The organism is Streptomyces sp. NPDC054796, from assembly GCF_053611545.1.
The window spans coordinates 1-56,757 of the sequence record NZ_JBSHAO010000034.1 but is presented as its reverse complement, the minus strand read 5'-3'; the positions used below and the strand labels follow the sequence as shown (position 1 = coordinate 56,757).

Here is a 56,757-nt window from a genome sequence, read left to right as displayed (position 1 = left end):
GCCCCTGCGGGGCGCCGTCCTCGTCGACCCGCCCATGAGCGGCCCCGGACGCGGCCCGTACCCGACCTCGCTGGCGGCCTTCCAGGCGCAGCTCGCCGAGGCCAGGCGGGGCACCGATGCGGACGAGGTGGCCAGGTCGTGGCCGCGGTGGCCGCGCGCGGAACAGGAGCTGCGCGCACGCTGGCTGGCGAGCTGCGGCGACGAGGCCGTCGCGCGCACCCACCAGGGCTTCGAGACGGAGGACTTCTTCGGCTGGTGGCCCTCCATTCCCGTGCCCGCCGTGCTGCTCCACGGGGCCGACAGCCCCGTGGTCACGGCGGAGGACGCGGCCGAGGCCGCGCGTACGCTTCCGTCGGCACGCCTCACCGCGGTCCCCGGCGCCGGACACATGGTGTTCTGGGACAGCCCCGAGGCCGCTCTGGGGGCGCTGCGGGACGCGCTGCGCGGACTGCTCGATTGACGCGTGCACGTCGAGCCATGCGCGGGGCGAGCCGCCCATGTGCCGTGCTTAAGTGGGGCGCATGGCTGACAACACCTCACCACCGGCGGCGGACCCCGCCTCTCCCCCCGCGCCACCGGCGGCCCTGCTGGCCGCGCCCGGCTACCAGGTACGGCGCCTGTACCAGGCGTATCTGGCCGCGTGGGTGCGTACGGTCGACTCGACGCTGACCGGCCCGCAGTTCGCGGTGCTCACCGCCGTGGACGCGGCGCCCGGCAGGGACCAGAGTTCCATGGCGTCCGCCGTGGCCCTGGACACCTCGACCATGGCGGACGTCGCCAGGCGGCTGGAGAAGCGCGGACTGCTCGCGCGGCGCACGGCGGTCGACGACGGCCGCAGAAAGCTGCTCTATCTCACCGAGGAGGGCGAACGGACCCTCCGCGAGGCGAACGGCCGCGCGCGGCAGCTCGACGAACGCCTGCTGGAGCCCTACGAGCAGGCGCGGCGCGCGGAGGTGCTGCGCGAGCTGACGGCGCTGGCAGACCACTGGGAAGCGCTGGTCGAGAGCGCGTAACTCCCCCGGTCCTCGCGGGGGTTCACGGGCCGAGGGGCCACGGAAGGATTCGTGTCCGAGGCTCTTCACCGCCCCATTAGTACGTCTCCGGATTGCCCCTGTGGCAATCCCCGCGACAACCCCGCGACAGACCCCTGGAGGAGCGCACCGTGACGGACCACCACATCGGCATGATCGTGCCCAGTTCCAACCTGACGATGGAGACGGAGCTGCCGCGCATGTTCCGCGCCCGCGAGGAGGCGATGCCCGAGGACCGCTTCCTGTTCCACAGCAGCAGGACGCGGATGCGGCACGTCACGCCCGAGGAACTGCGCGGCATGAACGCGCAGACCGCGCGCGCCTCGCTCGAACTCGCCGACGCGCGGCCCGACGTGGTCGCCTCGGCGTGCCTCGTCGCGATCATGGCCCAGGGCAGGGGCCACCACCGCACGGCGGAACGCGAGATCGCCGAGGGGCTGCGCTCCGGGGGCTGCGAGGCGCCCGTGGTCTCCAGCGCGGGGGCGCTGCTGAGCGCGATCGAGGCGCTGGGCGCCCGTCGGGTGGCGCTCATCGCCCCGTACATGAAGCCGCTCACCGCCACCGTCGTCGACTATCTCCAGGACGCGGGCACCGAGGTCGTGGACGCGCTGAGCCTGGAGGTCGCCGACAATCTGGCGGTGGCCGCGCTCGACCCCGACGACCTGCGCAGGCACTGGCGGCGGCTCGACCTCTCGGGTGCCGACGCGCTCGTGCTCTCGGCCTGCGTGCAGATGCCCTCGCTCCCGTCGGTCCAGCACGTGGAGGACGCCTGCGGCCTGCCCGTGCTCTCCGCCGCGACGGCGACCGCGCACCGCGTCCTCTCCGAACTGGGCCTGGAGACCGTCGTGCCGGGGGCCGGAAGCCTGCTGAGCGGGCGCGTTCCGGCCGCCGGGCGCCGGGTCCCCACGGCCTGAGGACACGCACCGTCGCGACGCGGGCCCCGGGCGGCCCTTCAGCAGGTGGGCAGCCCGGGGAGCGGCTTGTCGTTGTCGCCGCCCTTGAGATAGACGGCGCTGACGAAGACCCCCGCGTTCCCGCTGTCGTCGTCGGTCTTCGCCCACCAGACGTTGGTCCACTTCCCGTAGGTCTCGCGATGGGACAGCTTCGTCTGGCAGTAGAAGTAGTTCACCCCGGCCTTGAGGGTGCCCACGGGCTTGTGGGCGCTGTCGTACGAGGCGGCGTCCTTCCAGACCTCGCAGTTGTACTTGCCGCCGCCCACGTCGTGGCAGACGGGCGCGGGGTCGGTGTCCCCGCCGCCTCCGCCACCGCTCGCGCCGTCGCCTTCGCCACCGCCGGAGCCCTCGTCCCCGCCCTTTCCTGAATCGCCGTCGGCCGCGCCATCGTCGCCCTTGTCCGTGCCGGAACCGGAGTCCGGGGAACCGTTCTCGTCCTTCCCCTTCTTGGCGTCGCCCTCGCCGTCGGCCGCGCCGCCCGCGCCGCCGTCACGCTCCGCCTCGTCCTTCGCCGAGCCGTCGGGCGAGGGCGTCGAGCCGCCGCCTGCCTCGCCCCGCGTGCCGCCTTCGGCGGCGGCCTCTCCCTTGCCGCCCGTCGCCGAGGCGCGGTCGCCGCTCCCGCCGCCGTGGCCGACGACGGCGTATGTGACGCCCGCGCCCGCCAGCACGACGGCGGCCACGGCAGCCGCGACGGCGATCCTGCGCCGACGCCCGCCGCCCGCCGCGCCGTCACGCACCGGGGCCGGGGGCGACGCGCCGGCAGCGTGTGCGGCCGGTCCCTGCGGCGCACCGGCGCCCGACGCGGCAGGCCCTCCGGGCGCGCCCGCACCCGCACCCGCGCCCGAACCGGACGGCGCCGGGTCAGGGGCGCGGCGGCCCAGGCGGAGCGTGTCCGGCGAGGTGGGGAGCGGGCGGCCCGAGGCGACGGCGGACAGCAGCGCCGCGGCCCGCACGGCGTCGGCCCTGCGCGCCGGGTCCTTCTCCATCAGCTCGGCCAGCGCGGGCCCCAGCGGCCCCGCACGGCGCGGCTCGGGCAGCGGATCGACGACGATGGCGTTGAGCGTGGACCACGTGGAGGTGCGCCGGAAGGGCGAGGCGCCCTCGACGGCCGCGTACAGCGTCGCGCCCAGCGCCCACACGTCCGAGGCAGGGCCCGGGTCCTCGCCGCGCGCCCGCTCGGGGGCGAGGTAGTCGAGCGAGCCGACGAGTTCGCCGCTGCCCGTGAGGCGGGTGGCCGAGCCGTCTCCGGGGTCCTCGACGGCCGCGATGCCGAAGTCGGTGAGGACGACGCGGCCCCCGGCGCCGTCCGCCTCCCCTTCGGCTGCGCGTGCCGTACTGCCGCCCTCCAGCAGGATGTTGCCCGGCTTGACGTCCCGGTGCAGCACCCCCACCCGGTGCGCGGCGGCGAGCGCGTCCAGCACACTGGCGCCGATGCGCGCGGCCTCGACGGGGCCCAGGGGCCCGCGTCCACGCAGGACGTCGTCGAGGGACGGGCCCTCGACCAGTTCCATCACGATGACGGGGCGGCCCTCGTGCTGCGCGATGTCGTGCACGGCGATGACGCCGGAGTGCCGCACCCGCGCCGCCGCACGTGCCTCGCGCCGCATCCGCGTGCGCAGATCGTCGAGTTCGGGGCCGCCCGCGTCGGTGTAGGTGCGCAGTTCCTTGAGCGCGACCTCGCGCCCCAGTACCTCGTCCATGGCGCGCCAGACGACTCCCATGCCGCCCCGCCCGAGCTGCCCGGTCACGCGATAGCGCCCCGCCAGCAGCCTGCCGTTCCCGCCTCCGCCGCCGCCCTCGTCCGGGCCCCGCTCCCCCGTTGTCCGCACCGCGCCGTCCCCTTGTCGCGTCGTGTCGCGTCGTGAGGGACGACAGCCTACGGGGCGCGGGTGACGTACGGGGCCTTTGTCCACAGGACACGAGGTGCGGCGCCGCACGTCCCGTCCCCCGCACGGGACGGCGCGCCGCTACCGCATGCGGGCCCGCGCCGCACGCGGGTCCGCTACCGCGCGCCGCCCGGGCGTCCGGCCAGCGCGTCGAGGTCGGCGCGCGTCATGCCGGAGTGGCGGGCGACCTCGGCGCCCGTGAGGGCTCCGCAGTCGAGGCCGCGCAGCAGGTAGTTGCTCAGCGCCTTGGCCGTGGCGGGCTCGTCCATGACGTCGCCGCCCGCCTGCCCCGCGTACGCGGCCAGCCGTGCCGCCGCCCGCTCGAAGCCCTCGCGGTAGAAGGCGTAGACGGCGGCGTAGCGGGTGGGCAGGTGCCCGGGGTGCATGTCCCAGCCCTGGTAGTAGGCGCGGGCCAGCGAGCGGCGCACGAGCCCGTGGTGGAGGCGCCACGCGTCGTGGACCTTCGCCTGGGAGCCGACGGGCAGGACGTTCGTCGAGCCGTCCGACAGGCGCACCCCTGTACCCGCGGCGGCGACCTGCATCACGGCCTTGGCGTGGTCGGCGGCCGGGTGGTCCATGGCCTGGTAGGCGGCGCTGACGCCGCAGGAGGCGCTGTAGTCGAAAGTGCCGTAGTGCAGCGAGGTGGCCCGCCCCTCGGCCGCCTCGATCATGGGGGCGACGGTTGCCCTGCCGTCGGGGCCGAGGATGGACTGGGTGGTCTCGATCTGGATCTCGAAGCCGATGCGCCCGTTGTCGAGCCCGCGCGCCTTCTCGAACTCCTCGCACAGCCGCACCATGGCGGTGACCTGCTCGGGATAGGTGACCTTGGGCAGCGTGAGGACGAGCCCCTCGGGCAGTCCGCCCGCCTCCATGAGCCCGGTGAGGAAGATGTCGAGGGTGCGGATGCCGCGGTCGCGCACGGCGGCTTCCATGCACTTCATGCGGATGCCCATGTACGGGGGCGCGCCCTCGGTGCCGCAGGCCGCCGCCACCAGGAGCGCCGCGTGGGCCGCGGCGGCGTCCTCCTCGGCGTCGGGGCGGGGGCCGTAGCCGTCCTCGAAGTCGATCCGCAGGTCCTCGACGGGCTCGCGCTCCAGCTTGGCGCGCACCCGGTCGTGCACGGGGCCCGCCAGCTCGTCGTCGAGGCCGAGCACGGCGGCCAGGGAGGCGGCGTCGGGCGCGTGCTGGTCGAGGAGCGCGAGGGCCGCTTCGCCCCACTCGCGGACGGTGTCAGCGGTGACGGCGTCGCCCGGAACGTAGACGGTGTGGACCGGCTGACGGGTGCCGGGGTCCCCGGGGAAGCGCCGGGCCAACTCGGCGTCCACAGGGGCCAGGGCTGCTCCGATGCCCTCGCTCACGGTGCTCGCAAGGCTGGTGGCCACCGTCCCGTGCTCGCTCACGCTCAGCTCCCTCTTTTCCGTTCAGCGGAATCAACAATTCGTATAGCGAAGCTATCCATGCCCCGCCCGAAGGTCAACACCTCCCCGGCACCGGGCCCGACGTGCGACGCCCCCGTACACGTCGTGTACGGGGGCGGCACGGGGAACGCTCACGCGGAGCCGGAAGAGACGCGGGAAGGGGTCAGCCCTTGCGGGTCTTGACCTCTTCGGTGAGCTGCGGGACGACCTCGAAGAGGTCGCCGACGATGCCGTAGTCGACCAGGTCGAAGATCGGGGCCTCGGCGTCCTTGTTGACGGCGACGATGGTCTTCGAGGTCTGCATGCCCGCGCGGTGCTGGATCGCGCCGGAGATACCGGCCGCCACGTAGAGCTGCGGCGAGACGGACTTGCCGGTCTGGCCGACCTGGTTGGAGTGCGGGTACCAGCCCGCGTCCACGGCGGCACGCGAGGCGCCGACGGCCGCACCGAGCGAGTCGGCCAGCGACTCGATGATGTGGAAGTTCTCCGCGCCGTTCACGCCACGGCCACCGGAGACCACGATCGCGGCCTCGGTCAGCTCGGGACGGCCGCTCGACTCGCGCGGGGCGCGCGAGACGACCTTCGTGCCCTTCGCGGCGTCGCCGAAGGAGACGGCGAGCTGCTCGACGGCGGCCGGGGCCGGCGCCGCCTCGGGCGCGGCCGAGTTGGGCTTCACGGTGATGACCGGGGTGCCCTTGGTGACGCGGGACTTGGTCGTGAACGCGGCGGCGAAGACCGACTGCGAGGCCACCGGGCCCTCGTCGCCGGCCTCCAGGTCCACGGCGTCGGTGATGATGCCGGAGCCGACGCGCACGGCGAGACGGGCCGCGATCTCCTTGCCCTCGGCAGAGGAGGGGACCAGCACGGCGGCCGGGGAGACGGCGTCGTAGGCGGCCTGGAGCGCGTCCACCTTCGGCACGACGAGGTAGTCGGCGAACTCGGGCGCGTCGGCGGCCAGCACCTTCACGGCGCCGTACTCGCCGAGGGTCTTCGCGGCCTCGTCGGCGTTCGGGCCCAGGTGCACGGCGACCGGGTCGCCGATGCGGCGGGCCAGGGTCAGCAGTTCGAGGGTCGGCTTGCGGACGGCGCCGTCCACGTGGTCGACGTAGACAAGGACTTCAGCCATGGGATTGCTCTCCTGCCAGAAAAATAAGGGCTGTGGGTCGGACGGGCGTACGCGGGATCAGATGAACTTCTGGCCCGCGAGGTACTCGGCGAGCTGCTTGCCGCCCTCGCCCTCGTCCTTGACGACGGTGCCCGCGGTGCGCGCGGGGCGCTCGGTGGCGTCGTCGACCTTGGTCCAGGCGCCCTCCAGGCCGAAGTCGTCGCCGTCCAGGTCCAGGTCGTCCAGGTCCAGGGACTCCACCGGCTTCTTCTTGGCCGCCATGATGCCCTTGAAGGACGGGTAACGGGCCTCGCCCGACTGGTCGGTGACCGAGATGACGGCCGGGAGCGCGGCCTCCAGGTGCTCGGTCGCGGTGTCGCCGTCGCGGCGGCCGTTGACCTTGCCGTCGGTGACCGAGACCTCGGACAGGAGGGTCACCTGCGGCACGCCGAGACGCTCGGAGAGGACCGCGGGCAGGACGCCCATGGTGCCGTCCGTCGAGGCCATGCCGCACACGACCAGGTCATAACCGGTCTTCTCGATCGCCTTGGCCAGCACCAGCGAGGTGCCCAGCGCGTCGGTGCCATGGAGGTCGTCGTCCTCGACGTGGACGGCCTTGTCGGCACCCATGGACAGCGCCTTGCGCAGCGCGTCCTTGGCGTCGTCGGGGCCGACCGTGAGCACGGTGATCTCCGCGTCGTCGGCCTCGTCGGCGATCTGGAGAGCCTGCTCGACGGCGTACTCGTCCAGCTCCGAGAGCAGGCCGTCAACCGACTCGCGATCGGTGGTCAGGTCCTCGGCGAAGTGCCGGTCGCCGGTGGCGTCGGGCACGTACTTCACACAGACAACGATCCTCAGGCTCACGCCGGCTCTCCTACTGCATCGTCTTACGGCGGTCCGGTCCGTGTGGACCGCTGCTGCCGTCCACAATATTACTCGTCAGTACACTGGGCTCGTTCCCCGTTATCAAGGACCGCGAACTGTGACCTTGCCAACGGTGGAAACGTGCCCGGCGCACCGGGGTCAACTCAATCACGCAGCGCGTTGAAGCGCCCTTGGTGGTACAGCAACGGGCGCCCTCCGCCCGAAGAATCCCCGTCCACGACCTCGGCCAGCACGAGCCGGTGGTCACCGGCCGGCACCCGCGCCACGATCCGGCACACCAGCCACGCCACGACGCCCTCCAGCACGGGCACCCCGCAGGGCCCGGCGCGCCAGGCCGTCGGCGGCGCGAAGCGGTCGGCGCCGCTGCGCGCGAAGGTCGCGGCCAGCTCCCGCTGATGCTCGCCCAGGACGTGCACGCCCACGTGCCCGGCCCCGGCGACGACGGGCCAGCTGGAGGAGCCGGTGCCGATGCCGAAGGAGAGGAGCGGCGGCTGCGCCGCGACGGAGGCCAGCGAGGTCGCGGTGAAGCCCACGGGCCGCCCCCGTGCGGCGGCCGTGACGACGGCGACGCCCGCGGCATGCTGCCTGAAGGCGCCGCGCAGGAGGTCGGCGCCCGTGGCGTTCCCGGTGTTCGTCACGCTCACCGCGCGTTCCCTGACCACATAACGTCACCTTGACGATACGCGGTGCGCACCGTCAAGCCAGGGCCAGGGTTTGGGAGCCGGATCACGCCAGGGCCTGTCACGCCACGGCCTCCCCGAGCGCGGCGATGACGTCCGCCTTGCGTGGCTGCCCCGTCGCCCTGCGCACGATCTGTCCGCCGGGGCCGAGGACGAGGACCGTGGGGGTACGGGTGATGCCCAGCGCGCGGACGAGGCCGAGGTGGGCCTCCGCGTCGATCTCGACGTGGGTGACGCCGGGGACCATGGCGCCGACCTCGTCGAGGGTGCGGCGGGTGGCGCGGCAGGGCTGGCAGAACGCGCTGGAGAACTGGACCAGCGTGGCCCGCTCCCCCAGCCGCGGCACCCCGAGGGTCTCCGCGCTCAGCACCGGCGCCCCGGCGGCTTCGCCGTCGCCGCCGCCCCGTTCGACCCCGCCGTCGCCGCGAACCCCGCTCTCGTCCCGCGTGCGCACCTGGCCCTCCCGTTCCGGGGCGCGGCCGTCCGCCGTCCGCACGCCCGTGTCGTCGCTCCTGGTCCTCTGCCCGTCCCCCGCCGTGTGCAGCGCACGCGCGGGCGCCCGGATTCCCGGGTGCCCCGAAGGCACCGCGTGATGAGGATCTCCTGATCAGGCGAGATACGGGGTAGCCATCGTTCCGTCTTTCGGGAACCATCTTCGGCAACCCGAAGTTACGCATGCGTAGGTTCAGGGCACCTGGCGGGAGAACCTTTCCCCAGGCACCGACACGAAGGGTCCCCCCGACATGGCAGATCTCGTCTACCCGCCGGTGATCGGCTTCGCGCGTACCTGGTTCAAGGCACTCGACCTCCGCTTCGACATCCAGGGCACCGAGCACATACCGCGCAAGGGCGGTGCTGTGCTGGTGAGCAACCACATCAGCTATCTCGACTTCGTCTTCACCGGCCTCGCCGCGCGTCCCGCCAAGCGGCTGGTGCGCTTCATGGCGAAGGACTCCGTCTTCCGGCACAAGGTGTCGGGGCCGCTGATGCGCGCCATGAAGCACATCCCGGTGGACCGCTCGCAGGGCGAGCACGCCTACCGGCACGCGCTCAAGGCCCTGCGCTCCGGCGAGATCATCGGCGTCTTCCCCGAGGCCACGATCTCGCGCTCCTTCACGCTCAAGGACTTCAAATCCGGCGCGGCCCGCCTCGCCCAGGAGGCCAAGGTGCCGATGGTGCCGATGGCGCTGTGGGGCACGCAGCGGCTGTGGACCAAGGGCCACAAGCGGGACTTCGGGCGCAACCACTTCCCGGTCACCATCCGCGTCGGCGAACCGGTGCACCCCGAGCCCGACGAGCCGACGCTCAAGGTCACCGAGCGGCTGCGCGAGCGGGTGCACGATCTGCTGGAGGCGGCGCAGCGCGCGTACCCGGGAGTACCCAAGGGCCCTGAGGACTCCTGGTGGGTGCCCGCGCACATGGGCGGCACGGCACCCACGCCCGCTCAGGCCAAGACGCTCTGAGCCGACGTTACGGGCCGGTGTTCCGAACTGGTCCGGGCTGACGTTCCAGGCCGACGCGCCCGCTCAGGCGCCGGGGCCGGACACCGGGGGGCGTCCGGCCGCGCCGCCGTCGGCCGCTTCGCTGTCAGCCGCGTCGCCGTCGGCGGTGTCCGCGTCCGGCACCTCGACGTCGGACACCTCGGCCTCGGCCAGCCCGCGCAGCACCCGCCCGATGGCGAGGACGCTCTCCACGTCCTCGGGCGGCAGCGAGCCGAGGCGCTTCATGAGCGCCTCGGCCTCGCCGTGAGCCACGTCCGCGAGCGCGCGGGTGCCCGCTTCGGTGACGGCGACGCGGGTGGCGCGGCCGTCGGTGGGGTCGGGCTCCCTGTGGACCAGCCCGGCGGACTGCATGTCCACGATGGCGGCCGTCGCCGTCGGCTGGGAGCACGGCACCCGGTCGGCCAGTACGCCGATGCGCGAGGGCCCGAACTCCTTCAGCAGGGCGAGGAGGATGAGCTGGGTCGGCTGGAGCCGCCCAGCGGGCGCGGCCCTGCGCAGGGTCCGCAGTATGCGGTGCAGGGACACCACGAGTTCCAGTGCCGCGTCCTCGCGCCCGCCCATCGTCCACCCGTCGACTCGCCTTGATCAGGTCAAGAGAGTGTAATGGCGGGTGCGTACATGTCCATCCAGAGCGCCAGGTCCAGGGCCCGTTCCAGACCTCGCCTGGACGCCTGGGTGATCTGCGGGGTGTCCACCTTGGCCGCCTGCTCCAGCCGGTCCCTGCTGACGAGGTCGAAGACGGGGTGCGACGGCTTGGCCAGGATGTCCTTGACGTTGTTCTGGAGGGCCACGGCGTACTGCGGGTCCTGCGTCGAGGGGTACGGGCTCTTGACGCGGTCGTAGACCGAGCGGGGCAGGACGTCCGCCGTCGCCTCGCGCAGCAGGCTCTTCTCCCTGCCGTCGAACGACTTCAGCGACCAGGGCGCGTTGTAGACGTACTCGACGAGCCGGTGGTCGCAGAACGGCACCCGGACCTCCAGGCCGACCGCCATGCTCGCGCGGTCCTTGCGGTCGAGGAGGATGCGCACGAAGCGGGTCAGGTGGAGGTGGCAGATCTTGCGCATCCGGAACTCGAAGTCGCTCTCGCCTTCGAGCCGCTGGACGCCCGAGACGGCCTCGGCGTAGCTGTCCTGGATGTAGCCGGGCAGGTCGAGGGCCTTGGTGGTGGTCTCGGTGAGGATGCTGTCGTCGCTGCCGAAGTGTTCGGCGACCTTCACCAGCCAGGGGAAGGTGTCCGCCTGCTGGGCCGCCGGGTCGAAGAACTGCTTGTAGCCGCCGAAGACCTCGTCCGCCGACTCGCCCGAGAGCGCGACCGTCGAGTGCTGCCTGATGGCCTTGAAGAGCAGGTAGAGGGAGGCGTCCATGTCGCCGAAGCCCGCGGGCATGTCCCGGGCGCGGATCATCTTGGCGCGCACCTCGGGGTCGGCCAGTTCGCCGGAGTTCAGGACGATGTCCTGGTGCTCGGTGCCCGAGCTGCGGGCCACGTCGTGCACGAAGGGGGTGTCGGGGGTGGCGCGCAGCTCGTCGGCGACGAAATTCTCCGTCTGGCCCACGAAGTCCACGGCGAAGCTGCGCACGGTCTCGCCCACCGCGCCGAGCTGCTGGGCCGCCAGCGCGGTCATGGCCGAGGAGTCCAGGCCGCCCGAGAGGAGGGTGCAGCGGGGGACGTCGGCGACGAGCTGGCGGCGCACGATGTCGTCGAGGAGGGTGCGCACGTGCGCGACCGACTCCTCCTGGCCGTCGGGGTGCGGCGCGGTCTCCAGCTTCCAGTACACGTGCGTACGGATGCCGCCCTTGCCGACGGTCACGACGGTGCCGGGCTCGACCTCGCGCATGCCCTCCCACACGGCGTTGCCGGGCGTCTTGACGAACGCGAACAGCTCGCGCAGCCCGCTGAGGCCGACCTCGCGGCGGGCGAGGGGGTTGGCGAGGATGGCCTTGGGCTCGGAGCCGAAGAGGACGCCGTCGTCGGTCGGGTAGTAGTAGAAGGGCTTGATGCCCATCCGGTCCCTGATCATCACGAGCTTGTGCTCACGGCTGTCCCAGATGGCGAACGCGTACATGCCGTTGAGCCGCTCGGCTATCGCCTCGCCCCACTCCAGGTACCCGTGCAGCACCACCTCCGTGTCGGAGTCCGTGGTGAAGCGGTGGCCCCTGGTCGCCAGCTCCTTGCGCAGCTCGGTGAAGTTGTACGCCTCCCCCGAGTACACCATCGCGACGGGCCCGTCGGGCGTCTCGTAGCTCATGGGCTGACGTCCACCGGGCAGGTCGATAATGGCCAGCCTGCGGTGGCCGAGGGCGGCGGGGCCCTCGATCCAGGTACCGCGGTCGTCGGGGCCGCGGCAGGCCATCGTCTCGGTCATGGCGTCGACGGCTTCCTGCTCGGACGCCAGGTTCCGGTTGAACGAGACCCATCCGGCGATTCCGCACATGTTCCTCTCCTCCGATTCCGACCCCGGATGCTTGCGGCACGTGACGGGCAGCGCCCCTGTCGACGCGTCGTGACACGTATTGCACCTGGAGTCATTTGTATCGGGCACCTATGTAATTGCAATGTTTCACGGAGATGTCCGCCACGAAACCCCCCAGTTGCCTCGGGCATCTGATTCGAGCCACGCACACACAGCAGGGGCTGGCCGCCCACGCGGTCCCCGGCACGGTGTTGCTGCCCGGTACGGCGTTCGTCGACCCCCCCACCCACTCGCGGGGCCCACCGGGGGGGGGGGGCCCCGCCCCTGTGCCCTGCGATCTTGTGCGGAGCTTTCCCCGCGCCTTACGGGGAATTTGCTTTGGCGATTGGCGCCGTTTTTACCCGCCCATCTCCTCGCGCAGCGCCGCGAGGAAGCCGTCGACGTCCTCCTCGGCCGTGTCGAAGGAGCACATCCAGCGCACGTCCCCGGCCGCCTCGTCCCAGAAGTAGAAGCGGTAGCGCTTCATCAGCCGCTCGCTCACGTCGTGCGGGAGCCGCGCGAAGACCGCGTTGGCCTCGACGGGGTACAGGATCTCCACCCCGTCGACGGCCTTCACGCCCTCGGCGAGGCGCTGCGCCATGGCGTTGGAGTGGCGCGCGTTGCGCAGCCACAGGTCACCGGCGAGCAGCGCCTCCAACTGCACCGATATGAAGCGCATCTTGGAGGCGAGCTGCATGGACAGCTTGCGCAGGTGCCGCATCGCCGGGCCCGCCGCTTCCGGGTCCAGGACGACGACGGCCTCGCCGAAGAGCATGCCGTTCTTGGTGCCGCCGAAGGAGAGGATGTCCACGCCCGCCGCGTAGGTGAAGGCGCGCATGGGCACGTCCAGCGCGGCGGCGGCGTTGGCGATGCGCGCGCCGTCCATGTGGACCTTCATGCCGCGCTCGTGCGCGTGGGCGCAGATGGCGCGGATCTCCTCCACCGTGTAGAGGGTGCCCAGCTCGGTGTTCTGGGCCAGGGAGACGACCTGCGGCATCGCGCGGTGCTCGTCGTCCCAGCCGTACGCCTCGCGGTCGATCAACCCGGGGGTGAGCTTGCCGTCCTCCGTCGGCACCGTCAGCAGCTTCAGGCCGCCGACGCGCTCGGGCGCACCGCACTCGTCCACGTTGATGTGCGCGGACTCGGCGCAGATCACGGCGCCCCAGCGGTCGGTGAGCGCCTGGAGCGCGACGACGTTGGCGCCGGTGCCGTTGAAGACGGGGAACGCCTCGGCGTACGGGCCGAAGTGGCTGCGCACGACCTGCTGGAGGTGCGCGGTGTACGCGTCGCCCCCGTAGGCGGTCTGGTGGCCGCCGTTGGCGAGGGCGAGCGCGGCCATGATCTCGGGGTGGCCGCCCGCGTAGTTGTCGCTCGCGAAGCCCCGGACGGCGGGGTCGTGGCGGCGGCGTGCTTCGGTGCCGGACGGCGGGTTCAGGGCTTCGGCGTCAGCCACAGGCGGTTTCCGTTCACTTCCTCGGCGGACTTGCTCCAGGTCCCGGCGATGGCCTCGGCCAGCTCCTTGACGTCCGTGAAGCCCGCGAACTTGGCGTTCGGGCGGTCGGCCCGCATCTGGTCGTTCACCAGTGCCTTGACCACCAGGATGGCAGCCGCGGCGGGCGGTCCGGCCTCGCCCCCAGCCTTGCGGAAGGCGTCACCGAGCGCCAGCGTCCATGCCTCGGCCGCCGCCTTGGCGGCGGCGTAGGCCGCGTTGCCCGACGTCGGCCTGCCCGCGCCCGCGGCGCTGGTCAGCAGATAGCGGCCGTTGCCGCTGCGCTCCAGTGCGCCCTGGAAGGCGAGGGACGTGTGCTGGACGGTGCGCACGAGGAGGTCGTGCAGCGTGTCCCAGTGGGACAGGTCCGTCTCGGCGAAGGTGGACGAGCCGCGCCAGCCGCCCACGAGGTGGACGAGCCCGTCGATACGGCCGAACTCCTTCTCGGTGCGGTCCGCCCACTCGCGGGTCGCCGCCAGGTCGAGCAGGTCCACGGTGTCGCCGACGACGGTGGCGCCGCCGTGCGCGAACCGGGCCGCGTCCACTGCCTGCGCGAGGCGCTTGGCGTCCGCGTCGGCCGCGACGACCTTGGCGCCCTCCTCCGCCAGCCGCAGCAGCGTCGCCTGCCCCGCGGGGCCCGCCGCTCCCGCGACGGCGACGACCGTTCCTTCGAGCCGTCCGTTCCCGTTGCCCTGGTAGCCCTGCTCCGTGGTGTCCGTCGTGCCGGTCATGCCCGTCGCCTCCTCGTGCTGCGCCCGCCCCTGTGCTCCGCTCGCGTGTGTGCTCCGCTCACGCGGCGGCCAGGGTGGGGCTCTCGGCCGTGATGCCCTTGGTCGATGCGATCACGCCGCGGAGCTTCTTCGCGAGTGCCTCGTAGAACATGCTCAGCGGAAACTCGTCCGGCAGCACCTCGTCCACCAGCTTGCGGGGCGGGAGGGAGAGGTCGAGCGCGTCGGGACCCTTGGCCCAGGTGGACCCGGGGTGCGGGGAGAGGTACGTGGAGACCAGTTCGTACGCCTTGAACCAGTGCACCAGCTTGGGGCGGTCGATGCCCGCGCGGTAGAGCGTCTCGATCTCCTCGCGCAGCGAGACGGTCACCTCGCGTGCGCGGTCCCAGTCGATGGTGAGCTTGTTGTCCGTCCAGCGCAGGGCCTCGTGCTGGTGGAGGTAGGCGAAGAGGAGCTGGCCGCCCAGGCCGTCGTAGTTGCGGGTGCGCGCGCCCGTCACGGGGAAGCGGAAGAGCCGGTCCAGGAGCACGGCGTACTGCACGTCGCGGCCCTGGGGGTAGCCGTCGGCGGCCAGCTTCCCCGACTCGTGGAAGGCGGTCAGATCGCAGCGCAGCTCTTCGAGCCCGTACATCCAGAACGGCTGCCGCTGCTTGATCATGAAGGGGTCGAAGGGCAGGTCGCCGTGGCTGTGGGTGCGGTCGTGGATCAGGTCCCACAGCACGAAGGTCTCCTGGCAGCGCTCCTGGTCGGCCAGCAGTCCGCGGGCCTCCTCGGGCAGCTCCAGGCTGGTCACCTCGCGGGCCGCCTCCACGACACGGCGGAAGCGCGCGGCCTCGCGGTCGCAGAAGATGCCGCCCCAGGAGAAGCGCTCGGGCGCCTCGCGCACGGCGATCGTCTCCGGGAAGAGGACGGCGGAGTTGGTGTCGTAGCCGGAGGTGAAGTCCTCGAAGGTGATGCCGCAGAACATCGGGTTGTCGTAGCGGGTGCGCTCCACCTCGGCGAGCCAGTCCGGCCACACCATGCGCAGCACGACGGCTTCCAGGTTGCGGTCCGGGTTGCCGTTCTGCGTGTACATCGGGAAGACGACCAGGTGCGTGAGGCCGTCCTCGCGCCGCTGCGCGGGCTGGAAGGCGAGCAGCGAGTCGAGGAAGTCGGGGACGCCGAAGCCCTCGTCGGCCCAGCGGCGCAGATCGGCCAGCAGCGCCTCGTGGTACGCGGCGTCGTGCGGCAGCAGCGGGGCCAGCTCGGCGACGGCGGTGCGGACCCGCTCCAGCTCGGCCTCTATCGCGGCGCGCGACGGCGCGTCCTCGGCCTCGAAGTCGATGGAGCCGTCCTTGGACTGGGCCGGGCGGATCGCCTCCACGGCCGTCTTCAGGGCGGTCCAGGCGGGGTGCCCGGCCACCACGGGCTCGGCGGGGCTGTGGCCACCAGAGCCGCTGACGGACGAAAGTCCGCCCTTCGCACCCTCGGGCGAAAGAATTTCCGTCATGACTACCCCTCCACAGGAGAACCTCGCGTGGAAGAACCGTAACCACGCGAGGCTTCTCACTCAAGGGGAGACCACAGGAGAATGTTCACGTCACCCCGGGGTTTCACCGTCAATCTTCCGGCCGGAGACCGTTCCGGCGACGGCTTCTCCCAGTCCCCGCTGGGCCTCACGGGCTTCGGCGAGCAGTTCCCCGAAGCCGAAGAAACCGTGGAACATCCCCGGGAAGTACGCCTCGCTCGCCTCGGTGCCCGCCTCCCGCAGCTTCGCCGCGTAGGCGCCGCCCTCGTCGCACAGCGGATCGCAGCCCGCCGTGATCACGTACGCGGGCGGCAGGCCCGTCAGATCGGCGCGCAGGGGTGCGGCATAGGGGTGGTCGCGGTCGCCGTCGGGCCCGAAATACTGCTCCCCGAACCAGCGCACCGCCTCGCTCGTGAGGTAGTGACCCTTCGCGTTCGCGCGGTGCGACTCCGTGTCCACGGCCGTGTCGGTCGCCGGGTAGATCAGCGCCTGGAGCGCGAGGGCCGGGCCGCCCCTGTCGCGGGCGACGAGGGCGGCGGCCGCCGCGAGGTTGCCGCCCGCACTGTCGCCCGCGACGACCAGCGCTCCGGGGGCGCCGCCCAGCTCGCCGACGTGCCCGGCGGCCCAGCACACGGCGGCGTAGGCGTCCTCCACGGGCGCGGGGAAGCGGACCTCCGGGGCGAGCCGGTAGTCGACGGAGACGACCACGGCGCCGCCCTCCCGGCAGATGGAGCGCGCGGTGCCGTCGTGGGTGTCCAGGTCGCACAGCACCCAGCCGCCGCCGTGGAAGAAGACCACGGTGGGACGGGGGCCCTCCGCGAACGGGCGGTAGATCCGTACGGGCAGCGCGGGCGCGCCCTCGGGGCCTGGGACCGTGCGGTCGGTGACCTCGCGCACGGGCGGGGGCTCGAAGGGCGGGCGTGGCGCCTGCGCGAGCACGCGGCGGGCCTCGACGGCGTCGGTGACCGCGCCGCCGACGTCGGGGAAGACGGCCGTCAGCGCCTCCACGAGAGGGCGCGCCTCGGGCGCGAGCCGGGCGGGGGCGCGCGGGGCGGGGACGGGCAGGGGGGCGGCCGGTGCGGGGGCCGGGGAGGACGGGGTGGACGGGGAGGCCGGGAAGGCCGGAGGGTGCACGGGGTCGTCGGTCACGGGTGCGCTCCTTCGTGGGTGGTGTCCGGCGTGCCGCGAGCGGGCGCGGAAGTGCGGGGGCCGTCGTCGCGGAAGCGCGGGATGACCTTCTCGCCCCATTGCCGGATGGTCTCCATGCACACCTCTTGCGGCACCGTGCCCATCTGGATCAGGCACATGATCTCGTCCGCGCCCGCTTCGCGCAGCCGTTCCACGTACGCGACCGCGTCCTCGGCGCTTCCGTACGCGTGGTCGGCCTGGAAGGTGGCGGTGGAGCTGGGGCGTACGGGGATGTCCTGCTCGTGCAGCCTCGCCACCATCAGCTCCTCGGCCGCGCGCATCCCGGCCGCCTCGTCGGCGCCCTCCACCACGGCCTCGTCGGGCACTCCCCCGCCGCCGTACCAGTGGCCGATGGACTGCGCGAAGAACCGCTGCCCACGCACCCCGACGCTGCGCGCCCGCTCCGGGTCGTCGAGCACGATGGTCGGGCACAGCACCGAGAAGTGGTCGTTGACCTCGGTCGAGACGAAGTGCGCGCTGCCGCGCTCCGCCCTCGCCACGTCGTAGGTACGGCGCATGCGCGCGACGGACGCGGGCCCCGCGAAGCCCATCACCAGCGCGCCGACGCCGAGCTCGGCAGCGCGTACGAGCGTCTCCTCGCGGCTGCACGCGAGGAAGAGCGGCGGGTGCGGGGCCTGCGCGGGGCGGGGCAGCACGGGGTGCGGGTCGATGTCGAGGAGTTCGCCGTGGTGCTCCAGCTCGTCCCGCTGCCAGGCGGCCCCGATGATCCGCAGCGCCTCCTCCACCTCCTGGGCGGTGCGCTCCCTGTCGACGCCGCACAGGGAGGTCTCCTGGAGCGTGCCGCCGCGCCCCGCGCCGAGGTCGAGACGTCCGCCGGAGAGCAGATCGAGAGTGGCGGCGCGCTCGGCGACGCGGGCCGGGTGGTTGAAGCGGAACGGCATGCAGACGACCCCGTGCCCGATGCGCAGGGTGCTGGTCCGCGCGGCCACCCACGTCAGGAAGATCTCCGGGGCCGACATGTGCGCGTACCACTTGAGGGAGTGGTGCTCGACGGCCCAGATCCCGTCGAACCCCATCCGCTCGGCGAGGACGGCCTGCTCGACGCTGTCCCTGAAGAGCTGGTGCTCACACTCGACGGTCGGGTCGGCGAGCTGTGCCTCGAAGATCATGGAGAACTTCACCCATGCCACCTCCTGCTCCTGCCGGAATCCGGAACGCCGCGTGCCCGGCCGGCGGGGCGGTCGGGCGACGGCCGGCGGAACGGCCGGATCCCTTGAAGACTCCGGCTGTTTCGGTTAGCCATATGACTAACCGTCAGGTCTACAGAAGGCAAGGCATGCGACGACAGCGCCGACGCTCCGAGGCCGAGCTCCCGCCGACCGCCTGGGCCGTGCTCGGTCTGCTCTCCTTCCCCGGCGAACGCACCGGCTACGACCTGAAGAAGTGGGCCGACGCCTCGCTGCGCTTCTTCTACTGGTCGCCCGCGATCAGCCAGATCTACGCCGAACTGCGCCGCCTGGAGGGCCTCGGCTACGCCTCCTCGCGCCGCTCAGAGCCCGACGAGCCCCGCGCCAAACGCCGTTACGCGATCACGGCGGCGGGCCGCGCCGCGCTGGCGCGCTGGGCGGACACGAGCGAACCGGGGCCGCCCGTCCTCAAGCACCCGCTGGTGCTGCGGATCTGGCTGGGCCACCTCGCGGAGCCCGAACGCCTGGCCACGCGCGTACGCGAACACATGGAGCGCACACGGGCCGAGCTGAAGGAGATACGGGACGCGCTGGCCCGCGCGGACGCGCACGACGCAACGGGCGGGGAGCCGGGCGACGGCACCGGTGCGACGGGCGGAGGCGCCGGTGCGACGGGCGAGGGCTGGCGGCATCCGCGGATCGCGCTGCGCTGGAGCGAGCGGCACCAACTGGCCGAGCTGGAGCTGGCCGAGGCGATGCTCGCGGACCTGGCGGAGCCGCACCCTACGGGCGCGCGGGAGCCGACGGAGGGCGACCGTGCGGATACCGGCGCGGGCACCCCCGCGGACACCGCGCCCACGGACGGGTGACGTAGCGGGACCTCGGGTGCGCGGACCGCTAGGACGGAGCCGGAACGGCGAGCCGGGACAGCCCGCGCTCCCGGCCTACCCCGTAAGGGAGTTCACGTGAGCATTCGCGCCGTCGTCCTCGCCGCGCTCATCACCGGTTTCGCGCTGGGGGCCGCGGACACCCGGCCCGACGCCGCGCCGTCCGTCCGGGCGCCAGGGCCCGGGCAGACGGCCGTCGCGGGCCGCTAGGGGGTGTCTTCAAGGTCCCGTCCGGGCCGCGACGCCTGGTCTGACGGCCGGACGACGCTACCTTGAAGACACCCCCTAGTCTGGCGGCGCGTACCGGGACGTACCGCCTACCGTCCGTGCCGTTCCGTGCGCGCTACGCCGTCACCGTACGAAAGCGAGAGCGCGTCGTGTCACTGCTCACCGTCGGCCACCGAGGTGTCATGGGCGTCGAGCCCGAGAACACCCTCCGGTCCTTCGTCCGCGCCGAGCGCGAAGGGCTCGACGTCATCGAGCTGGACCTCCACCTCAGCAAGGACGGAGCGCTGGTGGTGATGCACGACGCCGACGTCTCCCGCACCACCGACGGCTCCGGGCCCATCGGCGACTTCACGCTCGCCGAACTGCGCGAGCTGGACGCGGGCGAGGGCGAGCGGATCCCTGTCTTCGAGGAGGTCGTGGACGCGGTGGGCGCGCCGCTCCAGGCCGAGATCAAGGACCGGGCCGCGGCGCGGGTGCTGGCCGAGGTGATCAAGGAGCGGGGGCTGCACGAGCGGATCACCGTGATCTCCTTCCACGACGCCGCCCTGCGCGAGACCCGCGAGCAGCTCCCCGACATCCCCCTCGTGCTGGTCACCGGCAAGTCCACGCCCACGGCCCCCGAGCGCGCCGAGGCGCTGGGCGCCGGCATGGTCTCCTGCGAGCTGCGCAGGCTGGAGGCGGAGACCGTCGAACGCTGCCACGCGGCCGGGATCAAGGTCATCAGTTGGACCGTGAACACCGAGGAGGAACTGGCCCGCGCCCGCGAGCTGCGCCTCGACGGGGTGGTCACGGACATGCCCGCGATCCACCGCGCGGCCGGAAGCGGGAACGGCGCGGCGGGGGCCTGAGTCCAGGCCCGACACCGCAGTCGCCGCGGTCAGCCGAGCCGCTTGACGAGCAGTTCGAAGGCGAGGTCGTCGCGCTGCGGGATGCCGAAGCGCTCGTCGCCGTAGGGGAAGGGCGTCAGCTCTCCCGTACGGGTGTAGCCGCGGCGCACGTACCAGGCAATCAGGTCCTCGCGCTGGAGGATCACCGTCATCTGCATCTCCGTGGCGCCCCACTCGGCCCGCGCGGCGCGCTCCGCCTCGGCCAGCACGATCTTGCCGAGCCCGGCGCCCTGGAGGGTGGGGCGCACGGCGAACATGCCGAAGTACGCGTGCGTGCCACGGTGTTCGAGCTGGCAGCAGGCGGCGATCCCGTCCTCGCCCGCGCGCTCGAAGACCAGCAGCCTGCTGTCCGGGTCCTTGACCACGGCCGCGACGCCCTCGGGGTCGGTGCGCTGGCCCCCCAGGATGTCCGCCTCCGTGGTCCAGCCCACGCGGCTGGAATCGCCCCGGTAGGCGGACTCCACCAGCTCGACCAGCGCGGGGATGTCGGACTCGACGGCCGCCCTGGAGGTCACCCCGGCCGCGTCGGCCGTCCCGGGGCCGCCACCAGGCGTCCCGGTGCGCTCAGGGGTCTCGGGGCTCTCCTTGACGTTCTCCATGGCTCACGAGCCTAACCCCGTCCCACGGGTCACTGGTCACCGGCGGACTGCCCGGCCTCGGGCGCCGGTCCGAAGGCGCGCAGGAAGGTGTCGACCGCCGCGCGGGCCCCCGCGCGCAGCTCCGCGTCGGCCACGGGCCGCGTGCCCAGCCGCGAGCGCGTCTCCATGGGCCCGGTGAGCAGCGCGAGGAACTGGCCGGCCGCCACGTCCGGGTCGGCCGCACGCAGCCCGCCCCCGAGGGAGAGCCGGGCCAGCCGGTTGGCCAGCGCCTCGCCGAGACGGTTCGCGCCGCGCCCGTGCACCGTGTCGAAGAGTTCGGGGAACCTGTGGATCTCCGCGTACAGCAGGCGCCGCAGCGCCCACGCCCGCTCCCCGCCCTGGCAGCGGAGCAGCCGGTGCCCCACGTCCTCCAGTGTGGCGCGCACATCGCCCTCGCCGGTCAGCGCCTCGATCGCGGACAGGCTCTCGGCCAGCGCCCTGTCCGCCGCCGCTGCCATGGCCTCGCGGAAGAGGCCCTCCTTGTCGCCGAGGTGGTTGTAGACGGTGGGCTTGGCCACGCCCGCCTCGGCCGCGATCTCCTTGACGCACGCCTGGTGGTACCCCTCGCGCGCGAACACCGTGAACGCGGCGTCCAGGATCGCCCGCCGTTTGTCGATGCGCCCGCGTGACACGTCCCTGCCGTCACGGCCCTCCCGACCCTCCCGGCCGTCCCTGCCGTCCCTGCCGTCACGTGCCCGTACCGCCGTCGTCCTCGCTCCGCTCACCCGGGCAGACTACTGGGCAGGGCGCCCTGCTGTACCGGCGAATCCAATCCTGTGGACGCCTGCGGTCACCCCTCTCCTGTCCCACGCGTGGTCCCCGCGTCGTGCCACGGCGTGGCCCCGCCGGGGGTTCGACGCGTGCACGGGCCCGGCGGTTAGGGTCCGGGCATGGTGCACGTACTGAGCAGCCGCGTACTGCTGCGGCCCACGGACCCCGAGCGGTCCAGGGCCTTCTACGGACAGGCCCTGGGACTCTCCGTCTACCGGGAGTTCGGCACGGGCCCCGAACGCGGAACCGTCTACTTCCTGGGCGGCGGCTTCCTGGAGGTCGCGGGCCGCTCCGAGGAACCCCCTTCCCCCGGGCTTCAGCTGTGGCTCCAGGTCCCGGACGCCGAGGCCGCGCACGAGGAGCTGAGGGCGGCCGGGGTCGAGATCGTCAGAGAGCCGGTGCAGGAGCCCTGGGGGCTCGTCGAGATGTGGATCGCGGACCCGGACGGGGTGCGGATCTGCGTGGTCGAGGTCCCGAGGGAGCACCCGATCCGGTACCGGCCCGGGATCTGAGCCCGGCGCGGACCAGCCGTTCACCACCTTCACGCCGTCCGCCGCCCATTGGGGGTTCCCTCGGCCGCCCGGACCGGGGCGTACTGGTGGGATGTGCCCTCGCTCCGTCTCGGAGGAGACGCCCGTACCCGCCGCCGGGAACACCCGCGTGGAGCTGCCGGTCCCGCCCGTGCTGTGCCCGTTCCCCCTCTCGTACGACGAGGAGGCCGCGCGCCGGGCGGACGAGGGGATCCTCGCGTGGGCCGGCTCGCTGGGCCTGCCCCCGGAGCGGCGGACGGAGCTGGCCGGCCTCTGCCCGCACTGCCGGGACGGCGGCTCCGCCCGCTGATCCGGCGGCGGTCTCCCGGGGCGGCCTCGCGGGGCGGTGCTCCCCCGTTGCGCCCGTGCGCTCCCGTATGACGGAGGTTGCCGGGCACCCTCCCGCCAAGGCGAGGCGGACGAGGCGGGGAGGTTCGCGATGCACGGGCCTGTGACGGTCGGCTGGCTGCTGGTGGCGCTCTGCGCGGCGACGGGCGTCTCCTGCCTGCTGCGGACGAGAGGCGCGCCCCCGGCCCGGCGCGGCGCCGCGGGGAGCGAGGCCCTGATGGGGTTCGGGATGGCGGCGATGGCGCTGCCCGGCGCCGCCGCCGTGCCGCTGCCCCCTGTGGTCTTCGTGGTCCTCTTCGGCGCGGCGACGGCGTGGGAGCTGGTGCTCGCCCTGGACGCGCGGGGCGCCCGGCACGGCGCGGCGCACCATCTCCACCACACCGTCGGCTGCCTGGCCATGGTCTACATGGCGCTCGCGATGACGATGACACAGGCCCCGCACGGCTCCACCGGGCACCACGGCGGCATGGCGGCGAGCGCGGGCCTGCCGTTGCTGACGGGGGCGCTGCTCGCGTACTTCGGTGTGTACGTCCTGCGGGCGGGTGCGCGGCTGATGTCCCCGGGGGTGACGGCCGACGGCCTCGCGCTCGGCACCTCTGCGACGGGGCACACCGCGCGGGACCGCTCTGTACGGGAGACGGCCGTACGGGATCTGCCGGGGCTCGCGCTGGCGTGCAGGCTGGCCATGGGCACCGGAATGTTCGCCATGCTGCTGACCCTCTGACCTCTGACGTGCCACATGTGAGGCGTACGTCACTTCTGCGCGGCGAGACGTACCGCCGCGTAGCCAGGGGCTCATAGTGTGTCGCCCATGATGGTCCCCCTGGCGCTGCTCGTCCTGGCCGGGCTGGCCGCAGCCGTCGCACCCCGCGTGCTCGCCCGCTCCTCCTGGCCGGACCGTGAACCGGTGCTGGCGCTGTGGGCCTGGCAGTGCGTCGTCGCGGGCGTACTCCTGTGCTGCGTACTCGCCATGTCCCTGTCCGCCGCCGCCGCGTGGCAGGCCGTCCGGGGTCATGTGTTCGCGCCCGCGCCGCGCGGTGTGGTCGAGGCGTACGGGCTGGGCGCCTACGGGCCGTGGGCCGGATCGCTTGCCGTGCTGCTCGCCTGCGGCGGCGCGTGGACGGGCGCGATGCTGCTGCGCGAGGTGCGGGACGCGCGCGTACGGCGCCGTCAGCGCCGCGCCGAGCTGCGCGAGCGCTCACCCAGGCTGCCCGGCGAGGAGCCCTCGTCCGGCGATCCGCTGGTGGTGCTGGAGGGCGAGAAGCCGGACGCGTGGTGGCTGCCAGGCACGGCGCCCCAACTGGTCATCACGACGGCGGCCCTGCGACGGCTCAAGGGGCGCCAGTTGGACGCGATCCTGGAGCACGAGCAGGGGCACGCGAGGGCCCGTCACGACTGGCTGCTGCACTGCTCTTCGGCCCTCGCCGTCGGCTTCCCCCGGGTGCCGGTCTTCGCCGGTTTCCGCGATCAGGTGCACCGGCTCGTGGAGTTGGCGGCCGACGACGCGGCCTCGCGCCGCTACGGGCGGCTGACGATCGCCCTCGCGCTGGTGGAACTCAACGAGGACCGAGGGGTGTTCGGGCCCTGCCCCACTCCCCTGGCCCAGGTTCCCGACCGGGTGCACCGGCTGCTGACGCCCGCGCCCCGGCTGCCCGTCGCGAGCCGTCTGCGGATGACGGCGGTGGCCTCGCTCGTCCCCGTCGTCCCGCTGCTCGTCGCATTCGTGCCCGGCCTCTCCGCGCTGGGGTAGCCCCCAGGACGGTTCGTCTCCGCGCCGGGATGGCCCCCGGACCCGCGCATGCGTGAAGATCGGGCCATGCACGGTCACGGTCTCCCCCACGGTCTCTCCACGCGCCCGACGCCTTCCGGACGGCCGCCCGTCGCCCGGTACCTGTGGGCCACGCTGCCCTTCGGCGCGCTCTCGGCGCTGCTCATCGCCCTCGTGACGACGGGCTGGGCCCCCCTGCTGGAGGCCGACAGACGGGTCGCGGGCGAGCTGCACGAGTCGGCGCTCGCGCACCCCGGCTGGACGCGCGCCAACCGGATCCTCACGGACTGGGTGTGGGACCCGTGGACCATGCGGCTGCTGCTGGCGGTCGCCGTGCTCCGGCTGTGGTGGCGCTCGCACCGGACGCTGGCCGTGTGGGTCGCGGGGACGGCCGCCGTCGCCGCCGGTATCCAGCAGCTGCTCAAGGCGCTCATCGGCCGGGAGCGTCCCGAGTGGCAGCAACCCGTCGACACGGCGCACTACGCGGCCATGCCCTCGGGCCACGCGCTCTCCGCGGCGCTCGTGTGCGTGCTGCTCCTGTGGCTTCTGCACCGCGCCGCCGTGCGTCCGGGGCTGTGGCGCCTCGCGCTCCTGCTGGCCTGCGTCTCGATGGCGGGAGTCTCCTTCACCCGGGTCATGCTGGGCGTGCACTGGCTCACCGACGTCCTCGTCGGCTCCCTTCTGGGCATCGGCCTGGCGCTGGCCTCGGTCGCGGGCTGGCACGCGCTCGGGGCCCGCGCGCCCGGGCTCGCCGACGCGCACGCGCACCGACCGGACCGGGACGGGGGCGCTGCCGCATGACGGACGGAACCCTCGCGAGCGGAGTGCTGTTCGACTTCTCCGGGACGCTGCTGCGCGTCGAGCCCGTCGAACGGTGGCTGCGCGCCGTCCTGGACGCGCACGGTGTCCGTACGACACCCGAGGAGTTCGCCGCGCACGCGCAGGCGCTGACGGCGGCGGGCGCGCTGCCCGGCGGCCCCGCACCGCGCGCCGTGCCGCCCGAGCTGCGGCCCCTGTGGGACGAGCGCGACCGCACCGGGGAACTCCACCGCGCCGCCTACACCGGGCTCGCGCGCCAGGTACCGCTGCCCGGCCCACGGCTCCACGACGCGCTCTACGAGCGGCACATGTCCCCCGAGGCGTGGCAGCCCTACCCCGACACGGCCGAGGTGCTGCGCACGCTGGCGGAGCGCGGGGTGCCGGTGGCCGTCGTCAGCAACATCGGCTGGGACCTGCGGCCCGTGTTCCGGCACCACGGGCTCGACCGGTACGTCAGCGCCTACGTGCTGTCGTACGAGCACGGCGTCCAGAAGCCCGACGCGCGGCTCTTCCGCGCCGGGTGCGAGGAGCTGGGGCTCGACCCGGCGCGGGTGCTGATGGTCGGGGACGACGCGCGTGCCGACGGGGGCGCGGCGCGCATCGGCTGCGCGGTGCATCTGGTGCGTCATCTTCCGGTGGCGGAGCGGCCCGACGGACTGCGCCCCGTACTCGGCATGACGGCGGCCCTGGACCTGGACCTGGACGCGGACCTGACGTGACCCGCGCCGGGCGCCGGGTCCGGGACGCCCCCGGGCCCGGACCCGGAGCCTGGCCCGGCCTCGCTCAGGGCGTGGCCACGTCCGTGTGGATGGCCAGTTTGAACTGGGCGTGGGTGATCGGCGTCTTGATCTTCGCGTCACCGCTGCCGCGTGCCGAGATCTTCAGGCCGAGCGGGACGTCGGGGTGCACGAACATCTGCCACATGTACGCCTTGTACTGGCCGCCGCCCGTCTCGGCCGTGTCCGTCGTGGCCGTCGAGTCGTAGCTGCCGAGCGGGTCGCGCACGAAGCGCGCCCGGTACTCGTGCGGCGTGGAGTCCTTCGCCCACTGGACCATGGCCGAGAGCGTGCCCCAGCCTTCGTGGCTGGGGTGGATCAGCCCGGAGCGCGGGTCGGGGAAGACGGCGGGGTCACCGCCGCCCTTGGCCGGGTCGTGCATCTTCCACGGGTCGTAGGACTCGTCGTCGTAGGGGAACCTGACGAGGTAGTAGCCGTCCTCGTCGTACGAGATCTTCTGCGCCCCGGGACCCGACATGCTCTCGTCCCATATCAGCGAGACCACCGCCAGCGACATCGCGTTCTCCCCCTCGTGCTCGTGTCACGTCCGCGCCGCCGCCCGACGGCGACCGCGAGGGAGGGAACGTACCGCAGAGCGGGGTGCGCGAACAGCCGTCGCGGCCCTCCCGTACCGTTCCGGTTGCGTACGCGTCGACGCGGAACCCGTCAGACGATGTCCTCGCCCACCAGGTCCAGTTCGCGGTCCCCGCTCCCCCGCGTCGGCGTCGAGTACGCACTGCGGCCCGCCACCTTCCACCAGACCGTGGCCAGGAGCAGCACCACCGCGAGGGCGACGGGCGCGTAGTTGAAGGAGTTCGCGTTCACCGGGTTGGTCTGCGGGAGGCAGAACAGCACCGTCACGAACAGCACCCACGCCACCGCGATCCAGCCGACGGGCACGCCCCAGCGGCCGAGGTTCCACTTCCCCGGGCGGAAGCGGTCGCGGTTCCTGAGCCTGAGGTAGATGGGGATGGCGTAGGCGGGGGTGATCCCGATGACGTTGATGGCCGTGACGGCGCCGTACGCGGTGTCGCTGTAGAGCGACGGCAGGGTGAGCACCGCGGCGACCCCGACCGACAGCCACACCGCGCGCCCCGGCGTGCCCGTGACGGGGCTGACGCGGCGCCACTGCGCGGAGAAGGGAAGGGCGCCGTCGCGCGAGAAGGCGAAGACCATGCGGCTGGCGGCGGCGACCTCCGCGTTGCCGCAGAAGAGCTGCGCCACGATCACGATGAGGAGCAGCAGCTTGGCGCCCGTCAGACCGAGGCTGTCCAGGAAGATCTGGGCCGGTGGCACGCCCGTCGCGCTGTTCTGCGTGCCCGCGTAGTCCTGGATGGCGAAGGTGAGGCCCGCCAGCAGGAAGAAGCCCGCGACCCAGGACCAGCCGATGGCACGGACGATGCCGCGCGCGGCGCTCACCTCGGCGCCCGTCGTCTCCTCCGAAAGGTGCGCGCTGGCGTCGTAGCCGCAGAAGGTGTACTGCGCGAGCAGCAGGCCGATCATGACGACGTAGAGCGAGCTGGACCAGCCCGTGTCGTTGACGAACTCGCCGAAGACGAAGGACGGCGACTGGTGTTGGGAGGGCACCAGCGCCAGCACGCCCACGATCACGGAGACTCCGGCGATGTGCCACCACACGCTGATGGAGTTGAGGACGCTGACCAGCCGGACGCCGAAGAGGTTCAGCGCGGCGTGGAGCAGCAGGATGCAGAGGTAGATCGTCATGACGGTGCCCGGCGTGGGATCGATGCCCCACTGGAGGTTGAGCAGCGCGCTGGTGAACAGCGCGGCACCGTAGTCGATCCCCGCGATGGCACCGAGCAGGCCGAGGAGGTTGAGCCACCCCGTGTACCAGCCCCAGCGGCGGCCACCGAGCTGGTCGGCCATGTAGTAGAGGGCGCCGGAGGTGGGGTAGGCGCTGGTCACCTCGGCCAGTCCCGCGCCGACGAACATGACCATCAGGCCGACGACGACCCAGCCCCACATCATCACCGCCGGGCCGCCCGTGATGAGACCGAAGCCGTAGAGGGTCATGCAGCCGGAGAGCACCGAGATGACGGAGAAGCTGATGGCGAAGTTGCCGAACGGGCCCATGCGCCGGATGAGGACGGGCTGGTAGCCGAGGTCTCTCAGCTTGGCGTCGTCATCGATGGGCGCTGCCCGACGGGACTTGTGGCTCGGGGGCACCACAGACCTCCTGCGATGTTGCGTGAACGGTGACTCGGATGAGGGGTGCGGGGAGAGAGGGGGACGGGCCCGGGGGGCCGAGGGGAGCGGGGGCCCGGGGTCAGGCCGGGGCCGAGAGCGACTGGGCGCGGGCTCTGAGGAACTCCGCCCTCGCCGCCTCCGGGTCGTCCGGGTCGTCGCTCACGTAGCCCCAGGGCTGCTGGGTGAAGTACGGGCCCAGCGCGGTGAAGACGCGCCCGGCGTCGCGGTGCCAGTGGGCCGCCCAGGCCGCGTGCGCGAGGTAGTTGAGGTCCATGACGGACTGCTGGGCCGGGTCCGTGCGGGCGAACCAGCCGTGCAGCGCGTTGCGGGTGTCCAGGATGATGGGCTCGTGGGCCCAGCGCTGGCGCAGCCAGCGGTCCGCGCTCTGCGTCTCCACCTGACGGCGGAACTGCTCGGCGTACGCGTACAGCGGCAGCACCAGCAGCGGCGATCCGGCGGGCGCCCAGGAGGAGACCCAGCGCATGAAGTCGATGGCCGCCGCGTGCGATCCGTCGGCGCCGGCGGCGCACGCGTGGAGGAAGCGCAGCATGCGGTGGTGTGCCTCGCGGTTGTAGCGGTCGCGCTCGTAGACGCGGTAGAGCAGCCCCCACGGGCCTGGCGGCAGCATGGGCTCGGCCGCGTACTGGCGGTGTTCGGGGCGCACTTGGCGCTCGTCGGCCTGGGCCAGCGCGAGCAGGCAGACCCATGGCACAGGGTCGGTGGGCAGCAGCTCGGCGGCGCCGAGGCAGATCTCGCGCGCCTCAGCCTCCAACTGGGGCGCGCTCGGGTGGCGCTCGCGGTGTGCGCGCAGCGCCCGCTCGACGGCGACCCTGCCCCGCATCACCTGGCAGTTGGGATCGCGGGGCTCCTCCTCCAGCCACGCCTGCACCACCTGGGACCTGGCGGCGAAGACACCGAGCACCTGGGTGCGGGAGGTGCGCAGGGCCCAGTCGCTCCCCGTGCTCTCCAGCAGCGCCTTCATGCCCATCCAGCGGCCCACCCTGACCTCTTCCACCACCTGGCGGAGGGCCGCGTCGAAGCCGGACGGGCTGTAGACGGGGCGGAAGTTGTCGTGCCCGTTCCGTATCCCCCTGGGTGCCATCAGCGCCGCCGTACGTACCGCGGGCACGTGCGGACGGAGGTACGCGGCGGGGGCGGTGGTACGGCGTACGTTCTCACAACAGGTCCTCAACGGAAGGCGGGGCACGAGAGCCGGCCGCTCCAGCCCGGTGGTCAGTCCGGTGGTCAGTCCGGGCGGGCGGAAGCGCAAGCTCCAGGTGTCTGACGAAAACCTAACGCGCTGAGATCACCTGGTTCCAGAGGGACAGTTGATGTTATTGGATCGTCCCGGCTCTCCTCGGGGTGCTATGACGCCGCTTTTCGCTTCTGCGACGTTTCCGCCGTCGCGTGCCGCCGCTCCGACCGCCTCGAATCCCCCTCAGATCCGTCTCCGGTCAGCCCTTCAGCCGTCTCCGGCCGCCCTCCGGTCAGCCCTCCAGTCCGACGTGTACGGGTCCGCCGTCCGGGTCGTGGCCCGCGAGGAGCCGCCACGGCACCCGGAAGACCCGCCCCGGCGCGGCGGGCCACGGCGATCGGTGCCGGGCGAGTACGCGCCCGTCCTGGCGGGCCACCACACGGGGGAAACGCGCCGACTCCCCCGTCCACAGCAGCAGATGCCCGCGCGGCGGTGCCGGGTCGCCGGGCCGCAGAAGCCCCGGCGCCACCCAGCGGAAGGGCGCGTCCGCGAGCACGGGGACGCCCGTGTTGCCCGATGAAGCGTCACCGTCCCCGTCCCAGGGGCCGCCCTCGGCACCGGCGAGCCACTCCGTCACGCGGTCGGCGGCGTGCCTGCCGTCCAGGGCCGCGACATCGGCCGTGTCGACGGGGTGCAGCACATTCCCCGCCGCGAACACGCCGGGCCTGGAGGTGCGCAGCGCGGTGTCGACGAGCGGTCCCTTCGTCCCCGGGTCGAGGTCGAGCCCGGCCTCGCGGGCGAGTTCGTGGTCGGGGATCCAGTCGCCGGTGAGGACGAGGGTGTCGCAGTCGACGGTGCGGCGCGCGCCGCTCCCGGTGTGCTCGATCTCCACGGCGCTCAGCCGCCCGCGCCCGATGACGCGGGTGACGCGCGTGCGGGTGGCCACCGGCACCCGGAGCAGGGCGCGCCCGGCGAAGGTGAAGGCCCCGTAGGACTCGGGCGTCGGCTGGTGCGTGGTCATCAGGGCCGTGCGGCAGCCCGCCGCACGGAGGGTGAGCACGGCCGACCAGCCGACGGCCTCGGCGCCGACGACCACGGCGCGGTGTCCGGGGCGCCGCCCGTGGAGATGGACGAGATTCTGCAACTGGCCCGTGGTGTAGACGCCTTGGGGCCGGTCGCCCGGGATGAGCCGCGCGGCCCTGGGGCGTTCGCGTGCCCCGGTGGCGAGGATCACCGCGCGCCCCTCGGCCCGCAGCCGCCCCTCGGGGGTGGTGACCTCGAGGGTGCGCACGTCGCTCCAGCCGGTGACGGTGGCCTCCGTACGGATGCGGGCGCCCGCGCGCAGGGCGCGCTCGGCGAGCCCGCGCGCGTACGCCGGACCCGTCTGGAAGCGGCCGAGGTCGCGCATGCCGTAGCCGGGGTGGTCGCTGTGCCGGGGGATGCCGCCGGGCGAGGGCTCCCTGTCCAGCACGAGGACACGCCCCGGGCCCAGCCGCTCGGCGAGCCGCGCTGCGGCGGTGAGCCCTGCGGGGCCCGCGCCGACGATGACGACGTCGTGGCCGAGCGTCTCCGTTCCGTCAGCGGTGCGGGGGGCTTGGGGAGCGACGGAGTCGTGGGAGCCGCCGGGGTGGCGGTGCGGAGTGGTCATGCGGGTGCCTCCCCGGGTGCGGTGGCCGCCGGTTGGGGCGCGGGCGCGGCGCCATGGCCCCGTTCCCGTGACGGCGCGCCCTGTCCTTCGCGCCGCGCCGCGAGTCCGTCGTCGAGCAGCGCCTCCACTCTCGCGCCGCAGTAGAAGCCCTGGCAGCGCCCGTTCATGGCGCGGGTGCGGCGGCGCAGCCCGTCGGTCCCGGCGGGCGGCAGCGGCGAGGCGCAGGCGTCCCGGATCTCGCCCTCGGTCACCCGCTCGCAGAAGCAGACGACGCGCCCGTAGGCGCTGTCCCGCGCGATACGGGCCTGGTCCTGGTACGGGCGCACGCCCGCCTCCCCGATGTTCGGCATCCGGGGCGGTGCGGGCAGCCCGGTCCTGGGCTCGGTCCGGAGCCCGGCCGTGGTGAGCAGTTCGCGCACGTGCTCGGCGATGGCCATGGAGGCGCTGAGTCCGGTGGAGCGGATGCCGCCCGCGACGAGGTAGCGGCGCGCGGGGTCGGCCTCGATGAGGTAGTCGCCGTGGTCGATGGCGGCACGCAGACCCGCGTAGCTCGCCGTGACCTCCTCCTCCAGCAGTCGGGGCATGAGCCGCGCGCCCTTGGCGAGCAGGAAGTCGAACCCGGCCTCCGAGGTGCCGGTGGCCTCCGGGTCGTCCAGGTCCTGCGCGGTGGGCCCGAGCATCACGTTGCCGTAGATCGTGGGGCTGATCAGCACGCCCTTGCCCCGCGAGGAGGGCACGGGCAGCACGATGCTGTCGGCGAGGGGGCGCGCGAACTTGTCGTAGACGAGGAGTTCGCCTCTGCGCGGGGTCACCCGGAAGCGGCTGTGCCCGAAGAGGCGGTCCAGCTCGGCCGAGGCGAGCCCCGCCGCGTTGACGACCCAGCGTGCGGCGACCTCGCCGTGCGGGGTCCGCAGCACGGTGACCCCGGCCCCGCTGTCCGTCGCGCCGTCGTCCCCGTCCACGCCCGTCACCCGGTGCCCCAGCAGCACCCGGGCACCGCGCGACCGGGCCTCGGTCGCGAACGCGAGGGTCGTCGTCCAGGGGCAGATGATCGACTCGTCGGGGACGGTGAGCCCGCCGAGCACGCCCTCGCCGAGGGCGGGGAGACGGCGGTACACCTCCTCGGCGGTGACCTCCCGGCAGTGCGGGTAACCGTTCCTCTCCGCCTTCTCGCGGAGCGCGGGCAGCACGTCCAGCTCCTCCCGCGTCCAGGCCACGAGCAGTGCCCCGGTGCGTTCGACGGGGATGCCCGTCGCGCGCGCGTAGTCGGACAGCAGCGCGTAGCCGCGCCGCACCAGGCGGGATTCAAGGGTGCCGGGGGTGGCGTCGAAGCCGGTGTGGAGGATGGCGGTGTTGGCCTTGCTGGTGCCGTTGCCGACGTCGTCGTGCGCGTCGAGGAGCGCCACGCTCAGGTCGTGACCGCTCAGTTCGCGCGCGATGGCGCAGCCGACGACGCCCGCGCCGATGACGGCGACATCGTGGACGGCGGGGCCGGGCGGGTCCGGGGAGTCCTGCGCTCCCCCGGACCGTGACGTGCTGTGGGGGTTCATGGTGCTGCGGGTTCCTCCGGGGCGAGTGCGGCGGATGTGACGGCGTGCCGCCAGCGGGCGAGGTGTTCCACGGCGCGCTCAGCGGACCAGCGCGGTTCCACAGTGCTGCCAGGGGACCACGCGGGCACGGCCTCCTCCAGCGTCAGCCCCGGGTCCGTCGCGAGCCGCGCGAAGGCGACGGCGCCCAGCGCGGTGGCGTGCGCCGAGGGGTAGACGTCGACGGGGACCTGCGCGAGGTCCGCCTGCGCCTGCACCAGCGTGCGGCTGCGCGTCAGGCCGCCGTCCACGCGCAGCCGCCGCAGCGGCTCGCCCAGATCGCGTTCGACGAGCGTGGCCAGCTCGGCCACCTGCGCGGCGATCCCCTGGAGCACCGCGAGCACCAGGTGGCCGCGCCGCGTGGACAGGCTCATCCCGGTGAACGCGGCGGTGGCGTCGGGGCGCCACCAGGGCGCCGCGAGACCGGCGAGCGCCGGAACGCACAGCACCCCGGCGGCCTCGTCAGCGGCCACCTCGTCCAGCTCCGAGGGCGCCCCGACGAGGCCCAGGTCCTGGAGCCAGCGGACGGCAGAGGCGGCCGTGTAGACCTGCCCGTCGACGCAGTACGCGGTCTCCCCGCGCACCCGCCAGGCGACCGACGAGGTCAGTCCGGAGGCGGAACGCAGCGCCCGGGAGCCCGTGTTGGCCAGCAGGAAGGCGCCGGTGCCGTAGGTGCACTTGGCGGTGCCCGGGGTGAGGCAGCCCTCGGCGAGCAGCGCGGCCTGCTGGTCGACGGCGAGCCCGGCGACGGGCACGGGCGGGCCGAAGGCCGTCGTGGTGCCGACCGTCTCGTCGCAGTCGGCGAGCCGGGGCAGTTCGGCGGGGTCGAGGGCGAACAGGCCGGCCAGCCCGGGGTCCCAGTCGGCCGTGTCGAGACCGAGCAGCAGGGAGCGGCTGGCGGTGGACACGTCGGTGACGTAGGCGCCGGTGAGCCGGTGCAGCAGCCAGGTGTCGGTGGTGGTGACCACGCCTTCGCGGGTGACGTTCTCGCGCAGCCAGGTCATCTTGGGCGCGGAGAAGTACGGGTCGAGGACGAGCCCCGTACGCCGTGCGACCCACTCGCGGTCCGCCTCTCTGGCCCGGCAGACGTCCTCGGCGCGCCGGTCCTGCCAGACGACGGCGGGCGAGAGCGGCCGTCCGGTGCGCCGGTCCCAGGCCAGGACGGTCTCGCCCTGGTTGGCCAGCGCCACGGCGCCCAGGGTGGGGCGGCCCGCGCGCTCCAGGGCCGCGCGGCCCGCGTCGAGCACGGACTCCCACAGCGCCTCCGGGTCCTGCTCGACTCCCCCGCCTGGCAGGTACTCCGGGGTGACCGGCGCCTCGGCGACGGCGAGGATCTCGTCGTCGGGGCCCACCACCAGCGCCTTGGTCGCGGAGGTGCCCTGGTCGATGGCGAGGACGACGGTCACAGCGCGTCCGCCTCCACGCCGGGTTCGCTGGTCAGTTGCTCGCGGCGGGTGAACCAGACGACGGCGAAGACGACGGCGCCCAGGACGAGCGTGGCGAAGGCGTAGAGCTGCGCCTCGCGGAAGTCGCCGGGGATGGTGAAGACGCACAGTTCGACGACGAGCCACAGCACGGCCCCTGCGACGACGGGCTTCTCCCACTTTCCGAGCCGGAAGTCGTCCTCGCGCGGGGTGTACTTGCGGCGGGTGGCGATGAAGAGGGCGACGGTCCCGGCGTAGAGGATGGCGGGCATCAGCGTGCCCGCGCTGAGGAGTTGGGGCAGCGCGTCGGGGTTGGTGCCGAAGGCGGCGACGATGGCGACCGACGAGGCGGCGACGGTGGCGGTGGCCCAGGTGGGCCCTCCGGTGGGGCGGGGCACCCTGCTGAGCACGCCGGAGAAGGGCAGCCGTCCGTCGCGAGCCATGGCGTGCACCAGGCGGCTGTTGCTGACCATGATGACCAGCCCGCAGGCGAAGATCGCGACGCAGACGACGACCAGCATCGCGGAGGCCGCGACGTGTCCGAGCGTGCTCTCGATGATGTCGGCGACGGGGGCCGAGCTGTCGGTGAGCGCGGCGACCCGGTCACCGGCGCCGACGGTGATCACGATGAGGAAGAGCATGCCGATGGCGCCGCTGAGCAGGATGGCCCGCACCATGGCGCGGGGCACGACCTGCTTGGGGTTGTGGGTCTCCTCGGCGAGGTTGGCGGCGGACTCCCAGCCCACGAGGGTGAAGGCGCCCAGCAGCGCGGAGAGCATGAACGGGCCGAGGAAGGAGAAGTAGCCGGAGGCGGGCGCGGCCCCGTAGGAGCCGAGGTTGCCCCAGTCGCCCTCCCCCGTGAAGACGACGGCGCCCGCGATCAGCAGCGTCAGCCCGATCATGGCGATGACCTCGGCGCCGACGGCCATGTTGTTGACGCGGGTGGCGAGGGGCGTGGACCACATGATCAGCGTCATCTGGAGCAGCAGCACGACGATGGTGCCGACGGCGCCCGCCGTCGCCGTGTACTCGATGCCCAGCAGCGGGAAGAGGGCGACCTGCGTCAGCCCGTAGTCCACCGCGACGACCACGATGGCGAGGAACGCGAAGGAGACCCAGCCGAACCACCAGCCGAGCACGGGCGAGGCGAGGCGGCTGGCCCACTGGTAGCTGTACCCGGAGAGCGGGATGCGGCTGGCGAGCATGCCGTAGACGAGCGCGACCAGCGCGGTGCCGACGGTCACGACGGGCCAGGTCCAGATGCCCGCGGGGCCGCCGTAGCCGAGGACGGTGCCGTAGGTGGTGAAGAGCCCCGTGGTGATGGAGATGAAGGAGAAGGCGACGGCGAAGGACTCGAAGCGGCTGAGGGTGCGCGCGAACTGCCGCTGGTAGCCCGCGTGCCGGATGCTCGCCTCCGCCTCGGCGGAGCCGGGGTCGGGCGGCGGCTCGACGGCGGAAGCGGAGGCCGCGTCGGACGGCTCGGTCCGAGGTGCGGCGGCCTGGGGTGCGGCGGGCGGCTCGGGCGGGGTTCCGGCCTGACGGGGCTGCTGCTCCATCGGGGCTCCTTACCGGACGTGGGGAGGCGGGGAAGGGGACGGGAGGGAGACGTGGCGGGGACGGGGACGGGGACGGGGAACGTCATGGGGCGCTATCCGACGATGAGCACTCCCCCCGCCCGCTCCACCGCCGACCGGAGCCCCTTCGGCGGCGGCGCGTCGGTGATGACGCCGCCGAGTTCCCCGAGGCCGCACACCCGGTGGGGCGCGACGCGGCCGAACTTCGTCGCGTCCGCGAGCACATAGCTGGCCGCCGCGCCCGCGATGATCGCGCGCCGCGGGGCGATCTCGTCGAGGTGGAAGTCGGTGAGGCCGCGCTCCGCTTCGATGCCCCCGGAGCCGAGGAAGGCCACATCCGCGTTGATGTCCGCGAAGAACGCCCTGGCGCGCTCGCTGGAGCAGGCCAGGTCCCCGGCCCGCAGCCGCCCGCCGCTGACCAGCACCTCGACCCGTGGCCGTCCGGCGAGTTCGGCCGCTGCCAGCAGGGAGCAGGTGGCGACGGTGCCGTGGAAGTCGGCGGGGAGCGCCCTGGCGACCTCCAGGGCCGTGGTGCCGATGTCGATGACCACGGTCTGCCCTGGCCGTACGAGACCGGCGGCGGCGGCGCCGATGGCCTCCTTCGCCGCGCGCGCCGTGTCCAGGCGCTCCTCGAAGGACGCCTCCTCGCCCGAGGCCGGGGGCGGTCCGGTGGCGCCGCCGTGCACCCGTACGAGGACGCCCTGACTCTCCAGGGTCACCAGGTCCCGGCGGACGGTCTCGGGCGAGACCTCCAGGCTGCGGGCCAACTCCTCGGTGGAGACGACGCGTTGTCGCGCGAGGGTGAGCCGGATGCGGCGATGACGCTCAGCGGGGAGCACCGTTGACCGTTTCCGTGGACTCTTCTGCGCGCATGTGGAAAATCTTGTCGACGGGCCGCGCACGGCGTCAAGAGATCAGGGCGCGAAGGGAGTTACGGATGTGTTGCGGCCCGCGCGATTGGTCCGCCATCGGCCCTCATATGCGCACACCGCCGACGGGACCCCCGTACCCGTCGGCGGTGTGCTCCCGCGTTCAGCGGGCCCGGCGGCTCCGTGGTCACCAGCGGACGGGGAGCGTGCGCAGCCCGCGCAGCAGGCTGGGCCGCCACTCGGGCGCCGGGGCCTCCTCGTCGGCGGCGAGGCGGGGGAAGCGCTCCAGCAGCGCGGGCAGCGCGACGGAGGCTTCGAGGCGGGCGAGCGGGGCGCCGAGGCAGTGGTGGATGCCGTGGCTGAAGGCGAGGTGGGCGCGGTTCGCCGCCGGGTCGCGGTGGATGTCGAAGCGGTCGGGGTCTTCGAAGCGCTCCGGGTCGCGGTTGGCCGCCGCCAGGCAGAGCACGACGCGTTCGCCGCGCGGCAGCGGCGTGCCCGCGAGGGTCAGCGGCTCCGACGTGTAGCGGTAGGCGGCGATCTGCGACGTGGGCTCGTAACGCAGCGCCTCCTCGACCAGGCCCTCCATCAGCGCCGCCCGTGCGCGCAGTGCGGCGAGCTGGTCCGGGTGGCGCAGCAGCAGGTGGACGGCGCTGGAGAGGAGGTTGGCCGTCGTCTCGTGCCCGGCGACGAGCAGCAGGAAGGCCATGCCCAGGAGTTCGTCGGGGGTGAGGCGGTCGCCGTCCTCGTCGTGGGCGCGGACGAGTGCGTGCAGCAGGTCGGCGTCCTCGCCCGGCTCGGCGCGCCGCTTCTCCTCGATCAGCCCGGTGAGGTAGCCGCTCATGGCCACGGCTGCCGCCGCCGCTGCCTCCTGGTCGTGGAAGGCGACGATGTCCCGCGACCAGGCGCGGAACGCGTCGCGGTCCGGCGCGGGCACGCCGAGGAGTTCGCAGATGACGGTGATCGGCAGCGGGTACGCGTAGGCGTCGACGAGGTCGGCGCGGCCCGCCGGTTCCATGGCGTCGAGGAGGTCGGCGGCGACGCGCGCGATGCGCGGGCGCAGGCCCTCGATGCGGCGCGCGGTGAACTGGCGGGAGACGAGGGTGCGCAGGCGCGTGTGGTCGGGCGGGTCGACCTGGAGCATGTTGCGGCCGATGGCGTGACCGCCGTCGCTGTCGAACTCGGCGGAGTGCCGGATGTCGTTGCGCAGCCTGGGGTCGGCGAGCGCGGCGCGGACGGCGTCGTGTCCGAAGACCATCCAGACCGCTTCCCCGCCGGGCATCAGCACGCGCTGGACCGGGCCCTGGGCACGCAGGGCCCGGTAGACGGGATAGGGGTCGGCGAAGAAGCCGTCGGTGCCTGTGGTGAGCGGGGTGATCCGGTCGGTGCGCATGGCGGGCTCCTGAGAAAGCGGGCAAGCGAGCGAGGACAAGCGGGGAGAGGTCCCCGTTTTGCCGTCACGGCGGAGCCTAACAAGAAGTGGGGAGCAGTCCACACTTTCACGGCGGGCGGCGCTTCGCCGATCCCTCCGTGAACGGTCTTGACGGGAGGGACGAACAGCGCGTCACTGGACGCTAAGCGGAAGCATTTCGGCCGGATCCGGGCGTGCACCGCCGGGCAGCCGAACCGCCCGGCGTACGCGCCGCGCACGGAGACGAACGGGAACGGGCCGTCGGCGACGAAGGAGCGCGGGGGCCGTGACGACGGGAAACGCCGGGCCGGGGCCACGAGAAGTGACCGGTATGGGCGATCCCCCGCGTCGCCCATACCGGCGGCCCGCACCGGGCGCCGCGACAAAGAGGCGCGCGCCCGAAATCATGCTGAGTACAGTGGCGCTGAGTATATTGGCTGCGAGCCAGTCAACGCAGGAGTTACAGCATGTCCCCTCGGAGCGCATCGGTCAATGAAGAGTTGCGCCGACGCTCGCGCGAACGCCTGCTCCAGGCGACCGTCGATCTCGTCGGTGAGCGCGGCTACGAAGCGACCACGCTCGGGGACATCGCCGACCGCGCGGGCTCGGCGCGCGGCCTGATCTCGTACTACTTCCCCGGCAAGCGCCACCTCTTCCAGTCCTCCGTGCACCGGCTGATGCACCTCACCCTGGACGAGGCTCTGGAGCGCCCACCGCAGCCCGAAGGGGCCCAGGCGGGACGGGAGTCGCTGGCCCGCGCCATCGACGCGATCCTGGGCCTGGCCCGCGACCGCCCCGTCCTGATGCGTGCCCATATGGCCGGGATCCTCCAGCAGGAGGGGTTCGTCCAGTGCGACGAACAGCAGCGCCTCGCCCACCTCCTGCACCGCACGGTGCGCCGCTTCGGCTCCCCCGACCCGGACACCGACTACCCGCTGCTGCGCGCCCTGCTGATGGGCGCCGTGGTGGCTGTGCTGCTGCCCGGCGCTCCGATGCCGATCGCGCGGCTGCGGGCCGAACTGTTCGCGCGCTACGGGCTGGACTGGGAGCTGGGCGTCCCGCCGGAGGAGACTCCGCCCGGCGGGACGCGGCAGTTGCCGGAACGCGTGACGGCGTCACCGGCACCGGGTCCGGGCCCGAGTCCGGGCCCGGCGCCGGGTCCGCTGTCCGAGGGCGTGCCCGAGAGGCTGCCCGGCCAGCGGTAGGCCCGGTCCGCTCAGCAGTCAGCGGCAGGCCCGGTCGGCGTGGGTCCCGGTCCGGTCAGCGGTAGGACGGCTGGGTCTGGACGTTCAGCTCGTCCAGGCGTACGCGCTTGGCGCCGTCGGTGCGCTTGTCGTCGAGGCGCAGGACGTCGAAGCCCTTGGCCATGTCGTTCGCGTAGATGTGGCCGTTGTAGTAGTACGCGGACCAGGCGCCGCCGGTCTTGAGAGTGGTGTCGGACAGGGGCCCGCGCTCGAAGTAGGCGATCTCCTTGGGCTTGGCCGAGTTGGTGAAGTCCCACACCGAGACGCCGCCCTGATACCACGCCTGGACCATGATGTCGCGGCCCTTGACCGGGATCAGCGAGCCGTTGTGGGCCACGCAGTTCTCGGTCTCCGCCTGGTGACGGGGGATCTTGTAGTAGGCGCGGAAGGCGAGTTCGCTGCGGTCGCCCTTGCCCTTGATGTCGTAGATGCCGTCGGCGCCCTTCTGGTCACCGGTCTTGGCGTCGCAGGTGGCGGCACCGCCACCGCCCAGTTCGTCGGTGAAGACGACCTTGTCGCCGCGCTGGCTGAAGGTGGCCGAGTGCCAGAAGGCGAAGTTCTCGGTGTCACGGACCCGGTCGATGACGCGCGGCTCCTCGGGGTCCTCGATGTCCAGCAGGATGCCGTCGCCCATGCAGGCACCCGCGGCGATCTTCTTCTCCGGGAACGCGGTGATGTCGTGGCAGCCGGTGGTCTTGCTGTTGCCGGGCTTGGCCGGATCACCGTCGTAGCCCCCGTCGGGGAACAGCACGGGGAAGTCCACGACCGCCGCCTTGGCGGGCGACTTGCGCGGCACCTCGATGACGGAGATGCCGTCGTGGGGCGGCCGGCAGTCGGGGAAGGTCTCGCTCGGGGAGTACGAGGAGACGTAGACGTAGACGCTCTTGCGCTCGGGCACCAGGGTGTGGGTGTGCGAGCCGCAGGCCGTCTCGACGGCGGCGACATAGGCGGGGTTCCGCTTGTCGCTGATGTCGAAGATCTTCATGCCCTCCCAGGAGTCCTTCTCCGTCGCGGGCTGCGTCGTACTCGCGCAGGAGTCGTCACTCCGGGAGGAGTCGGTGGAGAGGAACAGCAGGTTGCCGGAGACCGATATGTCGTTCTGCGAGCCCGGGCAGAGCACCTGGCTGACGACCTTGGGCGACGCGGGACGGCTGATGTCGTAGACGGTGAACCCGTCGTAGTTGCCCGCGAAGGCGTACTTCCCCTGGAAGGCCAGGTCCGAGTTGGTGCCCTGGAGCGCGCCCTTGGGGAGGTTCTTCAGATGAGTGATGTTGTCGCTGTGGACGACCTCGTCCACACCGGGGACCTCGCCGCTCCTGATCGCGGCCTCGGTCTCGGCCCTGTCCCGCTCGGTCACCCGCTCCCGCTGTTGCGGGGAATCACCCGGGTCGGGAATGGCAGCCGCCGGAGAGGCGGCGAAGAGCGCGGCGAGCAATCCGAGGACGGCCACTCCCGTACCGAACCGTCCGCGTCCTGCGTAGGGTCTGTGCGACGACACTGCGTACCTCCTTGATCCGCCGGTCACCGTTCATGGTTGGACGGTGCACGGATGCGGGAAGTATGACGCTCAACATGAACATAACAACAGAGCGCTCCTGGAGGACCGCGTGACCGAAGGCCCTGGACCGCGCCCCGGAGGCCGCGGAGGACGCGGCGGCCACGGGGAGAGACCCCGCGCCGCCGCCAGGACCGGCGGTGGCACCCGGCCCCGGCTCCCGCTCCGGTTCCGGCCCCGGCGCGGCGCGAAGACGCTCGGCGCCGCCCTCCTGACGCTGGCCCTCGCCCTGGCGCTCCCCGCCCTCGCCGCCTGCGACAGCGGACAGGAGCGCGAAGGCGCGGAGGGCGCGGGGAACCGCGGTGAGCAGTCCGTCGTCGCGCCGGGCAGGCCCGGCGAGAAGGCGAAAACGCTCTCCCCCGACGAGGCGAAGCAGGCGGGCGGCGCGGAGACCGAGCCCAACACCGCCGACTTCCGCTACGTCCGCGACATGATCGCGCACCACCAGCAGGCACTGACCATGACGCGCCTGGCCGACGAACACGCAGAGGCGAAGAAGGTGCGCCGCCTCGCCGAACGTGTGGCGGCCTCCCAGGAACCCGAGATCGGCGCCATGCGCGGCTGGCTGAAGGTCAACGGGGACGACGGCGGCGACGGCGACCAGCACAGCGACCGCCAGGGCCACGCCCACGGCCACGATCACGCGAAGATGCCCGGCATGGCGACCGAGGCCCAGCTCGACCGCCTGCGCGCGGCACGGGGCGACGACTTCGACGCCCTGTTCCTCTCCCTGATGACCGCCCACCATGAGGGCGCGGTCACGATGGCCACCGATCTGCTGTCGGCGGGCAACGACGTGCGCGTGGAGGAGATGGCGACCGACGTCGTCGCCCAGCAGAAGGCCGAGATCGAGCGGATGCGCAAGCTGCGCTGAGCTTGCGCGCGAGCCCGCTCGACGCGGGGCGCGTGTGGCCGTCGAGAGGTACGGGGCACAAGGGGAAGGGTGCGTTCCCGTGGGCCGCGCGGGCACTCCCGTCCGCCGCCGTGCGGTGCGATGCTGGAATCCCGGCGGAAGGAACACTGCCGTGTCCACAGTGCCCCCGGAACCCCGCAGGACCGACACGCCTCCCGGCACGCTCCGCGTCGCCGTCGTCGGCTCGGGCCCCAGCGGCGTCTACACCGCGCAGGGCCTGGCGGCGCGGGAGGAGGGCCCGCCGGTCGCGGTGGACGTGCTGGACCGGCTCCCCTGTCCGTACGGCCTCGTGCGCTACGGCGTGGCGCCGGACCACGAGAAGATCAAGTCCCTCCAGAACAACCTGCGCACGGTGCTGGAGCACCCCCGGGTGCGGTTCCTCGGCAACGTCGAGGTAGGCTCGCGTGACCACCTGTGCCCGGCGGAGCTGTTGCGGATGTACCACGCGGTGGTCTACTGCGTCGGCGCCGCCACCGACCGGCACCTCGGCATCCCCGGCGAGGAGCTGGCCGGCAGCCACTCGGCGACGGAGTTCGTCTCCTGGTACAGCGCGCACCCGGACTCGCCGCCGGACGCCTTCCTGCTCCCCGTCAGCTCGGCCGTGGTCATCGGCGTGGGCAACGTCGCCGTCGACGTCACCCGCGTACTGGCCCGCGCGGCGGACGAGCTGCGCCCCACCGACATGCCCGAGGGCGCCCTGCGCAGCCTGACCGCGAGCACCCTGGCGCGGGTGTCCATGGTCGGGCGGCGCGGCCCCTCGCAGGCCAAGTTCACCACCAAGGAGCTGCGCGAACTGGGCGCCCTGGCGGGCACGGAGGTCCGCGTCCGCGCCGACGAGCTGTCCCCCGACCCGTACTTCGCCGACCCGGCCCCGCTGCCCGCCGCCGCGCGGCGCAATCTCGCGGTGCTGCGCGAGTGGTCCGGGCGGCGGCCGGAGGCGCGGGGGCGCGGCGGGACGCGCGCGATCGAGCTGCGCTTCTATCTGCGCCCCGTGGAGATCCTGGGCGACGCCTCGGGAGCCGTAAGGGCCGTGCGCTTCGAGCGGACGGTGCCGGACGGCTCGGGCGGCGTACGGGGCACGGGCACGCTGGAGGACATCGAGGCCCAGCTCGTGCTGCGCTCCGTCGGCTACCGGGGCGTGCCGCTCCCGGGGCTCCCGTTCGACGCGGCGACGGGGACGGTGCCGCACACCGGGGGCCGGGTGCTGCGCGAGGGCGCCGTCTCGCCCGGCGAGTACGTGGCGGGGTGGATCAAGCGCGGCCCGACGGGCGTGATCGGCACCAACCGTCCCTGCGCCAAGGAGACGGTCACCTCGCTGCTGGCCGACGCCGGGGAACTGCTGCGTGCGACGGGGCCCAGGGAGACCGACCCCCTGGAGGTGCTGCGGCGCCTGGGCGAGGACCCGGTCGAGTGGGCGGGCTGGCACGGCATCGAGGAGGCCGAGGCGGCGCTGGGGCGCGGCCTGTCCCGTTCCACCGTCAAGATCCCCGACTGGGAGGGGCTGCTGACGGCGGCGCACGGACACGGGCACGCCCGCTGAGCTGCGCGGACGCCGCGCCGGGGGCGATTGTCAGTGGCGAGGGGCAGACTTTGCCGTACCTCAGACAAAGGCGTCCCGGAGGCGGTGTCAGACATGACCGAGATCCTGCTCGCGGTAGGCACGAGAAAAGGGCTGTTCCTCGCTCGGAGGGCGGCCGGTGACCGGCACAAGGAGGGCTGGGAATTCGACGGGCCCCATTTCAACGCCCAGGCGGTCTATTCGGTCGGTATCGACCGTCGGCGCCCGGGCGGCCCGAGGCTCCTCGTCGGCGGGGACAGCGCGCACTGGGGCCCGTCGGTCTTCCACTCCGACGACCTCGGCGCCACCTGGACCGAGCCGAAACAGGCCCCGGTGAAGTTCCCCCAGGACACGGGCACCTCACTGGAACGCGTCTGGCAGCTCCAGCCGGGCGGCGAGTCCGAGCCCGATGTGGTGTACGCGGGCACGGAGCCAGGCGCCCTCTTCGTCTCGCGGGACGGGGGCGAGAGCTTCACGCTCGTCAGAGAACTGTGGGACCACCCCACCCGCAAGGACTGGGTGCCGGGCGGCGGCGGGCTCGGGCTGCACACGATCCTGGTCGATCCCCGTGACGCGCGCGCGGTGACGGTGGCCGTCTCCACGGGCGGCGCGTACCGCACGGCGGACGGCGGCGCGAGCTGGGAGCCCTGCAACCGAGGGGTGCAGGCGGCCTTCCTGCCCGAGAGCCAGCGCTTCCCCGAGTACGGGCAGTGCGTCCACAAGGTCGCGCGGGACGCGGCCGATCCGGACCGCCTCTATCTCCAGAACCACTGGGGCGTGTACCGCAGTGACGACGGCGGCACCGCCTGGGAGTCGGTGGGCGACAGCCTCCCCTCCGATTTCGGCTTCCCCGTGGCCGCGCACCCGCACCGTGGCGGAGTGGCGTACATCTTCCCGCTCAACGCGGACATCGACCGCGTGCCGGCCGAGCACCAGTGCCGGGTCCACCGCACCGAGGACGCGGGCGCGAGCTGGCAGCCGCTCGCCACAGGGCTCCCCGAGTCCGCGCACTACGGCCCGGTGCTGCGTGACGCCCTGTGCACGGACGACGCGGACCCGGCCGGAATCTATTTCGGCAACCGCAACGGCGAGGTCTTCGCCAGCGCGGACGAGGGCGACAGCTGGCGGCAACTGGCCGGGCACCTGCCGGACGTGCTGTGCGTCAGAGCGGCGGTGATCGGCTGAGGTGACGGCCGGGCCTGACGGGTGCGCGCCGGGGGCACCCGGACCCCGGTCCATCGCCCCGCGCGGCGGCGGCTACGTTGTCACCCGTCAGCCCGAACAGCCGTCCCGCGCGAGGAGCTTGCCGTGACAGACGAACCTTCGGCCCCCGGCGCGCACCCGTCGCCGACGATCGACGCGTCCGTGCCGCACTCCGCCCGGATCTGGACGTACTGGCTGGGCGGCAAGGACCACTTCGACGCCGACCGCGCCGCGGGCGACAGCTTCCTGGAGACCTTCCCGGGGATCGCGGAACTCGCCCGCACCGGCCGGTACTTCCTCGGCCGGGCGGTGCGCCATCTCGCGGGGGAGGCGGGCATCCGCCAGTTCCTGGACGTGGGCACGGGCCTGCCCACCGTCGACAACACGCACGAGGTCGCCCAGCGGGTGGCCCCGGACTCCCGGATCGTCTATGTCGACAACGATCCGCTCGTCCTCGTCCACGCCCAGGCGCTGCTGACCAGCTCCCCCGAGGGCGCGACGGACTACATCAGCGCCGATGTCCGCGACACCGACGCCATCCTCGAAGCCGCGGCACGCACGCTCGACCTCAGCCGCCCCGTCGGCCTCATGCTGATGGGCATCCTGGCCCACGTCGACAGCTATGACGAGGCCCGCTCCGTCGTGCGCCGCCTCATGGACGGGCTCCCGTCGGGCAGTTACCTGGCGGTGCGGGACGGTTCGACGACGGACGAGGCGTACGCGCGGGCCATGGAGCAGTACAACGCCAGCGGGGCCGTCCCGTACCACCTGCGGACGCCCGAGGAGATCGCCGGGTTCCTCGACGGCCTCGACCTCGTGCCGCCCGGCGTGGTGCCGTGCCCCCGCTGGCGCCCGGACGCTGCCGATCCCTTCGCCTCCCCCTCGTCCGTCGAATCGGCCTTGCTGGGCGGCATCGGACGCAAGCGGTAGCCGTAGCCGTAGCCGTGGGGGCTGGGCGCGAGGCGAACGGCGGCTCCCGCGGCGTGCGGGGTGGTGTCAGTCGGGGCCGCCGCCGAGGCTGATCTCGTTGCCGTCCGCGTCGCGGTAGGTCACCTTGGTCACGCCGCCCTCGTACGTCTCGCGGCGCTCGGGCTTGATGCCCCGGCGGGCGATCTCGGCGACCCGGTTCTCGATGTCGTCGACGAACGACAGCACCAGGGCGTTTCCCGCCCGTTCCTGGTCACGCACGATATAGACGTACCGGTGCTCGGCCACCTCCCAGACCGCCTCGATGTCGTTCGGCAGGAACGAGGGCTGCCTGCCGAAGAACCGCTCGTACCAGGAGAGCGCCGCCGCGTAGTCGGCGACGGGGATGCCCGCGAAAAGGTCCTGTGCCATGTCGCGCTCCATGGGTGACGTGTGGGGCCTGGTGTCACCAGTCTCGACCCCGGCGGCGCGGGAAACTCATCGGAACGGTGCCGCCGTCCGCCCGGTCGGCTCACACGCCCCAGCTCGCGTCCCAGCTCTCGCCCCAGGTCACGCCGCGGGCGTGACCTCCCCGACGTGGTGCAGGCGGGTGACCACCTGCGCGAGGGCCTCGCGCTCCTCGGCCGCCGCCGAGCGGAGCGCGCTCGCGCGCCCGACGCGCCGGTCCGCGTCCTTCGCCGCCTCGGCGAGCGCGTCCGTGATCCGGTCCGCGTACGCGCGCCCCGGTCGGGGCGCGCCGTGTTCGAGGCGTACGGCGCAGGCCGTCGCCGCGTCCACGACGCGCTCCGCCATGGCCATGGCGGCGAGCCAGTCACGGGTCGGGCCGCGCCGTGAGGGGAACTCCGAGGCGGCCATCTCCGCCATGGCGCGGGCCTCCCCCAGCGCCCGGTACGCCGCGCGCCGCAGCGCCATCCGCTCCTCGCTCCCCTCGGCCCGCCGCACCGGCTCCCCCGGAGCCGCGACGGGCGACGCGCGTACGGCGAGGACGTGCCGCACGTAGTCCTCCGTACGCCGCAGCGCGGCGGCGAAGCGGGGGCCGACATGGGTGCCGGGGGCCAGCAGCCGGGGCAGGTGCCCCGCGAGCAGGACGATGCCGCTGGCGATGGCCGTGTGCGTGAGGCGGGGCGCCGCCGCCTGGGTGTCGCCCGCCGTGAAGAGGAACGCGAGGACCATGAGCGTGACCACGGTCGTCTGGAGCGCGAAGTGCCGCGTCGCGACGGGTATCAGCGCGCCCGCTGCCCCGGCGACCGCCACCGGCCACCACGGCCCGTCCGCCACGGCCGTGAGCCCGGCGAAGAGGAGCACGCCCACGGCCGTGCCCGCGACGCGGTTGACGACCCGCGAGAACAGCGGCCCCATGTCCGGCTTGACGAGGAAGGCGGCCGTGGCCGGGAGCCAGAACCAGTGCTCGGTGCCCAGCAGCAGCGCGGCCACGGTGCTGGCCGAGACGCAGACGGCGACCCGCAGCCCGTACGCGCGCCCCGCGGCCCCGAAGACCCCGCGCCGGTGCCGGCCCCTCCCCTTGCCCGTGAAGGCGCCGAGCGCGTGCGGGTGCGAGTGCGGGTGGTGGGGGTGTCCGGCCTCCTCGCCGGGTCCGTCGCGCGGCTCCGTACGGCCGAAGACGACGGCGGCGTCGAGCAGCGCGCGGTCGAAGGAGCTGCGCGCCGTGGTCTCGGGGACGGGCGCGGGCAGCGGCCCCGGCGGCTCGCCCGTACGCATGGCGGCGGCCAGCCGCCTCGGCCCGTCCGCGATCCGCGCGGGCAGCGCGTGGGCCTCCCACAGCAGCGCGACGCTCGCCTCGCACAGCGCGGTGGCGGCGGCGAAGCGCTCGGCCAGCAGCCGCTCCCGCACGCCGACCGTGGTGCTCCGGCCCCGCACGCGCGGCACCCCCACGCGCGGCACCCCCATGCGCGGCATCCTCACGCGCAGCGCCCGCAGGCGCAGCGCCGGTACGCGCAGCAGGCGGCGCAGGCGCAGGGCCTCGTCGGCGCGGTCGAGGGCCGCGGTCAGCCGTCGCCTGGCGCCTTCCGCGCCGGGCCCGCCGACCGCGTCGAGCGCGTCGGCGAGGGCGTCGAAGACGGCGGCGACGGCCGCGCGCTCCCCGTCCAGCGCGCCGCCCCGTGGCCGAGGCGGGCGCAGGACGAGCCGCAGCAGCATCAGCCAGCAGGCGCCGCCCAGGAAGCAGAGGGCCTTGAACCAGGGGGAGCCCGGCATGGGCATGCCAGCGCCCACGGCCGTCGCGACGAGCATCTGCATCCCGGCCGCCGACCAGACGGGCCCGCTGACGCTGACCGCGCCGGAGAGGAGCCCGACGGCGAAGAGCAGGGGCACCGCCCACCACGAGGTGGGCGCCACCGCGTCGAGCAGCGCACCGGCCAGCAGCCCCGAGGCCCCCGCGAGCGCGGGCAGCCCGATGTGCGCGGCGCCCTTGCGGCGCGTGCCGGGCCGGTCGTTCACGCCCGCGAGCATCGCGCCGATCCCCGCCAGCACCCCGGCGCCCGGATGCCCCGTGGCGAGGGCCACGCCCAGCAGCGGCCCCGCGCTCAGCGCGCCACGGCCGACGGCGGGCCAGGGCACGGGCGCCCGCTGCCAGCGCAGCGGATGGACCAGCCACGGCGGAGCGGACCGGAGCGAGCGACGAGCGGCGGAGCGGAGAGAGCGGCGGACGAGTGCGCGGAGCACGGGCCTCCTCGTAGTGGTGCATGACGAAGTGGTCCGGCGGACGGCTGTGGCCGACGGCGTCCCTCCACCGTAAACGCGCGGTTTGTCCTTACAGCGGCGCGAGGGTTACCAGAATGTGTCCTTCCGCATGCCCCGGCCCTCGACGGGGACCGGCAGCGGCACCTCTTCCGCCCGGCCGTCCCAGCGCACCCGGATCTCCTTGGGGAGGGGGCTGCGGGAGGAGGACGCCATGAGAAATTCCACCGTCTCGCCCGGCCGCACGACGGCATCCTCGGGCAGGTTGCGCACGACGCGGGGCAGCCCGACGGGGTTCACGCGCACCCCCGTCAGCACGGCGGCGCCGGTGTTGCGCAGCGCGTAGGAGTGGTCACCGTGGCGCTCCAGCCGCAGAGGGGAGGGCACGGAGTGCTCCGTCGGGGGCAGCGGCCGGCGCAGGGGGTCCTTGCGCCGCCGCTCGCGGCCGTGGCCCGGCATGGCTCCCGGAGGGGCGCCGCTGCCGTACGGGGCGGGAGCGGGGGGTTCCTGCGGATAGCCCCAGCCCGTGCCGGGGCCCCCGGGCGGGGCGGGCCGCTGCTCCGGAGGCGGGGGTCCTGGCCATGCGCCGGGGCGGCGCAGAGCCAGGGTGCCGCCCTCGACACCCTCGGCGTCCTCCACGACCTCCGCGTCGTCCACGGCGTCCGCGTCCTCCGGAACGTCCCAGTCCGCCAGAAAGTCCGGCTCGTCCACGGCGGCAGGGGCGGGGGCGGGGGCGGCGGGGGGCCGCTGTCCGTTGACGTTGACGCCGGCGTCGGAATGCCCCGTCATCCGCGCGAGGATCTGCTCCATGACCAGCGTGCGGCGTTCGGCCGTCTCGATCTGACGGCGCTGGAGCTGTGACGCCTCCGCCTGAAGCTCGTTCTGGCGCTTCAAGTCCCGTTTCTGGCTCGCGCCCTGCCAGATCGCGAAACACGCCATGGCGAAGGTCACCAGGGTGCTGCCCCAGGTGGCGGCGTCACCCGCCTCCAGCGCGTAATTCTCCATGCCCCGACTCTAGGCAAGTCCCCCGCGATCCTGGCCAGTTCGAGGAGTGCCACGCGTGTGCGGTTCGTGGAGATGTGCCGGGGGCGCCGGGAAGGAGGGCCCGGGGACGCGCCGGGTACGCCGGGGACACCGGCGAAGCCACCGCCGCCCCACGCGTCCCGGCCGCACCGGACCGCACCCGGCCGCACGGGGCCGACGCGCCGGAGGGCCGGATTCCGGGCCTCCGTACGGGAGCGGGTCAGCGGAACGGACAGGTCAACGGCTACGGTGCTGCCATGGCGACCAGCGGGATGGAGGATCAGGTGCACGGATACGCGTTGCTGATAGCGGCGTCTCCGCCCGCCAGGCACCGGGCCGTGAGCGCCGCCGACGCGCTGCCCGCGCTCGCCGCCGTGCCGCCCGCGACGCTGCTGGGCACCGCGACGGCGAGCGTCGTCCAGCTCGTCGACCCGGACGACCCGCAGACCGTGCTCACCCACCTGCGCACAGCCGCCGCGCACCAAGGGCCGCTGCTCGTCTATCTGTCGGGTCAGCTCGTCCTCGACGCGAAGCAGCGCCTTCCGCATCTCGCGCTCGCACGTACGACGCCGAAGGCCGCGCGCTACACGGCACTTCCGTGGCACTGGCTGATCGCGGAACTCCAGTACCGCCCGCAGGGGACGACGACGGTCTTCGCCGACCTCGTCGCGGACGAGACGGCGTGGGCGAGCGTCTCGCGCCGCCCTGACCAGCTCGCCTCCTCCCTCGCGCTGTACGGCGCCGTCGCGCCACCACCGCCGAAGCGGAGCCGTACTCCGCGCACGCCCCGCTACAGCCAGGCGCTCGCCTCGCTCCTGCGCGGGCTGGCCGAGCGCCCGCCGCTCGGGCCGCTGCACGAGGCGGCGGTGGCGGACGCGCGGCTGACGGGACAGGAACTGCTGCTGGGCGGCGCACCCCACGAGGTCGGCCTCCCGCACGGGAACGGGCACCCCTACGGGAACGGGCTCGTCCATGGGGGCGGCTTCCCCGACGCGGCCGGGCTGCCGGGTGCGGGCACGGTCGCACCCATGCCCGTGCCCCTTCCCGGCCAAGGGCACCCTGGCGACGACGCGTCCGTGAACGGAGCCGCCGGAACCGCGCCCGGCGGGTTCCCGTACGGCAACTACGGCAACGGCTCCGGGACCGGAACCGGAACGGAGACCGGCCTGCCCGGCGCGAGCGGCCCCGGCCAGGACTCCTTCACCGGCCCGCCTCCGGAAGCGGACGCCGACGCATCAAGCCCTGTAGGCACGGCCGGCACGTCGAGCCCCGTAGGCACGGCGGACACGTCGGGCGCGTCGGGCGCGTCGGGCGCGTCCGGGACGACCGGCGCGACGGACACAGGCTCCCCCGGCGCGACGGACGCCCCGGACGAAGCGCCCGCCCACCCGAGCCCCGAAGAGGCCCCCGACGACAGCCCCCGCACCGGAGAAGTCCCCGTCGGCACCCTCCCTCCCCCGCTCATGCCCTCGCCGCCCCTCCCGGCGATGCCCCCACTGCCTCCGCTGCCCCCGATGCCCCCGGGCCCGCCGCCCGTCGCGCAGCCGCTGCCCCAGGCCCGGCCGGAACCGGACCCGGAACCGGAGGAGCCCGAGGACCCGCATGCGGCGATCTTCGAGGCGGCCCGCGCGGGGCACCACAGCCAGGCCGCCGCCATGGCCGCGGCCTGGGAACAGGCGGCACTGCGCGCCCACGGCCCCGACTCGGCCGAGGCGATCCACTGGGTGGAGGTCAGGGCGGACCTCGCGCGGCTTGCCGGGGAGCCGGACCGGTCCTGCTCGCTGTGGATGGTGGTCGCCTCGACGCGCCTGATGGCGGGCCAGCGCCCCGAGCAGACCGAGGTGGCCAACGCCGTCGACCGCGCCCACCACTGCTGGCACCTCATCGACGACCCGGGCACGGCGCGTGAACTGGGCCTGGAACTGGCGCCGTTGCGCCAGCGCGTGCCTGGTGGCAAGCCGGGTGCCGTGGAGGACGTACAGGGGCGCCTGAACCTGCTGGTCGGGGAGGCGGCGCAGCGGCGCCCCTGAGCCGCCCGTCCCCCACCGCCGCCGCTCTCACCACACGCCCGTCACCCCGCGTCACCGGAATTCACCGTTTCCGCTGAATTCCGGCCGCGGAAGCCAGCCGTCCGCACCTCGGACCAGAGCCCCGCCGCGCGGACGACGCGCCAGGGCGCCCGTCACGCGCCACCCGTACGGATCCTCTCCTCCGACGCGCACTCCGCCACCGGGCGGACCATCATGTGTCGGGTACGGCAGACGTGTCATCGCCGGAACGCCGGTTACCCGCGACGTCAGCGGGCCCGCCGTGCCCCGCCCGGACCGCCCACCGCCTGGAGAGAACGCATGAGCACCACCGCACAGATCGGCGTCACCGGCCTCGCTGTCATGGGCCGCAACCTCGCCCGGAACTTCGCCCGCAACGGCTACTCCGTGGCGGTCCACAACCGCACCGCCGCCAAGACCCGCTCCCTGGTGGAGGACTTCGGCGACGAGGGCACGTTCGTCCCCGCCGAGTCGGCCGAGGAGTTCGTGGCCGCGCTGGAACGCCCGCGGCGGCTCGTCGTCATGGTCAAGGCGGGCGGCCCCACGGACGCGGTGATCGACGAGTTCGCGCCGCTGCTGGAGGAGGGCGACGTCATCATCGACGGCGGCAACGCCCACTTCGAGGACACCCGCCGCCGCGAGAAGGCGCTGCGCGAGCGGGGCCTCCACTTCGTCGGCGCCGGCATCTCCGGCGGCGAGGAGGGCGCGCTGCACGGTCCGAGCATCATGCCGGGCGGGCCCCCGGAGGCGTACGAGGCGCTGCGGCCCCTGCTGGAGAGCATCGCGGCGAAGGCGCCCGACGGCGTCCCGTGCACCACCCACATCGGCCCCGACGGCGCGGGCCACTTCGTGAAGATGGTGCACAACGGCATCGAGTACGCGGACATGCAGCTCATCGGCGAGGCGTACGAGCTGCTGCGCGGCGTCGGCGGCTACGCGCCCGCCGAGATCGCCGACATCTTCCGCCGCTGGAACGAGGGCCGCCTCGACTCCTATCTGATCGAGATCACGGCCGAGGTGCTGTCCCACACGGACGCGGAGACCGGCAAGCCCTTCGTGGACGTCGTCCTGGACCAGGCCGAGCAGAAGGGCACGGGCCGCTGGACCGTGCAGACGGCGCTCGACCTGGGCGTTCCCGTCTCCGGCATCGCGGAGGCGGTCTTCGCCCGCTCGCTCTCGGGCCACGCGGAGCTGCGCGAGGCGTGCGCGGGGCTACCGGGCCCGAACGCCCCGGCGCTGGAGGGGGCGGACGCGGAACAGTTCGCCGACCAGGTCGAGCAGGCGCTGTACGCGTCGAAGCTGGTCTCGTACGCGCAGGGCTGGAACATGATCCAGAAGGCGAGCGAGGAGTACGACTGGGACATCGCGCCCGGCGCGGTCGCCGCCATCTGGCGCGCGGGCTGCATCATCCGTGCCGCCTTCCTCGACCGCGTGCGCAACGCGTTCGCCGCCGACCCCGGGCTGCCGACGCTGCTGGCCGACGCGGAGTTCGCCAAGGAGATCGGCGAGGCGCAGTCCGCCTGGCGCTCGGTCGTCGCCACGGCCACCCACCGGGGTGTGGCCGTGCCGGGCTTCGCCGCCGCGCTGGCCTACTACGACGCGCTGCGCGCCGGACGCCTGCCCGCGGCCCTCACCCAGGCGCAGCGCGACTACTTCGGCGCCCACACCTACCGCCGCGCCGACCGGGAGGGCGTCTTCCACACCCTCTGGGGCGAGGACCGCGGGGAGGTCGGGGCCGACTGAGGACCGGCAAGCCGCAAGGCGGCGCGGAAGCGCCGCGGAACGCAACGATCAGCGAAGGAGGCGTGGCATGACCACCCCACCGCCCGATCCCGTACCTCCCACACCCACACCAGCGCCGCCGGGACCCGGCGGACCCGAGCCAGGACCCGCGCCAGGACCCGTTCCTGGGCCGCCACCCGACCCCGTGCCGCCCACTCCTCCCCCGGCTCCGCCGCAGCCCGAGCCGGACCCCGTCCCTCCGGCGCCACCTCAGCCAGGACCGGATCCGGAGCCTCCGGCGCCGCCGAAGCCCGGTCCGATGACGGACTGACTCCCCCTGGATCAGGGCTCGTTGGGGGCCTCCTGGCCTCCAACGGGAGGGGACACACCACGACCCCTTTGGCGCTTTTCACCCATTTGCCAGTTTCTCCCCATTGATACTTTCTGTGAAGCTGGAAGCGCTCATGGTGACTGTCCCCTACATCAGGAGTGCCCCGTGATCCTGTCCATCTCCGGTGTCGTCCTTCTGGGCACCATCGTCTTCCTCTTCTTCCGGAAGGACGGCCTCAAGCCGACCCACGCCGCGGTCTCCGCGCTCTTCGGCTTCTATCTGGCCGGTACGGCGATCGCCCCCAGCATCAAGGCGGGAGGCGAGAGCCTGGCGGGACTGCTCGGCGGACTCAATTTCTGAGGTTCGGACACGCCGAAACCTCGGTTTCTTTCGGACACTGACGACCCGGGTCTCCCACGGCCCGGGTCCGCGGTTCGGGCGGCACAGACCGTCCGGAGGAGGTTCGCGTGGGGCGCTGGCCGCTTCCCCGCCCCGGGGGTGGAACGGAGTCGTCGCTGTCGTCGCTCGACCGGAGCCGTGAGGCCGTACGGGCGGGTGCCGACGGGGTGCTGGACATACTGCATCCCTTGATCACACTCGGCCGCGGCGTCGGCCGACTGGCGGTGATGGCGCGGTCCTGGTGGGACCGCACACCGAGGGACCGCAGGGGGCCCGCGCTGTTCGTGAGCGCCGTCTGCGTGATCGTCGTGGGACTGATGCCGTACGGGCCCGCGCTCGCCCTCGTGGGCGTCGTGGGCGCCGCGGCCTGGTACGGGCGCGGACACGGCGCGGCCGGCACCGAAGCAGGCCCGGACGAGGAGGAGACGGCGCGCCTGGAGGCGGTGTACGAGGCGCTGGTCCCGTACTTCGCCGTCCCCGACGACCCGCACCCCGACCCCCTCTACACGCACAACGGCGAATGGGCGCGCGTCTTCGAGGAGTTCGAGTTCACCGACGAGGGCCGCATCGCGCGCCTGCTGCTGCGCTACCCCGCCCACTTCAGGGACGGCGAGCCCGAGGAGCGGCTGCGCGTCGAGCAGTTGCTGAGCGCCAAGTCGGGGCGCGGGCGCGAATACCACTTCTGCTGGGACGAGGAGCGGAACCGGCTGGAGATGTCCGTCCTGGGCCCCCTCCCCTCGGGCATCCACGCCCAGCGCTTCGTGACAGGCCCCGGCGAGGTGCTGCTCGGCTTCACCGACCCGGAGGCGGTCCCGCTGACCGTGCCCGTGGCCGACGACGAGGGCACCCGCGACGTCCCGCCCGTGATCTGGCGTACGGGGGCGCGCTCGACGGAGTCACACCTGCTCGCCGTCGGAGTACCGGGCTCCGGCACGAGCACCCTGCTGCGCTCCGTGGTCCTTCAGGCGCTGGAGCACGGGGACGTCCTGGTCGTGGACGGCAGCGGCGCCGGGGAGTACGCCTGCCTCATGGGCCGCTCGGGGGTGCTCGCCGTCGAATCCTCGCTGGTGGGGGCGCTCGCCTCGCTGGAGTGGGCGGTGCACGAGACGGAACGGCGGCTGATGTCCGCCAGCCGGGCACGCCAGGTGGGCCGCGCGGTGCCGTACGACCTGCGGCGCCCCCTGTGGATCGTCCTCGACCGGCCCGCCGTCCTCAGCCACCTCGCCGCGGCCGAGGGCCGCCGGGATCCGCAGGACCTCCTCCAGGTGCCGCTGCGGCACGGGCGCGCGGCGCGGGTGACGGTGGCGGTGGCGGAGCAGTTCGAGTGCGTGGAGGGGCTGGGGCAGGCGGTGCGCACGTACACGCGGGCACGCGTCGTGCTCGGGCCCGCCTCCCGCGAGGAGACCCGCGCGGTCCTGGGCGAACCCCCGCGCTCCGCCCCGGCGTACGACACGCCACCGGGGCGCGGCCTCGTCCGCCTGGGCACGGGACCCGTTCTGCGCCTCCAGGTCCCGGCGACGCCCGACCCGTACGACGAGACCTCGAGCGAGGCCGAACGCGCCGCCGTCCAGGCCCTCCTCCCCGAGAGGGCCGCGACGGGACGGGCCTAGGAGGTGCCGGTGACTCGGTGGCCGGCCCGGGCGTGCCGGAGTTCACCGGCACGCCCAAGGCAGCGGGTACGACGGGTTCAGCGGAAGGCCGCCGCATTGCGCTCGGCCCACCGGGCGAACGTTCCGGCGGAGCGGCCGAGCACGCGTGCCACGTCCGGGCTCACTGCCCGCTCGCCCGGCGTGGGCGAGCCCAGGATGTCCAGGGTGGCGTCCGCGACCGGTCCGGGCATGAAGGTGAGCAGCTGGCCTCGTGCTTCTTCCCTGGTCTGCTCGACGAACTCGACCCGCTCGCCCAGCACGCCACCGATGGCCGCGGCCATCTGACGGGGCGACACCGGTTCGGGCCCGGTGAGCACGTAGCTCTCACCGGCATGGCCGGGCTCCAGCATCGCCGCGGCGGCGACCGCCGCGATGTCGTCGGGGTCGATGATCGGCAGGCCCACGTCGCCGAACGGTGCGAACAGGGTGCGGTTCGCGCGGATCGACCCGGCCCAGGCGAAGGCGTTGGACGCGAACCCGCCCGGACGGAGCAGCGTCCACTGCGCACCCGAGCCCTTGACGGCGCGTTCGAATCCGCTGACCAGGCCGCCGTGGTACGGCGAATCCGGCCGGGTGACGACCGCCTGGGAGGACAGTGCGACGATCCGGCCCGAGCCGCTCGCCGCGGCGACGATCTCGTCGAGCTTCGCCTGCTGAGTGAGCAGATCGCCTGCGGCGAGGAGAAAGACGGCCTCCGCCTCGCCGAAGACCTCCTTCAGAGTGCCGGGCTCCGACAGATCGGCCCGCAGGGCCCGGGCCCCCGCGGGGACTTCGGTGATGTTCCGGCTGACCGCGGTGACCTCGGCGCCCGTCGCGGTCAGTAACCGGACCAGGGTGCGTCCGACGTTTCCGGTGGCACCAGTGACGACGTACATATGACATCCCCCCAGGGAAGGTCGAGTGAGTTAGCTGACTAACTAAGACGAACCTAGCATAGACTCAGTCGGGTGACTGACTCTCGACTGAGGGCCGCCTCGGCCAAGCGGCAGCGGCTCATGGAGGCGGCCGCGCGCGTCGTGCACGAGCAGGGCGCGGGGCGGACCACGATCGCCGACATCGCCCGGGCGGCGGACGTGCCGGTGGGGAACGTGTACTACTACTTCAAGACCAAGGACGAGCTGGTCGGCGCCGCCATCTCCGAACAGGCGAGAGGTTTCCGGGAGCTGGCCGCCGAGCTGGACCGGCTCGACGACCCCCGTGAGCGGCTCCTGCGTCTCGTCACCGGCTGGCTCGGCCAGAAAGAGCGGGCCGCCCGTTACGGATGCCCGACCGGCACCCTGGCCGCCGAGCTCGACAAGCGCGACGAGGGTGGCCTCGACGTCGAGGCCGGACGGGTCATCAAGCTGCTGCTCGACTGGGTGGAAGCACAGTTCGACGCCATGGGGCGGCCGGACGCGGCGGACCTGGCGGTGACCCTGGTCGGCGCCTATCAGGGCATGTCGGTGCTGGCCAACGCGCTGCGCGATCCGGAGATCATGACGCGTGAGGTGCGGCGCCTCACCGCCTGGCTGAAGGGGTTGGAACCGTCCCGGGGTTCCGCGTAGGCAGGCGGCAAGTTCCCGCACCGGCCGGCGGGCGGGAGGTCAGTGCGTGAAGCGGTCCTCGCGGCGAGGCCGTCGACCCGTCCAGCACCCTTCCCAGGAGTACGCTCCGCCGGTGCCCCTCGGGGTTTCGTTGCGGGGCTGCGGCCCGGGGCCGGATTGTGCCCACCCTCCCCCAGCTACCGCTGGGAGGCGCCCCCTCGCCTGCCCACAACAGTGGGGGCTGAGCCCGTACCGCCAGGTGCGGGCCCACAGCATGGGAACAACCGAAGCGGTCACCGACCTACTGTTGGCCACCGGGCGGGAGGGGACGTGGTGGGGTGTGCCCCCCAGTGGTGGGGACGAGTGCCGGGGGGAACCCCGAAAACATACCCGCCCATGTGGCCGCCCCCGGGGACACCCCACCCCCGCAC

52 protein-coding genes (1 of these 52 only partly in view) are annotated in these 56,757 nt (G+C 73.4%); 23 read left to right on the top strand and 29 right to left on the bottom strand.

Annotation, left to right across the window (positions count from 1 at the left end; genetic code table 11):
- The 3 genes from ACWGJ2_RS25800 to ACWGJ2_RS25790 form a co-directional block, all read left to right on the top strand.
- On the top strand, positions 1–460 hold the 3' portion of the coding sequence (locus ACWGJ2_RS25800) for an alpha/beta fold hydrolase (protein ID WP_453348601.1). Its footprint begins 422 nt before the window's first position; the window shows 460 of its 882 coding nt (coding positions 423–882); its start codon lies beyond the left edge, outside the window; its stop codon occupies positions 458–460.
- Between the two features lie 61 nt (positions 461–521).
- Positions 522–1,013: a MarR family winged helix-turn-helix transcriptional regulator gene (locus tag ACWGJ2_RS25795; RefSeq protein ID WP_453348600.1), complete on the top strand. Its 492-nt coding sequence runs from the start codon at positions 522–524 to the stop codon at positions 1,011–1,013.
- 149 nt (positions 1,014–1,162) lie between these two features.
- On the top strand, positions 1,163–1,945 hold the full coding sequence (locus ACWGJ2_RS25790; RefSeq protein ID WP_453348599.1) for a maleate cis-trans isomerase family protein: 783 nt from the start codon (positions 1,163–1,165) through the stop codon (positions 1,943–1,945).
- Positions 1,946–1,983: 38 nt separating this feature from the next.
- Here the strand turns inward: ACWGJ2_RS25790 and ACWGJ2_RS25785 are convergent, their stop codons facing one another.
- The 6 genes from ACWGJ2_RS25785 to ACWGJ2_RS25760 form a co-directional block, all read right to left on the bottom strand.
- Positions 1,984–3,813, bottom strand: a complete 1,830-nt coding sequence (locus tag ACWGJ2_RS25785) for a serine/threonine-protein kinase (protein ID WP_453348598.1) — start codon at positions 3,811–3,813, stop codon at positions 1,984–1,986.
- A 173-nt stretch (positions 3,814–3,986) separates the two neighbouring features.
- Positions 3,987–5,270, bottom strand: a complete 1,284-nt coding sequence (locus ACWGJ2_RS25780) for a DUF6986 family protein (RefSeq protein ID WP_453348597.1) — start codon at positions 5,268–5,270, stop codon at positions 3,987–3,989.
- 181 nt (positions 5,271–5,451) lie between these two features.
- Entirely contained in the window at positions 5,452–6,414 is a 963-nt protein-coding gene (locus ACWGJ2_RS25775) for an electron transfer flavoprotein subunit alpha/FixB family protein (protein WP_453348596.1), read from the bottom strand.
- Positions 6,415–6,471: 57 nt separating this feature from the next.
- A complete protein-coding gene (locus ACWGJ2_RS25770) occupies positions 6,472–7,257 on the bottom strand; it encodes an electron transfer flavoprotein subunit beta/FixA family protein (protein WP_453348595.1) in 786 nt (261 codons plus the stop codon).
- A gap of 164 nt (positions 7,258–7,421) precedes the next feature.
- A complete protein-coding gene (locus ACWGJ2_RS25765; RefSeq protein WP_453348594.1) occupies positions 7,422–7,922 on the bottom strand; it encodes a flavin reductase family protein in 501 nt (166 codons plus the stop codon).
- Positions 7,923–8,019: 97 nt separating this feature from the next.
- Positions 8,020–8,454 carry a thioredoxin family protein gene (locus ACWGJ2_RS25760; protein WP_453348593.1) on the bottom strand — a complete coding sequence of 145 codons (435 nt, stop codon included), beginning with the start codon at positions 8,452–8,454 and terminating at the stop codon, positions 8,020–8,022.
- Positions 8,455–8,701: 247 nt separating this feature from the next.
- Between ACWGJ2_RS25760 and ACWGJ2_RS25755 the strand changes: the two genes are divergently transcribed.
- Complete coding sequence (locus ACWGJ2_RS25755) at positions 8,702–9,421, top strand: lysophospholipid acyltransferase family protein (protein WP_453348592.1); 720 nt, start codon at positions 8,702–8,704, stop codon at positions 9,419–9,421.
- Positions 9,422–9,484: 63 nt separating this feature from the next.
- Here ACWGJ2_RS25755 and ACWGJ2_RS25750 read toward each other — a convergent pair whose 3' ends face one another.
- The 7 genes from ACWGJ2_RS25750 to ACWGJ2_RS25720 form a co-directional block, all read right to left on the bottom strand.
- Positions 9,485–10,021 carry a MarR family winged helix-turn-helix transcriptional regulator gene (locus ACWGJ2_RS25750; protein WP_453348591.1) on the bottom strand — a complete coding sequence of 179 codons (537 nt, stop codon included), beginning with the start codon at positions 10,019–10,021 and terminating at the stop codon, positions 9,485–9,487.
- Between the two features lie 29 nt (positions 10,022–10,050).
- On the bottom strand, positions 10,051–11,892 hold the full coding sequence (gene asnB, locus ACWGJ2_RS25745; RefSeq protein ID WP_453348590.1) for an asparagine synthase (glutamine-hydrolyzing): 1,842 nt from the start codon (positions 11,890–11,892) through the stop codon (positions 10,051–10,053).
- A 376-nt stretch (positions 11,893–12,268) separates the two neighbouring features.
- Entirely contained in the window at positions 12,269–13,345 is a 1,077-nt protein-coding gene (locus tag ACWGJ2_RS25740; protein ID WP_453348636.1) for a threonine aldolase family protein, read from the bottom strand.
- A complete protein-coding gene (locus ACWGJ2_RS25735; protein ID WP_453348589.1) occupies positions 13,342–14,130 on the bottom strand; it encodes an SDR family NAD(P)-dependent oxidoreductase in 789 nt (262 codons plus the stop codon). The genes ACWGJ2_RS25740 and ACWGJ2_RS25735 overlap by 4 nt, the downstream gene beginning before the upstream one ends.
- A gap of 58 nt (positions 14,131–14,188) precedes the next feature.
- Positions 14,189–15,616 carry a DUF6421 family protein gene (locus ACWGJ2_RS25730; RefSeq protein ID WP_453348588.1) on the bottom strand — a complete coding sequence of 476 codons (1,428 nt, stop codon included), beginning with the start codon at positions 15,614–15,616 and terminating at the stop codon, positions 14,189–14,191.
- Positions 15,617–15,706: 90 nt separating this feature from the next.
- Positions 15,707–16,699: an alpha/beta hydrolase gene (locus tag ACWGJ2_RS25725; protein WP_453348635.1), complete on the bottom strand. Its 993-nt coding sequence runs from the start codon at positions 16,697–16,699 to the stop codon at positions 15,707–15,709.
- Between the two features lie 80 nt (positions 16,700–16,779).
- Positions 16,780–17,964, bottom strand: a complete 1,185-nt coding sequence (locus tag ACWGJ2_RS25720; protein WP_453348634.1) for an LLM class flavin-dependent oxidoreductase — start codon at positions 17,962–17,964, stop codon at positions 16,780–16,782.
- Between the two features lie 155 nt (positions 17,965–18,119).
- Between ACWGJ2_RS25720 and ACWGJ2_RS25715 the strand changes: the two genes are divergently transcribed.
- The 3 genes from ACWGJ2_RS25715 (at position 18,120) to ACWGJ2_RS25705 (ending at position 19,933) form a co-directional block, all read left to right on the top strand.
- Positions 18,120–18,839 carry a PadR family transcriptional regulator gene (locus ACWGJ2_RS25715; RefSeq protein ID WP_453348587.1) on the top strand — a complete coding sequence of 240 codons (720 nt, stop codon included), beginning with the start codon at positions 18,120–18,122 and terminating at the stop codon, positions 18,837–18,839.
- A 96-nt stretch (positions 18,840–18,935) separates the two neighbouring features.
- Positions 18,936–19,067, top strand: coding sequence for a hypothetical protein (locus ACWGJ2_RS25710; RefSeq protein WP_453348586.1), 132 nt, complete (start codon positions 18,936–18,938; stop codon positions 19,065–19,067).
- Between the two features lie 167 nt (positions 19,068–19,234).
- The gene (locus ACWGJ2_RS25705; RefSeq protein WP_453348585.1) at positions 19,235–19,933 is read left to right on the top strand and encodes a glycerophosphodiester phosphodiesterase; all 699 of its coding nucleotides are present in this window, start codon (positions 19,235–19,237) and stop codon (positions 19,931–19,933) included.
- A 29-nt stretch (positions 19,934–19,962) separates the two neighbouring features.
- Here ACWGJ2_RS25705 and ACWGJ2_RS25700 read toward each other — a convergent pair whose 3' ends face one another.
- Both ACWGJ2_RS25700 and ACWGJ2_RS25695 read right to left on the bottom strand, forming a co-directional pair.
- Positions 19,963–20,571: a GNAT family N-acetyltransferase gene (locus ACWGJ2_RS25700; protein WP_453348584.1), complete on the bottom strand. Its 609-nt coding sequence runs from the start codon at positions 20,569–20,571 to the stop codon at positions 19,963–19,965.
- Positions 20,572–20,600: 29 nt separating this feature from the next.
- Positions 20,601–21,242: a TetR/AcrR family transcriptional regulator gene (locus ACWGJ2_RS25695; RefSeq protein ID WP_453348633.1), complete on the bottom strand. Its 642-nt coding sequence runs from the start codon at positions 21,240–21,242 to the stop codon at positions 20,601–20,603.
- 258 nt (positions 21,243–21,500) lie between these two features.
- Here ACWGJ2_RS25695 and ACWGJ2_RS25690 point away from each other — a divergent pair, with 258 nt between their 5' ends.
- The 6 genes from ACWGJ2_RS25690 (at position 21,501) to ACWGJ2_RS25665 (ending at position 25,565) form a co-directional block, all read left to right on the top strand.
- Entirely contained in the window at positions 21,501–21,893 is a 393-nt protein-coding gene (locus ACWGJ2_RS25690) for a VOC family protein (protein ID WP_453348583.1), read from the top strand.
- Positions 21,894–21,984: 91 nt separating this feature from the next.
- On the top strand, positions 21,985–22,221 hold the full coding sequence (locus tag ACWGJ2_RS25685; protein ID WP_453348582.1) for a hypothetical protein: 237 nt from the start codon (positions 21,985–21,987) through the stop codon (positions 22,219–22,221).
- Positions 22,222–22,350: 129 nt separating this feature from the next.
- Positions 22,351–22,983 carry a DUF5134 domain-containing protein gene (locus ACWGJ2_RS25680; protein WP_453348581.1) on the top strand — a complete coding sequence of 211 codons (633 nt, stop codon included), beginning with the start codon at positions 22,351–22,353 and terminating at the stop codon, positions 22,981–22,983.
- Between the two features lie 87 nt (positions 22,984–23,070).
- On the top strand, positions 23,071–24,009 hold the full coding sequence (locus ACWGJ2_RS25675; RefSeq protein ID WP_453348580.1) for a M56 family metallopeptidase: 939 nt from the start codon (positions 23,071–23,073) through the stop codon (positions 24,007–24,009).
- 66 nt (positions 24,010–24,075) lie between these two features.
- Entirely contained in the window at positions 24,076–24,828 is a 753-nt protein-coding gene (locus ACWGJ2_RS25670) for a phosphatase PAP2 family protein (protein WP_453348579.1), read from the top strand.
- Positions 24,825–25,565, top strand: coding sequence for an HAD family hydrolase (locus tag ACWGJ2_RS25665; protein WP_453348578.1), 741 nt, complete (start codon positions 24,825–24,827; stop codon positions 25,563–25,565). Before ACWGJ2_RS25670 ends, ACWGJ2_RS25665 begins: the two co-directional genes overlap by 4 nt.
- A 64-nt stretch (positions 25,566–25,629) precedes the next feature.
- On the opposite strand, the gene ACWGJ2_RS25660 is transcribed toward ACWGJ2_RS25665, so the two are convergent.
- The 9 genes from ACWGJ2_RS25660 to ACWGJ2_RS25620 form a co-directional block, all read right to left on the bottom strand.
- Positions 25,630–26,139: a hypothetical protein gene (locus tag ACWGJ2_RS25660; protein WP_453348577.1), complete on the bottom strand. Its 510-nt coding sequence runs from the start codon at positions 26,137–26,139 to the stop codon at positions 25,630–25,632.
- 149 nt (positions 26,140–26,288) lie between these two features.
- Positions 26,289–27,809 carry an amino acid permease gene (locus ACWGJ2_RS25655; protein WP_453348576.1) on the bottom strand — a complete coding sequence of 507 codons (1,521 nt, stop codon included), beginning with the start codon at positions 27,807–27,809 and terminating at the stop codon, positions 26,289–26,291.
- 100 nt (positions 27,810–27,909) lie between these two features.
- Positions 27,910–28,959, bottom strand: coding sequence for a hypothetical protein (locus ACWGJ2_RS25650; RefSeq protein ID WP_453348575.1), 1,050 nt, complete (start codon positions 28,957–28,959; stop codon positions 27,910–27,912).
- 358 nt (positions 28,960–29,317) lie between these two features.
- Positions 29,318–30,673, bottom strand: a complete 1,356-nt coding sequence (locus tag ACWGJ2_RS25645; RefSeq protein WP_453348574.1) for an NAD(P)/FAD-dependent oxidoreductase — start codon at positions 30,671–30,673, stop codon at positions 29,318–29,320.
- On the bottom strand, positions 30,670–32,223 hold the full coding sequence (locus ACWGJ2_RS25640) for an FAD-dependent oxidoreductase (protein WP_453348573.1): 1,554 nt from the start codon (positions 32,221–32,223) through the stop codon (positions 30,670–30,672). Before ACWGJ2_RS25640 ends, ACWGJ2_RS25645 begins: the two co-directional genes overlap by 4 nt.
- A complete protein-coding gene (locus tag ACWGJ2_RS25635; RefSeq protein WP_453348572.1) occupies positions 32,220–33,665 on the bottom strand; it encodes an FGGY family carbohydrate kinase in 1,446 nt (481 codons plus the stop codon). The genes ACWGJ2_RS25640 and ACWGJ2_RS25635 overlap by 4 nt, the downstream gene beginning before the upstream one ends.
- Positions 33,662–35,239: an amino acid permease gene (locus ACWGJ2_RS25630; protein ID WP_453348571.1), complete on the bottom strand. Its 1,578-nt coding sequence runs from the start codon at positions 35,237–35,239 to the stop codon at positions 33,662–33,664. Before ACWGJ2_RS25630 ends, ACWGJ2_RS25635 begins: the two co-directional genes overlap by 4 nt.
- A 92-nt stretch (positions 35,240–35,331) precedes the next feature.
- On the bottom strand, positions 35,332–36,096 hold the full coding sequence (locus ACWGJ2_RS25625; protein WP_453348570.1) for a DeoR/GlpR family DNA-binding transcription regulator: 765 nt from the start codon (positions 36,094–36,096) through the stop codon (positions 35,332–35,334).
- A gap of 217 nt (positions 36,097–36,313) precedes the next feature.
- A complete protein-coding gene (locus tag ACWGJ2_RS25620) occupies positions 36,314–37,516 on the bottom strand; it encodes a cytochrome P450 family protein (RefSeq protein WP_453348569.1) in 1,203 nt (400 codons plus the stop codon).
- Between the two features lie 485 nt (positions 37,517–38,001).
- Here ACWGJ2_RS25620 and ACWGJ2_RS25615 point away from each other — a divergent pair, with 485 nt between their 5' ends.
- Positions 38,002–38,739 (top strand): TetR/AcrR family transcriptional regulator, encoded by a 738-nt coding sequence (locus ACWGJ2_RS25615; RefSeq protein WP_453348568.1) that lies wholly within the window; start codon positions 38,002–38,004, stop codon positions 38,737–38,739.
- 55 nt (positions 38,740–38,794) lie between these two features.
- On the opposite strand, the gene ACWGJ2_RS25610 is transcribed toward ACWGJ2_RS25615, so the two are convergent.
- Positions 38,795–40,276 carry an LVIVD repeat-containing protein gene (locus ACWGJ2_RS25610; protein WP_453348567.1) on the bottom strand — a complete coding sequence of 494 codons (1,482 nt, stop codon included), beginning with the start codon at positions 40,274–40,276 and terminating at the stop codon, positions 38,795–38,797.
- 109 nt (positions 40,277–40,385) lie between these two features.
- Here ACWGJ2_RS25610 and ACWGJ2_RS25605 point away from each other — a divergent pair, with 109 nt between their 5' ends.
- The 4 genes from ACWGJ2_RS25605 (at position 40,386) to ACWGJ2_RS25590 (ending at position 44,937) form a co-directional block, all read left to right on the top strand.
- Positions 40,386–41,207: a DUF305 domain-containing protein gene (locus tag ACWGJ2_RS25605; RefSeq protein WP_453348566.1), complete on the top strand. Its 822-nt coding sequence runs from the start codon at positions 40,386–40,388 to the stop codon at positions 41,205–41,207.
- A gap of 160 nt (positions 41,208–41,367) precedes the next feature.
- The gene (locus ACWGJ2_RS25600) at positions 41,368–42,786 is read left to right on the top strand and encodes an FAD-dependent oxidoreductase (protein ID WP_453348632.1); all 1,419 of its coding nucleotides are present in this window, start codon (positions 41,368–41,370) and stop codon (positions 42,784–42,786) included.
- 93 nt (positions 42,787–42,879) lie between these two features.
- Complete coding sequence (locus ACWGJ2_RS25595) at positions 42,880–43,989, top strand: WD40/YVTN/BNR-like repeat-containing protein (protein WP_453348565.1); 1,110 nt, start codon at positions 42,880–42,882, stop codon at positions 43,987–43,989.
- A gap of 123 nt (positions 43,990–44,112) precedes the next feature.
- Positions 44,113–44,937 carry an SAM-dependent methyltransferase gene (locus tag ACWGJ2_RS25590; protein WP_453348564.1) on the top strand — a complete coding sequence of 275 codons (825 nt, stop codon included), beginning with the start codon at positions 44,113–44,115 and terminating at the stop codon, positions 44,935–44,937.
- Between the two features lie 66 nt (positions 44,938–45,003).
- Here ACWGJ2_RS25590 and ACWGJ2_RS25585 read toward each other — a convergent pair whose 3' ends face one another.
- The 3 genes from ACWGJ2_RS25585 to ACWGJ2_RS25575 form a co-directional block, all read right to left on the bottom strand.
- On the bottom strand, positions 45,004–45,345 hold the full coding sequence (locus ACWGJ2_RS25585) for a VOC family protein (protein ID WP_453348563.1): 342 nt from the start codon (positions 45,343–45,345) through the stop codon (positions 45,004–45,006).
- A 138-nt stretch (positions 45,346–45,483) separates the two neighbouring features.
- Entirely contained in the window at positions 45,484–47,616 is a 2,133-nt protein-coding gene (locus ACWGJ2_RS25580; protein ID WP_453348562.1) for an FUSC family protein, read from the bottom strand.
- Positions 47,617–47,721: 105 nt separating this feature from the next.
- Positions 47,722–48,636: a hypothetical protein gene (locus ACWGJ2_RS25575; RefSeq protein WP_453348561.1), complete on the bottom strand. Its 915-nt coding sequence runs from the start codon at positions 48,634–48,636 to the stop codon at positions 47,722–47,724.
- Between the two features lie 275 nt (positions 48,637–48,911).
- On the opposite strand from ACWGJ2_RS25575, the gene ACWGJ2_RS25570 reads away from it, so the two are divergent.
- The 4 genes from ACWGJ2_RS25570 (at position 48,912) to ACWGJ2_RS25555 (ending at position 54,764) form a co-directional block, all read left to right on the top strand.
- A complete protein-coding gene (locus tag ACWGJ2_RS25570; RefSeq protein WP_453348560.1) occupies positions 48,912–50,684 on the top strand; it encodes a hypothetical protein in 1,773 nt (590 codons plus the stop codon).
- A 318-nt stretch (positions 50,685–51,002) separates the two neighbouring features.
- Positions 51,003–52,445: an NADP-dependent phosphogluconate dehydrogenase gene (gndA, locus tag ACWGJ2_RS25565; RefSeq protein ID WP_453348559.1), complete on the top strand. Its 1,443-nt coding sequence runs from the start codon at positions 51,003–51,005 to the stop codon at positions 52,443–52,445.
- A gap of 475 nt (positions 52,446–52,920) precedes the next feature.
- Positions 52,921–53,115, top strand: coding sequence for a hypothetical protein (locus ACWGJ2_RS25560; protein WP_453348558.1), 195 nt, complete (start codon positions 52,921–52,923; stop codon positions 53,113–53,115).
- Between the two features lie 107 nt (positions 53,116–53,222).
- Positions 53,223–54,764, top strand: coding sequence for a hypothetical protein (locus ACWGJ2_RS25555; protein ID WP_453348557.1), 1,542 nt, complete (start codon positions 53,223–53,225; stop codon positions 54,762–54,764).
- A 77-nt stretch (positions 54,765–54,841) separates the two neighbouring features.
- On the opposite strand, the gene ACWGJ2_RS25550 is transcribed toward ACWGJ2_RS25555, so the two are convergent.
- Positions 54,842–55,678 (bottom strand): NAD(P)H-binding protein, encoded by an 837-nt coding sequence (locus ACWGJ2_RS25550; protein ID WP_453348556.1) that lies wholly within the window; start codon positions 55,676–55,678, stop codon positions 54,842–54,844.
- Positions 55,679–55,750: 72 nt separating this feature from the next.
- Here ACWGJ2_RS25550 and ACWGJ2_RS25545 point away from each other — a divergent pair, with 72 nt between their 5' ends.
- On the top strand, positions 55,751–56,347 hold the full coding sequence (locus tag ACWGJ2_RS25545; RefSeq protein WP_453348555.1) for a TetR/AcrR family transcriptional regulator: 597 nt from the start codon (positions 55,751–55,753) through the stop codon (positions 56,345–56,347).
- The last annotated feature ends 410 nt before the right edge of the window (positions 56,348–56,757 follow it).

What these genes read in the sequence shown, in the direction of transcription:
- ACWGJ2_RS25750 (WP_453348591.1), bottom strand. Translation starts at nt 10,021, where the DNA reads ATGGGCGGGCGCGAGGACGCGGCACTGGAACTCGTGGTGTCCCTGCAC.
- ACWGJ2_RS25680 (WP_453348581.1), top strand. Translation starts at nt 22,351, where the DNA reads ATGCACGGGCCTGTGACGGTCGGCTGGCTGCTGGTGGCGCTCTGCGCG.
- asnB (WP_453348590.1), bottom strand. Translation starts at nt 11,892, where the DNA reads ATGTGCGGAATCGCCGGATGGGTCTCGTTCAACCGGAACCTGGCGTCC.
- ACWGJ2_RS25685 (WP_453348582.1), top strand. Translation starts at nt 21,985, where the DNA reads ATGTGCCCTCGCTCCGTCTCGGAGGAGACGCCCGTACCCGCCGCCGGG.
- ACWGJ2_RS25715 (WP_453348587.1), top strand. Translation starts at nt 18,120, where the DNA reads ATGCGACGACAGCGCCGACGCTCCGAGGCCGAGCTCCCGCCGACCGCC.
- ACWGJ2_RS25795 (WP_453348600.1), top strand. Translation starts at nt 522, where the DNA reads ATGGCTGACAACACCTCACCACCGGCGGCGGACCCCGCCTCTCCCCCC.
- ACWGJ2_RS25595 (WP_453348565.1), top strand. Translation starts at nt 42,880, where the DNA reads ATGACCGAGATCCTGCTCGCGGTAGGCACGAGAAAAGGGCTGTTCCTC.
- ACWGJ2_RS25675 (WP_453348580.1), top strand. Translation starts at nt 23,071, where the DNA reads ATGATGGTCCCCCTGGCGCTGCTCGTCCTGGCCGGGCTGGCCGCAGCC.
- ACWGJ2_RS25660 (WP_453348577.1), bottom strand. Translation starts at nt 26,139, where the DNA reads ATGTCGCTGGCGGTGGTCTCGCTGATATGGGACGAGAGCATGTCGGGT.
- ACWGJ2_RS25615 (WP_453348568.1), top strand. Translation starts at nt 38,002, where the DNA reads ATGTCCCCTCGGAGCGCATCGGTCAATGAAGAGTTGCGCCGACGCTCG.
- ACWGJ2_RS25730 (WP_453348588.1), bottom strand. Translation starts at nt 15,616, where the DNA reads ATGACGGAAATTCTTTCGCCCGAGGGTGCGAAGGGCGGACTTTCGTCC.
- ACWGJ2_RS25735 (WP_453348589.1), bottom strand. Translation starts at nt 14,130, where the DNA reads ATGACCGGCACGACGGACACCACGGAGCAGGGCTACCAGGGCAACGGG.
- ACWGJ2_RS25575 (WP_453348561.1), bottom strand. Translation starts at nt 48,636, where the DNA reads ATGGAGAATTACGCGCTGGAGGCGGGTGACGCCGCCACCTGGGGCAGC.
- ACWGJ2_RS25550 (WP_453348556.1), bottom strand. Translation starts at nt 55,678, where the DNA reads ATGTACGTCGTCACTGGTGCCACCGGAAACGTCGGACGCACCCTGGTC.
- ACWGJ2_RS25620 (WP_453348569.1), bottom strand. Translation starts at nt 37,516, where the DNA reads ATGCGCACCGACCGGATCACCCCGCTCACCACAGGCACCGACGGCTTC.
- ACWGJ2_RS25665 (WP_453348578.1), top strand. Translation starts at nt 24,825, where the DNA reads ATGACGGACGGAACCCTCGCGAGCGGAGTGCTGTTCGACTTCTCCGGG.
- ACWGJ2_RS25585 (WP_453348563.1), bottom strand. Translation starts at nt 45,345, where the DNA reads ATGGCACAGGACCTTTTCGCGGGCATCCCCGTCGCCGACTACGCGGCG.
- ACWGJ2_RS25690 (WP_453348583.1), top strand. Translation starts at nt 21,501, where the DNA reads ATGGTGCACGTACTGAGCAGCCGCGTACTGCTGCGGCCCACGGACCCC.
- ACWGJ2_RS25670 (WP_453348579.1), top strand. Translation starts at nt 24,076, where the DNA reads ATGCACGGTCACGGTCTCCCCCACGGTCTCTCCACGCGCCCGACGCCT.
- ACWGJ2_RS25570 (WP_453348560.1), top strand. Translation starts at nt 48,912, where the DNA reads ATGGCGACCAGCGGGATGGAGGATCAGGTGCACGGATACGCGTTGCTG.
- ACWGJ2_RS25775 (WP_453348596.1), bottom strand. Translation starts at nt 6,414, where the DNA reads ATGGCTGAAGTCCTTGTCTACGTCGACCACGTGGACGGCGCCGTCCGC.
- ACWGJ2_RS25645 (WP_453348574.1), bottom strand. Translation starts at nt 30,673, where the DNA reads ATGACCACTCCGCACCGCCACCCCGGCGGCTCCCACGACTCCGTCGCT.
- ACWGJ2_RS25640 (WP_453348573.1), bottom strand. Translation starts at nt 32,223, where the DNA reads ATGAACCCCCACAGCACGTCACGGTCCGGGGGAGCGCAGGACTCCCCG.
- ACWGJ2_RS25630 (WP_453348571.1), bottom strand. Translation starts at nt 35,239, where the DNA reads ATGGAGCAGCAGCCCCGTCAGGCCGGAACCCCGCCCGAGCCGCCCGCC.
- gndA (WP_453348559.1), top strand. Translation starts at nt 51,003, where the DNA reads ATGAGCACCACCGCACAGATCGGCGTCACCGGCCTCGCTGTCATGGGC.
- ACWGJ2_RS25700 (WP_453348584.1), bottom strand. Translation starts at nt 20,571, where the DNA reads ATGGAGAACGTCAAGGAGAGCCCCGAGACCCCTGAGCGCACCGGGACG.
- ACWGJ2_RS25755 (WP_453348592.1), top strand. Translation starts at nt 8,702, where the DNA reads ATGGCAGATCTCGTCTACCCGCCGGTGATCGGCTTCGCGCGTACCTGG.